Annotated in this window: 44 protein-coding genes and 1 tRNA gene (1 of these 45 cut by a window edge); 38 read left to right on the top strand and 7 right to left on the bottom strand. The window is 47.0% G+C overall.

The window, feature by feature from the left end; translation table 11 throughout:
- The 5 genes in view from BLCOC_RS27005 to BLCOC_RS26985 are tightly spaced (at most 39 nt apart) and all read left to right on the top strand, a layout consistent with a single transcriptional unit that may run on beyond the window.
- Nucleotides 1–34 carry the final stretch of a 4-hydroxyphenylacetate 3-hydroxylase family protein gene (locus BLCOC_RS27005; protein ID WP_115623947.1) on the top strand. 1,421 nt of this gene lie to the left of the window's left edge, so the window shows 34 of its 1,455 coding nt (coding positions 1,422–1,455); its start codon lies beyond the left edge, outside the window; its stop codon occupies nt 32–34.
- A gap of 37 nt (nt 35–71) precedes the next feature.
- Nucleotides 72–1,250, top strand: coding sequence for an acetyl-CoA C-acetyltransferase (locus BLCOC_RS27000; RefSeq protein ID WP_115623946.1), 1,179 nt, complete (start codon nt 72–74; stop codon nt 1,248–1,250).
- A gap of 39 nt (nt 1,251–1,289) precedes the next feature.
- A complete protein-coding gene (locus BLCOC_RS26995) occupies nt 1,290–2,066 on the top strand; it encodes an enoyl-CoA hydratase-related protein (RefSeq protein ID WP_115625505.1) in 777 nt (258 codons plus the stop codon).
- 19 nt (nt 2,067–2,085) lie between these two features.
- Nucleotides 2,086–2,922: a 3-hydroxyacyl-CoA dehydrogenase family protein gene (locus BLCOC_RS26990; protein ID WP_115623945.1), complete on the top strand. Its 837-nt coding sequence runs from the start codon at nt 2,086–2,088 to the stop codon at nt 2,920–2,922.
- The gene (locus BLCOC_RS26985; protein WP_115625504.1) at nt 2,915–4,048 is read left to right on the top strand and encodes an acyl-CoA dehydrogenase family protein; all 1,134 of its coding nucleotides are present in this window, start codon (nt 2,915–2,917) and stop codon (nt 4,046–4,048) included. The genes BLCOC_RS26990 and BLCOC_RS26985 overlap by 8 nt, the downstream gene beginning before the upstream one ends.
- 94 nt (nt 4,049–4,142) lie before the next feature.
- Here BLCOC_RS26985 and BLCOC_RS26980 read toward each other — a convergent pair.
- A tRNA-Arg gene (locus tag BLCOC_RS26980) sits at nt 4,143–4,216 on the bottom strand.
- 230 nt (nt 4,217–4,446) lie between these two features.
- On the opposite strand from BLCOC_RS26980, the gene BLCOC_RS26975 reads away from it, so the two are divergent.
- Entirely contained in the window at nt 4,447–6,777 is a 2,331-nt protein-coding gene (locus BLCOC_RS26975; RefSeq protein WP_174717633.1) for an InlB B-repeat-containing protein, read from the top strand.
- Nucleotides 6,778–6,984: 207 nt separating this feature from the next.
- Here the strand turns inward: BLCOC_RS26975 and BLCOC_RS26970 are convergent, their stop codons facing one another.
- The 3 genes from BLCOC_RS26970 to BLCOC_RS26960 form a co-directional block, all read right to left on the bottom strand.
- On the bottom strand, nt 6,985–8,739 hold the full coding sequence (locus BLCOC_RS26970) for an ammonium transporter (RefSeq protein ID WP_115623944.1): 1,755 nt from the start codon (nt 8,737–8,739) through the stop codon (nt 6,985–6,987).
- Between the two features lie 216 nt (nt 8,740–8,955).
- Nucleotides 8,956–10,371, bottom strand: a complete 1,416-nt coding sequence (purF, locus tag BLCOC_RS26965; protein WP_018594747.1) for an amidophosphoribosyltransferase — start codon at nt 10,369–10,371, stop codon at nt 8,956–8,958.
- 11 nt (nt 10,372–10,382) lie between these two features.
- A complete protein-coding gene (locus BLCOC_RS26960) occupies nt 10,383–12,482 on the bottom strand; it encodes a glutamine synthetase III family protein (protein WP_018594746.1) in 2,100 nt (699 codons plus the stop codon).
- Nucleotides 12,483–12,894: 412 nt separating this feature from the next.
- Here BLCOC_RS26960 and buk point away from each other — a divergent pair, with 412 nt between their 5' ends.
- From buk to BLCOC_RS26900, 12 genes are all read left to right on the top strand, one after another.
- Complete coding sequence (buk, locus tag BLCOC_RS26955; protein WP_115623943.1) at nt 12,895–13,998, top strand: butyrate kinase; 1,104 nt, start codon at nt 12,895–12,897, stop codon at nt 13,996–13,998.
- Between the two features lies 1 nt (nt 13,999).
- Nucleotides 14,000–15,004 (top strand): phosphate acyltransferase, encoded by a 1,005-nt coding sequence (locus BLCOC_RS26950; protein WP_115623942.1) that lies wholly within the window; start codon nt 14,000–14,002, stop codon nt 15,002–15,004.
- A gap of 30 nt (nt 15,005–15,034) precedes the next feature.
- A complete protein-coding gene (locus tag BLCOC_RS26945; protein WP_115623941.1) occupies nt 15,035–15,370 on the top strand; it encodes a nuclear transport factor 2 family protein in 336 nt (111 codons plus the stop codon).
- 172 nt (nt 15,371–15,542) lie between these two features.
- Nucleotides 15,543–17,201 (top strand): ABC transporter substrate-binding protein, encoded by a 1,659-nt coding sequence (locus tag BLCOC_RS26940; protein ID WP_115623940.1) that lies wholly within the window; start codon nt 15,543–15,545, stop codon nt 17,199–17,201.
- 29 nt (nt 17,202–17,230) lie between these two features.
- Complete coding sequence (locus BLCOC_RS26935) at nt 17,231–17,500, top strand: ABC transporter permease family protein (RefSeq protein ID WP_242999012.1); 270 nt, start codon at nt 17,231–17,233, stop codon at nt 17,498–17,500.
- Nucleotides 17,501–17,524: 24 nt separating this feature from the next.
- Nucleotides 17,525–18,187: an ABC transporter permease gene (locus tag BLCOC_RS26930; RefSeq protein WP_242999011.1), complete on the top strand. Its 663-nt coding sequence runs from the start codon at nt 17,525–17,527 to the stop codon at nt 18,185–18,187.
- An 11-nt stretch (nt 18,188–18,198) separates the two neighbouring features.
- Nucleotides 18,199–19,107, top strand: coding sequence for an ABC transporter permease (locus tag BLCOC_RS26925; RefSeq protein ID WP_115623939.1), 909 nt, complete (start codon nt 18,199–18,201; stop codon nt 19,105–19,107).
- Nucleotides 19,108–19,120: 13 nt separating this feature from the next.
- Nucleotides 19,121–20,101 (top strand): ABC transporter ATP-binding protein, encoded by a 981-nt coding sequence (locus BLCOC_RS26920; protein ID WP_115623938.1) that lies wholly within the window; start codon nt 19,121–19,123, stop codon nt 20,099–20,101.
- On the top strand, nt 20,102–21,064 hold the full coding sequence (locus BLCOC_RS26915; protein ID WP_115623937.1) for an ABC transporter ATP-binding protein: 963 nt from the start codon (nt 20,102–20,104) through the stop codon (nt 21,062–21,064).
- 73 nt (nt 21,065–21,137) lie between these two features.
- Entirely contained in the window at nt 21,138–22,583 is a 1,446-nt protein-coding gene (locus BLCOC_RS26910; protein ID WP_115623936.1) for an FAD-dependent oxidoreductase, read from the top strand.
- 145 nt (nt 22,584–22,728) lie between these two features.
- The gene (locus BLCOC_RS26905; protein ID WP_115623935.1) at nt 22,729–25,137 is read left to right on the top strand and encodes a GH39 family glycosyl hydrolase; all 2,409 of its coding nucleotides are present in this window, start codon (nt 22,729–22,731) and stop codon (nt 25,135–25,137) included.
- 48 nt (nt 25,138–25,185) lie between these two features.
- A complete protein-coding gene (locus tag BLCOC_RS26900) occupies nt 25,186–26,175 on the top strand; it encodes a flavodoxin family protein (protein ID WP_115623934.1) in 990 nt (329 codons plus the stop codon).
- Here the strand turns inward: BLCOC_RS26900 and BLCOC_RS26895 are convergent.
- Nucleotides 26,127–26,744: a 4'-phosphopantetheinyl transferase family protein gene (locus BLCOC_RS26895; RefSeq protein ID WP_115623933.1), complete on the bottom strand. Its 618-nt coding sequence runs from the start codon at nt 26,742–26,744 to the stop codon at nt 26,127–26,129. The genes BLCOC_RS26900 and BLCOC_RS26895 overlap by 49 nt on opposite strands.
- Before the next feature lie 32 nt (nt 26,745–26,776).
- On the bottom strand, nt 26,777–28,717 hold the full coding sequence (locus BLCOC_RS26890; protein ID WP_018594733.1) for a BglG family transcription antiterminator: 1,941 nt from the start codon (nt 28,715–28,717) through the stop codon (nt 26,777–26,779).
- Between the two features lie 223 nt (nt 28,718–28,940).
- On the opposite strand from BLCOC_RS26890, the gene BLCOC_RS26885 reads away from it, so the two are divergent.
- The 20 genes from BLCOC_RS26885 to BLCOC_RS26790 all read left to right on the top strand — a co-directional run bounded on the left by BLCOC_RS26885 (nt 28,941) and on the right by BLCOC_RS26790 (nt 56,009).
- Nucleotides 28,941–30,086: an iron-containing alcohol dehydrogenase family protein gene (locus BLCOC_RS26885; protein ID WP_115623932.1), complete on the top strand. Its 1,146-nt coding sequence runs from the start codon at nt 28,941–28,943 to the stop codon at nt 30,084–30,086.
- Nucleotides 30,087–30,100: 14 nt separating this feature from the next.
- Complete coding sequence (locus tag BLCOC_RS26880) at nt 30,101–31,258, top strand: MFS transporter (protein WP_115623931.1); 1,158 nt, start codon at nt 30,101–30,103, stop codon at nt 31,256–31,258.
- A gap of 48 nt (nt 31,259–31,306) precedes the next feature.
- Nucleotides 31,307–32,362, top strand: a complete 1,056-nt coding sequence (locus BLCOC_RS26875) for a 2-hydroxyacid dehydrogenase (protein WP_115623930.1) — start codon at nt 31,307–31,309, stop codon at nt 32,360–32,362.
- Between the two features lie 30 nt (nt 32,363–32,392).
- Nucleotides 32,393–33,052, top strand: a complete 660-nt coding sequence (locus BLCOC_RS26870) for a class II aldolase/adducin family protein (protein WP_115623929.1) — start codon at nt 32,393–32,395, stop codon at nt 33,050–33,052.
- Between the two features lie 28 nt (nt 33,053–33,080).
- A complete protein-coding gene (locus BLCOC_RS26865; protein ID WP_115623928.1) occupies nt 33,081–34,652 on the top strand; it encodes a xylulokinase in 1,572 nt (523 codons plus the stop codon).
- Between the two features lie 61 nt (nt 34,653–34,713).
- On the top strand, nt 34,714–35,715 hold the full coding sequence (locus BLCOC_RS26860; RefSeq protein WP_165907237.1) for a sugar phosphate isomerase/epimerase family protein: 1,002 nt from the start codon (nt 34,714–34,716) through the stop codon (nt 35,713–35,715).
- Nucleotides 35,705–36,640, top strand: coding sequence for a sugar phosphate isomerase/epimerase family protein (locus BLCOC_RS26855; protein ID WP_115623926.1), 936 nt, complete (start codon nt 35,705–35,707; stop codon nt 36,638–36,640). Before BLCOC_RS26860 ends, BLCOC_RS26855 begins: the two co-directional genes overlap by 11 nt.
- Nucleotides 36,641–36,718: 78 nt before the next feature.
- Complete coding sequence (locus tag BLCOC_RS26850; protein ID WP_165907236.1) at nt 36,719–37,210, top strand: VOC family protein; 492 nt, start codon at nt 36,719–36,721, stop codon at nt 37,208–37,210.
- Nucleotides 37,211–37,244: 34 nt separating this feature from the next.
- A complete protein-coding gene (locus BLCOC_RS26845) occupies nt 37,245–38,210 on the top strand; it encodes an aldo/keto reductase (RefSeq protein ID WP_115623924.1) in 966 nt (321 codons plus the stop codon).
- A 56-nt stretch (nt 38,211–38,266) separates the two neighbouring features.
- On the top strand, nt 38,267–39,550 hold the full coding sequence (locus BLCOC_RS26840) for a thiolase family protein (RefSeq protein WP_115623923.1): 1,284 nt from the start codon (nt 38,267–38,269) through the stop codon (nt 39,548–39,550).
- A gap of 10 nt (nt 39,551–39,560) precedes the next feature.
- On the top strand, nt 39,561–39,980 hold the full coding sequence (locus tag BLCOC_RS26835) for a Zn-ribbon domain-containing OB-fold protein (protein WP_115623922.1): 420 nt from the start codon (nt 39,561–39,563) through the stop codon (nt 39,978–39,980).
- Nucleotides 39,977–40,216 carry an acyl carrier protein gene (locus tag BLCOC_RS26830; protein ID WP_018594720.1) on the top strand — a complete coding sequence of 80 codons (240 nt, stop codon included), beginning with the start codon at nt 39,977–39,979 and terminating at the stop codon, nt 40,214–40,216. Before BLCOC_RS26835 ends, BLCOC_RS26830 begins: the two co-directional genes overlap by 4 nt.
- Before the next feature lie 314 nt (nt 40,217–40,530).
- Complete coding sequence (locus BLCOC_RS26825) at nt 40,531–42,654, top strand: FAD-dependent oxidoreductase (RefSeq protein ID WP_115623921.1); 2,124 nt, start codon at nt 40,531–40,533, stop codon at nt 42,652–42,654.
- A gap of 2 nt (nt 42,655–42,656) precedes the next feature.
- Complete coding sequence (locus tag BLCOC_RS26820; RefSeq protein WP_242999111.1) at nt 42,657–43,895, top strand: NADH-ubiquinone oxidoreductase-F iron-sulfur binding region domain-containing protein; 1,239 nt, start codon at nt 42,657–42,659, stop codon at nt 43,893–43,895.
- A 32-nt stretch (nt 43,896–43,927) separates the two neighbouring features.
- Nucleotides 43,928–44,917, top strand: a complete 990-nt coding sequence (locus tag BLCOC_RS26815; RefSeq protein ID WP_018594718.1) for a sugar phosphate isomerase/epimerase family protein — start codon at nt 43,928–43,930, stop codon at nt 44,915–44,917.
- An 18-nt stretch (nt 44,918–44,935) separates the two neighbouring features.
- The gene (locus BLCOC_RS26810) at nt 44,936–46,090 is read left to right on the top strand and encodes a Gfo/Idh/MocA family protein (RefSeq protein WP_115623919.1); all 1,155 of its coding nucleotides are present in this window, start codon (nt 44,936–44,938) and stop codon (nt 46,088–46,090) included.
- A 29-nt stretch (nt 46,091–46,119) separates the two neighbouring features.
- Nucleotides 46,120–48,090 carry an oxidoreductase gene (locus BLCOC_RS26805; RefSeq protein WP_115623918.1) on the top strand — a complete coding sequence of 657 codons (1,971 nt, stop codon included), beginning with the start codon at nt 46,120–46,122 and terminating at the stop codon, nt 48,088–48,090.
- Between the two features lie 270 nt (nt 48,091–48,360).
- A complete protein-coding gene (locus BLCOC_RS26800; RefSeq protein ID WP_018594715.1) occupies nt 48,361–49,977 on the top strand; it encodes a CTP synthase in 1,617 nt (538 codons plus the stop codon).
- Between the two features lie 2 nt (nt 49,978–49,979).
- On the top strand, nt 49,980–54,521 hold the full coding sequence (gene gltB, locus BLCOC_RS26795) for a glutamate synthase large subunit (RefSeq protein ID WP_018594714.1): 4,542 nt from the start codon (nt 49,980–49,982) through the stop codon (nt 54,519–54,521).
- A 3-nt stretch (nt 54,522–54,524) separates the two neighbouring features.
- Nucleotides 54,525–56,009 carry a glutamate synthase subunit beta gene (locus BLCOC_RS26790; RefSeq protein ID WP_018594713.1) on the top strand — a complete coding sequence of 495 codons (1,485 nt, stop codon included), beginning with the start codon at nt 54,525–54,527 and terminating at the stop codon, nt 56,007–56,009.
- Between the two features lie 146 nt (nt 56,010–56,155).
- Here the strand turns inward: BLCOC_RS26790 and BLCOC_RS26785 are convergent, their stop codons facing one another.
- On the bottom strand, nt 56,156–57,421 hold the full coding sequence (locus tag BLCOC_RS26785; RefSeq protein WP_115623917.1) for a uroporphyrinogen decarboxylase family protein: 1,266 nt from the start codon (nt 57,419–57,421) through the stop codon (nt 56,156–56,158).
- Nucleotides 57,422–57,671: the final 250 nt, after the last annotated feature.

Below are 57,671 nucleotides of genomic sequence, written 5' to 3'. Positions count from 1 at the left end.
ACTGGCTAAAAGTATCGCAGGGATAAAGGAGTGAACTTTTATTCCTGCGATGGGAGAAGAGGATGAGAACTATGAAAGAGATTGTTCTGGCAGGTGCCTGCCGGACACCGATAGGAGTTTTAGGCGGAGCCTTGGCTTCTGTGCCGGCTGCTGATCTGGGCGCACTTGTCATCAGAGAAGCCTTAAAACGTTCCGGGATTCCGGCAAAAGAAGTAGACCAGGTATACCTGGGATGCGTGATTCAGGCAGGGCTTGGTCAGAATGTGGCCCGTCAGGCAGCGCTGAAAGCCGGGCTGCCTGTAGAGGTGCCGGCTGTGACCACAAATGTGGTGTGTGGTTCCGGTCTTAACTGTGTAAATCAGGCGGCGGAGATGATTCTGGCCGGTGATGCGGATGTAGTGATCGCAGGGGGAATGGAAAACATGTCCATGTCTCCTTATGCGGTACCCAACGGAAGATTCGGTTACCGTATGGGAAACGGCACTTTAGTAGATACCATGGTAAATGATGCTTTGACGGATGCGTTCCATCAGTATCATATGGGAATTACAGCAGAGAATGTGGCGGGAAAATGGGGACTGACCAGACGGGAACTGGATGAATTTGCTGCTTGGAGTCAGAGTAAAGCTGCCAATGCACAGGAAGAGGGAAGATTTGAAAGAGAGATCGTTCCGGTGACTGTAAAGAAGAAAAAGGAAACCATTCTGGTAAGCAGGGATGAGGGCATTCGTCCCGGAACCACAGCGGACAGTATTGCAAAGCTGCGTCCTGCATTTAAAGAAGGCGGTGTCGTGACGGCTGCAAATTCTTCAGGTATTAATGACGGTGCGGCGGCCCTTATTGTTATGAGCAGAGAAAAAGCCCATGAGCTGGGAGTCAGACCTATGGCAGTGTGGAAGGGGGGCTCTCTTGCAGGAGTAGATCCTTCGATTATGGGGATCGGACCGGTGGCAGCTACCAAAAAAATTATGGAAAAAACAGGATTTGAGATAGGGGATTTTGACTTGATCGAGGCAAACGAAGCGTTTGCGGCACAGTCTTTGGCAGTTGCCAGAGAACTGGGAATCCCGGATGGGAAACTGAACGTTAACGGCGGTGCGATCGCCCTTGGTCATCCGGTGGGGGCCTCAGGGTGCCGTATCCTGGTCACACTGCTCCACGAGATAGAGCGGAGAAATGTGAACACAGGGCTGGCAACCCTCTGCATCGGAGGCGGTATGGGATGCGCTGCAGTTGTAGAGAGAGTCTGAAGCTTCATGACAGGAAGTGAAAGCATGGAAATTATCAATATGAAATATATCAAATATGAAGAGAAAGACCAGTATGGACTCATAACCCTGTCCAGAGAAAAGGCGCTGAATGCATTAAACAGGGAACTGCTGGCGGAGCTGGATAATGTCCTGGATTATGTAAACCTAAGAACGGTGAGATGTCTGGTGATCACAGGGCAGGGAAAACGAGCTTTTGCAGCAGGTGCTGATATTGGTGAAATGAAGAATTTTACCAGAAAAGAGGCAAAAGCATTTGGTATGTTGGGAAATAAAATATTCAGAAAAGTGGAGACACTTCCCGTACCGGTCATTGCCGCTGTCAATGGATATGCCCTGGGCGGCGGGTGCGAACTGGCCATGAGCTGTGATGTGCGGCTGTGTTCAGATAATGCGGTGTTCGGGCAGCCGGAGGTCAGTCTTGGCATCACACCGGGATTCGGCGGGACCCAGCGTCTTGCGCGGCTGGTGGGTATTTCCGCGGCAAAACAGATGATTTACACTGCCTGCAGTATAAGTGCTGATGAGGCTTATAGAATAGGCCTTGTAAGCGCTGTGTATCCCGGTGCAAAACTTTTGGAGCAAGCAGTTAAAATGGCGGAACAGATAGCCGCAAATGCTCCCATTGCAGTTCGCGGATGTAAAAAAGCCATAAATCAAGGAATTGAAGCGGGGATGGAGCAGGCTGTTTCTTTGGAGGCAGAGGTATTCGGAGATTGCTTTGGCAGTCGTGACCAGTTGGAGGGAATGACAGCATTTCTGGAAAGAAGAAAGAGCAGCGGATTTCTTAACATGTAAAACAGAACAGGAGGTACGGATGAAAGTAGGCATTATCGGAGCAGGCACAATGGGAGCAGGCATTGCCCAGGCATTTGCCCGGACACAAAAATACGAGGTACTCCTGTGTGACTTAAACAGAGAATTGGCGGAAAAAGGCAGAAACAAAATTGCAGATACACTGAGGCACAGAGAAGAAAAAGGAAAAATAAGCAACCGGGAAGTTTGCGAGACCATGAAAAACATAACCCCGGGAACCATTGAGGACTGCGGTGATTGTGGTCTGGTCATTGAAGCAGCTATTGAGGATATGGGAGTAAAGAAGCAGACATTCCGAAAACTTCAGGATATTTGTGGAGACAGTTGTATTTTAGCTACGAATACCTCTTCCCTTTCCATAACGGAAATAGGGGCGGGATTAAAAAAAACAGTTGTGGGAATGCATTTTTTTAATCCGGCGCCGGTTATGAAGCTGGTAGAGATCATCACCGGGATAGATACACCGGCAGAGACAGTACAGATATTAAAAGCCATAGCGGAGGATATAGGAAAGGTACCGGTGCAGGTAAAAGAAACTGCCGGATTTGTGGTCAACAGAATTCTTATCCCTATGATCAATGAGGGGATTGGGTTATATGCAGAAGACGCAGCCAATGCGGAAGACATTGACACAGCTATGCGGCTTGGGGCAAACCATCCCATGGGCCCCCTTGCCCTGGGAGACTTGATCGGACTGGATGTGGTTCTGGCGATCATGGAAGTGTTACAGAGCGAGACAGGAGACCCCAAATACCGCCCCCACCCATACCTTAAGAAAATGGTCCGCGCCGGCAGGCTTGGCAGAAAAACAGGACAGGGATTTTATACATATGGATAGGGAGGCATATCAGAACCGGAGAGAACAATTTAAGAAATTTGCGGAGACAGCTCTGGCGGCCGTGGCAGAAGAGACAGATGAAAAGGAAAAATTTCCAGATTACATTGTGGAAATACTTGCAAAAAAAGGCTGGATGGGGCTTCCTTTCCGTACAGAATACGGCGGTTTGGGCCTGGACAAAATGACACTGGGGCTGTGTATAGAGGAACTTTCAAAGGTATGCGCCTCTACAGGCCTGATCGTATCGACCCATACACTTTTATGCGGGGGGCCTATAGAGAAATACGGAACTGCACAGCAGAAGACCAGATATCTGAAACCTCTTGCAAAAGGAAAAAAACTGGGCGCGTTCGGTTTGACAGAACCTTCAGCGGGAACGGACATCTACGGTATGGAGACAACAGCAGCAGAAGATCAAGGCCAATGGGTATTAAACGGGAGAAAGATTTTTATCACCAACGCACCGGAGGCGGAAATTTATGTTATTTTTGCGGTGACGGACAGGAAGGATGGGGGTAGAAAGGAAATTTCCGCATTTATTGCAGAGAAGGGCACACCGGGGTTTCACTTTGGAAAAAAAGAAAGAAAAATGGGTATCCGGGGAGCGGCAAACACAGAACTGATATTTGAGAACTGCAGGATTCCATCCTCAAATATCCTGGGAAAGATAGGGGAGGGCAAAAAGATTGCTCTGGATACTCTGAATCAGGGGCGGATCGGCATTGCGTTTCAGGCATTGGGAATTGCGGAAGGCGCGTTTGATAAGACTGCTGCGTATGTAAAGAGTCGGGAGCAGTTTGGGAAAAAAATCAGCGATTTCCAGAATACAAGATTCCAGCTGGCGCAGATGAAGACCAGGATCGAGGCGTCAAGGCTGCTTGTCTATGAGGCGGCATTGTGTGGTACAGGGGAAGAGGACTTTCCGGCAAAAGCAGCTATGGCAAAACTGTTTGCGTCAGAGACTGCAATGGAAGTGACGGAAAAGGCGGTACAGCTTCACGGGGGATACGGATATCCCCGGGAATATGGGGTAGAACGAATGATGCGTGATGCCAAGATAACGGAGATTTATGAGGGGACCAGTGAAGCACAGAAAATAGTGATTGCTGATGGGATACTGAAATGATCATTGCAGGGCAGCATCAACAGAGCTGAAGATATAAAAATGAGGCTGTGGAGTCAACAGATAGGGTATCTGTCAATTCCACAGCCTCTTCGTACGTTCCTGAGGTGATTCGAACACCCGACCTACCGCTTAGGAGGCGGTCGCTCTATCCAGCTGAGCTACAGAAACATAATATTTCCTTACGACCCTCTAATTTTATACTACCCAAAAGAAAAAGTCAAGACATAAGAGTTATAAAAATTACTGCCAGTTATTGCACGCGATATTTGGGAAATATCGACAAAGTTTTCTTAATGTTTGTTAATATACTATTCATTGCAACGACGATTTGCTATAATAGTAGTACAGAAAGGAATGGTTATTCACAGGCAAATAAGGAATGAAAGAGGTGAAAGATTATGAAGCGCAAAGTGAAAAGACTGTTGGCAATGTTTCTCACTTTTATCATGGTATTTTCCATGGGAACTGTATTTGTTTCCGCAGCGGAAGAAGGAACCGGTAAAAGTACAGAGACAGCAGGAAAACCGGAACTGTCCAAGAAGACAGCGGACAGTGTAGTCCTGAAAACAAAAGACGGGTATGTATACGGCATCCAGGAAAACGGAAGCAAATGGAAATGGGCAGAAGATAAACAGTATGATAAGACGGCAAAGACAGTTTCCTTTACAGGCCTGAAGGCTGAGACAGAATATGTATTTGCCGGGAAGACGAAGGATGCAGAAACTGTTCAGGATACAGATACCTTGAAGGTAAAGACAGAAGCTGCGGCAGTACAGACGGAGACTCCAAAGACTGAGGAGCCGTCAAAAGCAGAGGATACGGATAATAATGGAGAAATCAATAAACCCCAGGGCGGAGATTTAAATACAGAACAGACAAAACCTGAGGAAACGAATAAGACAGATACTGAGACAAACACCCAGCCTAGTGTAGGTGCGGCAACGGGCAGTACAGAAGGTACGCAGGATATTGATAAGGATACGACAAAAGATACATTGACAGACAATGCCAGTGAGCCGAAGGCTGATGAACCGAAAGTTGATGAGCCAAAAGTTGATGAGCCGAAAGTTGACGAACCGAAAGCCGATGAACCTAAAGTTGAGGAACCTAAAAAAGAAGAATCTAAAGCCGATGATTCTAATAAGGATGAATCCAAAGGTGTGGAGTCCAAAGGCGAAGAACAGAAAACCAATAGTTCAGAAAATAAGGTAAATGACGCGAATGGTTTGAAGGGCAGCAATAATGCCAATGATATCCCTCAAAAAGCAGAGAAACCAAACCCACCTGCGATTGATAAGGTAACTGATACAAGTGTTGTGCTGAAACCAAGCAGTGACGCTAAAAAGTATACTTACAGTTATAAACTGGTACCAAAGGACAATAAAGCAAAGGCGGGAGAATTGAACAGCGAAACAGGTGAATTTGAAAATTTGACACCTGATACGGATTATCTGGCTTATATTAGGGTTAAGGGCGACGACAAAGTCACCCCACCGTATGGTGATAGTGAGTGGAGTGATGCTGCAGAGGTTCACACATTAAAAGCAGCAGCAGAGAAGCCGAAAGCAGCGCCGAAACTTGCCGAGAAGACAGATACGACCATCAAACTTGATACATCCACAGCGGATCTGGAGTACGGCGTATATCTGGATGGCGGCAACATAAGTTGGAACAATACAGGAGAATTTAAGGGACTCACAGCAGGCAAAGAATATGAATTTGTCACACGTGTCAAATTCGACAAGGGCAAACAGATGGAAGGTCCTGTCAGTGATAGTCTGAAGGTTACTACGAAAAAGGCGGCAGCGGCAGCTCCTGAAGCGCCTGTATGCATTGGAAGGACAGAAAACAGCATTACGCTTCGGGCCGTGAACGGACAGGAATTTGCAATGCTTGAGAACGGAACACCCGGAAAATGGCAGGACAGCGAAGTTTTCAGCGGTTTGAAGGCAAACACAAGATACTCTTTTGTGACCAGAGTAAAATATAACCCGGATGAGGCAATGGAGAGTAAAGTGAGCAGCAGTGCATCCGGCAAGACGATCATCGCGTTTGAAGGCTCCAGTGTGACCGGTATTGAGGTAAACGGTGTCTATGACAAAAACACTGTTGTGAACATGGCAGCTAACGGAAACGGCACAGATAACCAGAATCCGGAAGGACAGGATACCAGATGGGTTCCAGAGAGCTGGAAATGGGGAAGCTCTGCAAAGGGTACCTGGAATAAATCCCCGTACACTGCAAAACTGACATTGAACAAAGCAGGTAAAATGGAACTTCAGGTAGTTTTCAGATTGGAAGAGTATACAGAAAAAGGCTGGACAGCTATGACTGCTGAGAAGAAGGCAATAACAGTGCCGTTCAGTGTAAAAGAACAGTATACGATCACTGCATCCGCCGGTTCCAACGGCAAGATTTCTCCTTCCGGCAGCGTAAAGGTTATGGAGGGCAATGACGCCACATTCACCATCACACCGAACAAAGGATACCAGATTTCCCAGGTGACAGTGGACGGCAAGGCAGTTATAGTGAAAAACAGTAAGTATACATTTGAAGATGTAAGCGCAAACCATAAGATATCTGTTACATTCAAGAAACTGACCAAGACAGTTCCAAAGACGGGAGATACCATGAACATGGCAGGCTATCTGATGCTGGCTGTTCTCTCCGCAGGTGCTGTGTTTACAGTGTTGCTTTCTGCAAAGAGAAAGAAAACGAATAACAGATAACAGACGCTGAGTGACGATGGCTGACTGACAACGAAGGTAACTGCTCAGCAAGAATACATGTTTACTGCACTGATATTAATAAGACATACAGTAACAGTAAGAAAATTTAAAGCAGCAAGTGAAAAAAGAGGCTCCGCCGGTTGTGAACTAACCGGCGGAGCTTTTTTTAAAACCTTTAGATGAGGTACTTCTTATTTCCTAGTGGATTTATTCCTCAGCAGAAGTGTCCTGCAGTGCAAGGAACCCCTCTTCCCCTGTACGGATCTTTACTACATTTTCTATATCATATACAAATACTTTCCCGTCTCCGATCTGTCCGGTTTGGAGTATGGCTTTTGCAGTATCAATAACCTTCTGGACAGGTACAAGGCTGACCACGATTTCTATTTTGACCTTTGGAAGAAGGTTCATATCCATCTCAACGCCTCGGTAATAGGTAGTGGAACCTTTCTGGACTCCGCAGCCAAGTACATTTGTGATGGTAATACCTGTCACTCCGATTTCGTTCATTGCGTGCATAAAATCTTCCAGCTTGCTGCGTCTTGTGATGATAACTATTTTAGTGAGCTTGTGAACTGCGGGGCTGCCTTCCTTTGGTACATCTTGGGAAAATTCGGCAGGTGCCTGAGTGGCAGATGCGCCCTCTGATGCCGGCGTATAGTTCTTTATTGTGCCCATGACGTTTGGAATAGAACCCATAGAATCCTGTGTCACAAAGTCGGCATAGCTGCTTGCCAGGCCGTGTTCTCTTACGTCCAGGCCGGCGATTTCTTCATCGGCAGATACGCGAAGCCCGACTGTGTGTTTGATCACCTGGAATATGATGACCATAGTTACTGCTACCCAGGCCGCAGTTGCGATAAATCCAACAAACTGTACGCCCAACTGATGAAAACCGCCGCCAGTGAAAAGGCCTTTTGCATCTGTGCCTGTGCCGTCTGAAAAAAGGCCGACACAGAGGGTACCAAGTGCACCGCACATGCCATGTACGCCTACGGCACCAACAGGGTCATCAATTTTACAGATCTTATCAATAAATTCAATACCGAATACAACAACAAATCCAGCCAGGATACCTATGATGGCGGCTGATGTGGGGGATACAGTGTCACATCCTGCCGTAATGGCCACAAGTCCTGCCAGAGCACCGTTCAGGGACATGGATACATCAGGTTTTTTATACAGTATCCAGGTAATAGCCATAACCGTAATGGTGGCTACTGCTGCGGCCAGGTTGGTGGTGACGAATATTTTGCCGGCAGATACAATGGCATCGCCTTCCATAGATACAGTGGAAGCACCGTTAAATCCAAACCAGCAGAACCAGAGAATGAACACACCAAGAGCACCCACTGTCAGGTTGTGACCGGGAATGGCTCTTGATTTGCCGCTCTTGGAGTATTTTCCGATACGGGGACCAAGAATTTTGGCACCTACAAGGGCTGCCACACCGCCTACCATATGAACAGCACAGGAGCCGGCAAAATCGTGAAATCCCATTTCAGCCAGCCAGCCGCCGCCCCAGATCCAATGGCCGGAAATGGGATATACAACAAGGCTGATGAGAAGACTGTAAATGCAGTAAGATGAGAACTTGGTCCTCTCAGCCATGGCACCGGATACGATCGTTGCGGATGTTGCGCAGAATACAGTCTGAAAGATCAGGAATGCCCAGAATGGAACACCGTCGGGAAGCATTGCCGCGCCATAGTTGGATTCTGAGGCAATACCTGCTACGGAACCGAAAAATCCGCTGCCGGTGCCAAACATGATTCCAAATCCAACCAGCCAGAAAGCAGGTGTGCCGATACAGAAGTCCATCAGGTTTTTCATGATAATATTGCCGGCGTTTTTGGCCCTGGTAAAGCCGGTCTCTACCATAGCAAAACCGGCCTGCATAAAAAAGACCAGCGCAGCGCCTAAAAGCACCCAAATCGTGTTTACAGATGAAAAATCACTCATAAAAATATCTCCTTCCTTTTTCAAGTTTTCACATTCTTCCGTATGAAAAGCAGACAAAAAGGGTGCGTATTTGGGAGTTATGGGAGACTCTGAAAATACGCACCTTTGCATAAAGAAAAATGTGATATATGTAATCGGAAAATGGCGGCCATGGGATATGGCCGTGCATCTCCGCAATTACTGTTGACAGCAGCGGGAAGCCCGCAAAGAAAACTTTTACTGTTTGTTGTCCGCTGTATGACCTGTGATATCCATTGGATAATGGCTGTCAAAGCAGGCTTTGCACAGCGGCAGATTACCCGCCATGGACTGCAGATCGCGGGTGTTCATATAACCCAGGGAGTCAGCACCGATCATGGCACAGATTTCATCAGCCGTGTGGGAAGAAGCAATCAACTGTTTATTGGATGGAATGTCTGTTCCAAAGTAACAAGGATACAGAAACGGTGGAGAACTGACACGGACATGAACACTCTTAGCTCCGGCATTTTTCAGCATACGGATGAGGTTCGCGATGGTTGTTCCGCGGACTATGGAGTCGTCAACAAGAATAATACGTTTGCCGCGGACAACAGGTTCTAAAACATTTAATTTCAGCCGGACGCTTAGTTCACGTTCCTTTTGTGTCGGTTTGATAAAGGTTCTTCCCACATAGCTGTTTTTGTAAAAGGCTAATGCAAATGGAATCCCTGATGCTTCCGAATAGCCTTTTGCCGCCGGGATCCCGGAATCAGGGACACCGGTCACAAGATCGGCATCCTCGGGATATGCTGCCGCAAGGGCAGCTCCTGCGCGGATACGGGCATCGTAGATGTTAATGCCGTCCAGGGTACTGTCCAGCCGTGCAAAATAGATGTACTCAAATATGCAGTGTGCATGAGTCTCCTGACAAAGCTGGCAGTTGGAGGTGATACCATCCGCCGTTATGGTGATGATTTCACCGGGGCGGATATCACGGATGAATTCTGCGCCGATTGCAGAGAGGGCGCAGCTCTCGGAAGCGATAATATAAGAGGTGTCTCGCCTGCCAAGGCAGAGCGGCTTGAGACCAAGAGGGTCACGGACACCTATGAGCTTGCGCGGACTGGCGATGACCAGTCCATAGGCGCCGCGTATTTTCTTTGCCGTATGCAGAATCGCTTCTTCCACATTGTGTGTGTTGACTCTTTCCCTGGCGATGCAGTAAGCAATCACTTCCGAATCCGTGGTTGTATGGAATATTGCTCCGGTTTTTTCCAGTTCACACCTGAGGTCTTGAGTGTTTACCAGATTCCCGTTATGGGCCAGAGCAAGTGTTCCCTTTATATAATTCAGTACCAGAGGCTGCGCGTTTGACAATGTGGCAGCCCCTGTAGTGGAATAACGGACGTGGCCGATACCAAGATTTCCGTGAAGGTTTTCCAGGATTTCTTCCTTAAAGACTTCACTTACCAGCCCCATCCCTTTGTGTGCATTCATATTGCCTTTGGGTCCTTTGGTATCGCAGACAGCTATACCGCAGGACTCCTGTCCCCGGTGCTGTAAGGAGCAAAGCCCGTAATAAATGGAAGATGCCACATCCTCCTCCTTAGGGCTGAAAATACCAAATACACCGCAGGCTTCTTTTATATCAAAATCTGACTGTAATTCCATGGAACGTCTCCTTAGACGTAGAATAATAAGTGGTCATAGGTTGGATATGGCAGATATTCATCCGGAATTTTTGTCTCGGCTTCATTTGCTGCCAGCTTCAGCTCATCCATGACAGGGAGAACCTTTGTGAGGAACTGTTCAGCCTGTTCCTGCATATCTTCCACGGACTCTGCCCGGGCAGTAGCCTCTTTTAAGACAGCAGTCCCGGAAGTGATGGCATTAGACAGCTCAGTCAGTCTGGTTACCAGTGCTTCTTCCGAAGCAGTGGAAAGTCCCGGAACCAGGGCTTTTTTATCCGCGGCATTTTTAGCGGTACAAGCAGCGTAGCTGTTGACTGCCGGAAGGAAATCTTTTGTGAGCATTTCCTGCATGGTTTTGGACTCTATGGCAACTGTCTTAGAGTAAGTTTCCAGAAGGATCTCGTATCGTGATAAAATCTCTTCTTTTGTAAATACGCCGTGTTTGATAAACAGATCCAGATTCTTGTCAGCAATAAATCGGGGAAGGGCTTCCGGTGTGGAAACCAGGTTGTAAAGGCCTCTTGCTTTGGCCTCTTTTACCCATTCTTCTGTATATCCGTTCCCGTTGAAGATTACTTTTTTATGTTTTTTAATAGCCCGTTTTATCATTTCATGTACTGCGTGTTCCATTTCTTCCGGGGCAGTATCTTTTAATTCACCGTAAAATTGTGCAAGCGCCTCTGCCACCGCTGTGTTCAGTACCATATTGGGATTTGCGACAGACGCCGCGGACCCCAGCATACGGAATTCAAATTTATTGCCGGTGAAGGCAAAAGGTGAGGTGCGGTTTCTGTCGGTGGTATCCTTGGTAAAGTGAGGCAGTACATGAGCACCTGTCTCTAGCTGTACCGGATGCGCCTTTCCAAAGTAAGCATCCTCCTCAATGGACTTAAGGACGCTTTCCAGCTCATCACCAATAAAGATGGAGACAATAGCCGGAGGTGCCTCATTGCCGCCCAGACGATGGTCATTGCCTGCGCTGGCAGCGGATACCCGCATAAGGTCTGCGTAATCATCCACAGCTTTTATGACAGCCATGAGGAATACCAGGAACTGAATGTTTTCGGCAGGTGTCCTGCCCGGCTCCAGCAGATTGGTTCCGGTGTTGGTGGACATAGACCAGTTGTTATGCTTGCCGCTTCCGTTGATACCGTCAAAAGGTTTTTCATGGAGCAGGCACACAAGGCCGTGTTTTTCCGCTGTCTTTTTCATGATCTCCATGGTGAGCTGGTTGTGGTCAACAGCAACGTTTGTGGTGTCGAAGACAGGTGCCAGCTCATGCTGGGCAGGTGCCACTTCATTGTGTTTTGTCTTGGCGGGAATGCCCAGCTTCCACAGCTCTTCATCCAGGTCATGCATGTAGGCGGCGATCCTGGGCTTTAAAGCTCCGAAGTAGTGATCCTCCATCTCCTGTCCTTTTGGTGCAGGAGCGCCGAACAGGGTTCTTCCTGTAAAGATAAGGTCACGCCGTTTTTCGTATAATTCTTTGGGTACCAGGAAATATTCCTGTTCCGGGCCGACGGTTGTTGAGACGCTTGTGACTTCCGTATTTCCCAGAAGATGAAGCATTTTTACAGCCTCTTTGTTCAGTGCCTCCATGGAACGGAGGAGCGGGGTCTTTTTATCCAGTGCCTCTCCGCTGAAAGAGCAGAATGCTGTTGGTATGTAAAGTGTATTATCTTTAATAAAAGCCGGTGACGTGGGGTCCCAGTTTGTATAGCCTCTGGCTTCAAAGGTGGCGCGAAGGCCGCCGGAGGGGAAACTGGATGCGTCAGGCTCTCCTTTTACCAGCTCTTTGCCGGAAAATTCCATGATGACCTCTCCGTTTCCGTTGGGGGAGATGAAGCTGTCGTGTTTTTCCGCAGTATAACCGGTCATGGGCTGAAACCAGTGGGTAAAGTGTGTCGCTCCGTTTTCCACAGCCCACTCTTTCATGGCTACTGCCACGGAATTGGCAACGTCCAGTTCCAGATGGGTTCCGTTTTGGATTGTTTTGTGAAGGGCTTTATATACGTCCTTCGGCAGTTTGTTCCGCATCACCTTGTCACTGAAGACAAGGCTTCCATATAGTGTAGGAATATCTCTTGACATATCCACAGCACTCCTTTCAATTTAAACGCAAAAAAGCGCTTTGGATGATATTCACCCAAAGCGCCTTTGCTTTATGGTAAGTAGTATTGCACGAAAAAAAAGAAATGTCAATCCCTTTTTTGAAAAAATGCGGTCCGCTTCTACCAGGCTTTTAAATTGCAGGATATGAAAAAAGGTTAATGTTCATGCATAAAATTGACCTGTTTGCCAAAGAAAATCTGTTTCGGAAGGAAGAAAGTAAAAATCAGCAAGGATTAAAGCGAATTTAGAAAAAGTAAAGGAAAGGTGAAACAGATACAATAAATTTATGGAAATTGTCGTATTTGCGGGACAGAAAATGGCAGAGTCCCGGTCACAAATAAATTGACAAATAAATTTATGAAAGGAAAAGGGATGTTCCCTGGGTAAAAGAATGGCATATCGTATATTGGCAATTAATCCCGGTTCTACATCGACAAAAGTAGGCTGTTTTGAAGGGGAGAGAGAATTATTTACGGTAAATGTATCACATGACGCGGAGAAGTTAAAAGAATTTCCCACCATCAGTTCCCAACTTTCCTACAGGAAAGAAACCATACTGCAGGCATTGGAGGATGCGCATATGGACCTGCGGACAATAGATGCGTTTGTGGGCCGGGGCGGAGGTCTGATGGCAGTGGAAGGGGGAACTTACATAGTAAATGAGACGCTGTTGGAACATGCGGTGAGAGGGGCTAATGGAGTGGCACATCCGGCCCAGCTTGGGTCCCAGATCGCCAATGAATTTGCGTCGGAATTTCAGAAGCCGTGTTTTGTTGTGAATCCGCCGGACACAGATGAACTGACATTATATGCAAGAATGACCGGAATCAAAGGGGTATACAGAAATGTACATCTCCACGCCCTGAATTTAAAGGAAACCGCAATCCGTCACAGCAATTCTCACGGCTGGAGGTATGAAGATAAAAATTATATCGTGTGCCACATTGGCGGCGGAATCTCCATTTCAGCCCACCAAAAGGGAAGAATGATTGACGGGAATGACATTGTGGGAGGTGACGGACCCATGGCGCCCACCCGGTGCGGTACAGTGCCGGTGATTGAGGTGGAAAAGTTATGCGGGGCTGCAGAAGACAGGAGAGAGGTAAAGTCTTTATGCACCAAGACCGGAGGTTTTGTAAGCCATCTTGGCACGTCGGATGCTTTGGAAGTGACCAAAAGAGCGGCAGAAGGTGATAAAGAGGCAGAACTTGTCTGGAATGCCATGATATATCAGATCATTCGGTATATAGGAGCCATGGCAGGGGTTCTGCAGGGTGATGTGGACGGCATTCTTCTCGGCGGAGGAATCGTACATAATAAAGATTTAGTGGAAAAAATCACAGAAACCTGTTCCTGGATTGCGCCGGTTTCTGCGTATCCCGGTGAGTTTGAGTTAGAAGCCATGGCAGCAGGAGTCATTCGGGTGCTGGACGGAGTAGAAGAAGGAAAAATATATACCGGGGAGCCGGTATGGTCACCAGAAGGGAGAGAGTAAGATGAATCTGTTGGATATGGTTTATGCAAAGGCAAAAGAGAATCCGCAAAAAGTGGCATTTCCGGAAGCGGCCAATGAAAAGATGATGCAGGCCGCCTATGAGACAGGCCGGGATGGATATATCATTCCCATTCTTGTAGGGGATGAAGAGGAGTTAAGGGCTCTTGCAAAAGAAAGAGGATATGATGAAAACGTATTCACTTTCGCAGACATTTCTGAGGAGGCCCATAAGGCGGAACTGATTTCAAAATATGTGGCAAAACCTGATACAAAGCTGAAGGAAAAACCACTGAATCGGCGTATGCAGAACCCATTATATTATGCCATGGTCATGCAGGCAGCAGGAGAGGCGGATGTGACGTTTGCAGGTATTGACAATACCACAGGGGATGTGCTTGTGGCAGGGCAGATGATCATTGGGCTGAAACCGGGAATCACAACTATCTCCAGTATTGGTCTGGCGGATATTCCGGGGTATGAGGGCAGCGAGGGTTCTTTTCTGGCCATAGGCGACAGTGCCGTGTGCACCAACCCGGATGCCGGACAGTTGGCAGACATTGCAGTCTCAGCCTGTGATACAGTGAAAGATTTGCTGGGATGGGAACCGAGATGTGCCATGATCTGTTACTCCACATTGGGAAGCGGAGAGGGAGAATTGGTCGACAAGGTAGTGGAGGCTCTGAAGATTGCAAAGGAACTGAGGCCGGATTTGTCTATTGACGGTGAGTTTCAGCTAGATGCGGCGATCGTACCTTCCGTTGCAGAGAAGAAGGTGAACAGAGAGAGCAAAGTGGCAGGAAAAGCCAATGTATTGATCTGGCCGGATCTCAATGTGGGGAATACTGCTGTAAAATTGATTCAGCAGTTTGGACATGCAGATGTGTATGGCCCCATGCTCCAGGGGTTCAACAGCATTGTCTGTGACTGTTCCAGGGGGGCACCGGTTTCTGAGATTAAAGGAAACATTGTGATTTCCGCAGCCAGGGCAGCCGCAGTTAAAAAATAAAAAGGTATTGTCAAAGAGCAGGAGGCCGGGATGACGAACAAGGAGCTGATTTACAATTTTTACCGGGAATTTTTCAATGAACATAGGATCGAATGTGCTGACAAGTATGTAAAGGAAGATTACATACAGCATAATCCGGGAGTAGCACAGGGAAGAGAGTCTTTGAAAAAGGCATTTGCAGATAAGTTCATCAGTGACCCTCAGTTTCATCTTGAGATTGTCAGGATGATAGAGGAAGACAATATGATTGCAGTATATTTAAAAAATGTGGATGCCGGCGGAAAGACTGTATGCCGGGTGGTTGACACCTACCGGGTGGAAGAGGGGAAACTGGCGGAGCACTGGGATATCATTCAGATGTGCTGAAAAATATCCGAAAATGTCGAAATAGGTCATAAAATGTAAACTATTTTGACCTGAAGTCCGGGAGTAAAAACAGAAGGTGACTCAAGGACTATAATCACATTTAGAAAAGGAAAGAGCAGCAGTTACATGGGTGTTACAATACATATAAAAATAAAGCGATGGAGGAAATGAAATGAAAGGTAAGAAGTTTATGGCAATGTTTCTGGCGGCAGCTATGGCATGTACGGTTATGGGATGTTCGTCCGGGGGAGGAACTGATTCGTCAGATTCGGCTCCGGCAGCGAAAACAGATACAGATACTGACAAGGCAGAGACGGAAAAGACAGAAGGAAACGGTCAGTTTATTGAGGCAAATGTGGATGCCCCCAATACAGAGGTGACAGATGAGACGATCAGGATCGTGCTTGCATCCGAACCGTCCACACTTTGGGGTGCGCCTGCCGGGAAAATTGAAAATGAATCTGTCTATATTGCAGATGCGATCATGGATCGTTTAGTTGCAGTTGATGAAAATGGTGAAGTGATTCCTGCTTTGGCAACAGAATGGGAATGGGTGGATGATACCCACTGCAGATTCAAGTTAAGAGACGATGTTGTATATACAAACGGTCAGACCATGACAGCGGATGACGTGGTATATACAGTGGGAATCTGGAGAGAGTACAGTGCCAATACAGATACCGGACAGTTTATACTGGGAGCTGTGGCGGAAGACGAGTCTACGGTTGTCATTGAGTTTACACAGAAAGCTCCTGACTTACTGGCCATGCTTGCCTGGGGCAACTTCGGTATTGTAAGCCAGGCGGAAGTAGAAGCGGCCGGCGGTTTGGAGGCGGTACAGAGCAATCCGGTGATCGGATGCGGCAAATACCGTTTTGTTGAATGGAAGAGCGGAGAATCCATTATCTTAGAGCGCAACGAAAATTACTGGGATAAAGACTTTAAAGGATATTACAAAAGGATTGAATGTACCTTCACCAATGATGCGGCAGCAAGAAAACTGGCTGTAGACTCCGGGGACGCACAGGTGGCAGTGGACATGCCGGTTATCCAGGCGGTGACTTATACAGAGGATGAAAAAATAGATGTTGTCATCTATGATTTCGGACAGGTTACTCATCTGTGGTTCAACATGACAGAGGGAAAAGCAACGGCAGACAAAAACATCAGGGAAGCCATCATGAAATCCATTGACTATGAGGCCCTTGCAATGGTGGGAACAGGGGGAACAGCAGAACAGGCCCTTGGATTTGCATCTCCTTCAAGTTATTACTTTAATGAGACTTACACTAAGGAAGAAAGAAAACCGGATGTGGAGGGCGCGAAAGCTTTACTGGCGGAAGCAGGCTATGCAAATGGGATTGATTTAACTATTCTTGGAACTGCAGACCTTATCCCGATGTACACGGTCATCCAGGAGAACTGCCGCGCAGCAGGCATCAATCTCACATTAAACACTCCTGATACAGCGTCCTTCATTAGTGATGCATTTTCCGGAAACTATGACATGATCACGATCGGCTGGATTATGGATAACAGAAATCCTTCTATCATTACTTCTCTGGATAAAGGAACCATTGAAGCCGGATTTGCCATAGGCGGACCGAAGGTGACTACTGATGAGATAGATACTCTGCGCAAGGATATTATCGCAGTAGAAGATCCGCAGATTGCAAAAGAAAAACTGGCGGAACTTGAAAACATTATGAAGAGTGACTGCATTCAGGCAAACCTTTATCCGGAAATGAAAGCAGCCATTGTAACAAAAGGTCTGAAAGGTTATAACACATTAGAAAGAGGATTCACCTGTATTACGGATTTCTATAAATAAGGGCACTTGTATTTAACAGGAGAAAGACAATGATAAAGTATGTATTAAAAAGAATTGCTTTGCTGATCCCCATTATGCTGGGGGTGTCTGCAATCATATTCACTTTAAAAACCTTTACCCCGGGAGATCCCGTTCGTCAGATTCTGGGAAACTCAGCATCGGAAGAACAGATGGAAGCAAAGCGGGAAGAATTAGGTTTGGATAAGCCTGTGGTTGTACAGTATGTAAATTATATAACCGGTGTATGCCGGGGGGATTTCGGGAAGTCCTACCGAACAGGAGAACCGGTGCTTCGGTAACTGGCTCCGCGTCTTGTCACATCCATGATCGTCACCTTGGGGGCAGTGGCCATTGGCGCTGTACTGGGGATTATCCTTGGAATCATATCCGCAATCAAAAAATACACATGGGCAGATTCCCTGGTACTGATAATTTCCATGTTCTTTCAATCGGTGCCGGAGTTTGTAGTGGCATTAGTTCTGATTCTGATATTTTCAGTACAGCTTCATTTACTTCCGGCAACAGGAGTTGAGGTGGCCAGCGGCTACATTTTGCCCATGCTTTGTATTGGACTTTCTTCTGTTGCAAGTTACACACGTATCACAAGATCCTGTATGCTGGAAGTGCTGGGCGAAGACTATATCCGCACAGCAAGGGCAAAAGGCCAGACAGAGTCCAGTATTATAAAAAGACATGCGCTGCGCAATGTGATGATCCCTGTGGCACAGTCCATAGGAAGCAACCTTGGTGTGGCCATAGGCGGCGGAATGGTAATAGAGACCGTGTTCAGTATTCCGGGAGTGGGAAAGTATATTGTGGATGCAATTACCCAGAGAAATTATCCGTCCGTTTTAGGCGGGGTGTTAATTCTTGCTTTGATCCTGACGCTTATCAATCTTTTGGTGGATATCAGCTTTATTTTGATTGATCCGCGGCTAAAAACAACCATTATCTCAGGCGGGGCAAAAAAAGCAAAAAAGGCATAGGAGTGAAAGAAATGGCAAAGATGCATACTCCTGCAATGGAGAAATTAGAGAAAAAAAACGCAAGACGTAAAAAAACAGTAAACTCGACCCCTCTCTATGAATCTTGGAAACGGTTTAAGCGAAATCCCACCGCACTGATGGGGCTGGTGGTTGTTGTCATATTGGTATTGATTGCAATTTTGGCGCCACTTCTTGCTCCTTATGATTACCAGGTGCAGGATTACATGGCTATGCTGCAGAAACCCAGTGCAAAGCATCTGTTTGGCACAGATAATTTCGGACGGGACATTTTCAGCCGCTGTATCTACGGCGCCAGATACAGCCTGCTCATCGCATTCTTCTGTACATTGGCGGCAATGTTCAGCGGAGGGCTTCTGGGAATCATCGCCGGATATTTCGGCGGGAAAATAGATACTGTGATCATGCGTATTATGGATATTTTCCAGTCCATACCTATGATCATGATGGCAATGTGTATTGTAGCAGTTCTCGGCAACGGGATTCCCCAGTTAGTGTCAGCCATTATGTTTGCTTCCATGCCTACAATGGCAAGAAACAACCGGGCGGCGATTCTTCGTGTGCGGGGCAGTGATTATATTGAGTCATCAGAGGCAATCGGCGTGGGCCGTCTGGAGATGATCGTGAAACATATGATACCCAACACAGTGGGGATTATGGTCATTTACTTTGTGGGATTTCTTGCGGCATCCATTATGCTGATGTCTTCCATGAGCTATATCGGAGTCGGGCTTGCGGCACCAACTCCGGAATGGGGACTGATACTGAATGACGGAAAGGCATACATGACTACAGCGCCATATATGATGATTTTCCCGGCGCTTATGATAATGATCACTTGTTTTGCATTTAATCTTATGGGTGATGGCCTTCGTGATGCGTTTGATCCGAAAATGAAATAGGGAGCATGTGGATATGAGCGAAAATATACTGGAAGTAAAAGATTTGGTCATCCATTATGAAACAGATGAATCAGTAGTGGAGGCTGTCAACAATATTACGATCACTCTGGAAAAGGGGAAGGTGCTGGGCCTGGTGGGTGAAACCGGTGCAGGGAAAACCACCACTGCTTACGGCATTATGGGGCTTTTGCCGCCGAAAGTGGGACACGTCATTCAGGGGTCTATTCTGTTGGACGGAGAGGACCTTTTAAAGAAAAGCGAGAGAGAAATGCGTGCAGTCCGCGGAAAACAAATCAGTATGATCTTTCAGGACCCAATGACAGCGCTGAATCCGGTGAAGACCGTAGGAGAGCAGATTGCAGAGGTTGTTTATCTGCATGACCGCTGCTCCAAGGCCGACGCCTTGAAAAGGGCCCAGGATATGCTGGCAATGGTGGGAATCGGGCGGGACAGGTATAAAGATTACCCTCACCAGTTTTCAGGGGGCATGAAGCAGCGTATTGTCATTGCCATTGCGCTGGCATGTAAACCGGATCTTTTGATCGCGGATGAACCCACAACAGCCCTGGATGTGACCATACAGGCACAGATTCTGGATATGATGCGGGAACTGCAGGATGTCAACGGCACATCCATGATATTGATCACCCATGATCTGGGAATTGTGGCGGAGATGTGTGATTACTGCGCAGTCATGTATGCCGGTGAAATTGTGGAGTACGGCACAGTGGAAGATATATTTAACAAGGCAAAACATCCGTACACAAAGGCGTTATACCGGTCTATTCCATCCCTGGAGGAGGAGGTAAAGCGGCTGCATGTGATTCAGGGTCTAGTACCCAATCCGGCAGATCTTCCTGAATACTGCAGCTTTTACCAGCGCTGTGAGGAAAGAAAAGACTGCTGTAAAAAATGCGACCCTCAAAGGGTGAGGCTGGATGCCGTTCATGAAGTAAAGTGCTGTCAATATACAGAAGGATGGGAGGAAGAATAGATGGGAAATATCATAGAAGTAAAGAACCTGAAAAAATATTTTTCTACCCCCAGAGGGACACTTCATGCGGTTGATAATGTGACTTTTAACATCGAAAAAGGAAAAACCATTGGAATCGTTGGAGAATCAGGCTGCGGAAAATCAACCCTTGGAAAAACCCTGATGAGACTCCATGATCCAACAGATGGGCAGATTTTTTACGACGGAACAGAGATTGCCAACATGCCCAAAAAAGAATTTAAGGAGAAATATCGTTCTGATATTCAGATGATCTTCCAGGATCCGTACGCATCCCTGGATCCACGCATGAATATTCTCCAGTTGATCGAGGAGCCGATCCGTGTAAACAACCGCTCCATGTCAGGTAAGGAAGTTACCGACAGGGCCAGGGAGATGATGGAACTGGTAGGACTTGCAAAAAGACTGGAGAGGACATATCCTCATGAACTGGACGGCGGACGGCGTCAGCGTATCGGGGTTGCCCGTGCATTATCATTGAATCCGCAGTTTATTGTCTGTGACGAACCGGTATCAGCCCTGGATGTATCTATACAGGCCCAAATACTGAATCTGCTTCAGGATCTTCAGGAGGAGAGAGGGCTGACCTACATGTTTATCACTCATGACATGTCGGTGGTAAAACATATTTCTGACGATATTGCAGTGATGTATCTGGGACAGATGATTGAGAAATGTCCTGCCAGCGAAATCTTTAAAAATACGATTCATCCGTATTCAAAGGCATTGCTGTCAGCAATCCCCATTCCTAAGGTGAGCTATAAGCATGAGAGAATGGTGTTAAAAGGAGAAATTGTTTCTCCTATTGATCCAAAAGTATGCTGCCGCTTTGCAGCCAGATGCCCTTATGCAAAACAGGAATGCCGGGAGACTGAGCCAGAGCTTCGAGAGATTAAACCTGACCACATGGTGGCGTGTCACCGGGCGGAAGAGTTCATGAAATAAAAGTGAAAAGACGACGCAGTAACAGCCGGGGCACCTTCAGGGTAAGCGGGTATGGTAAAGGAGAAAACAGATAATGAAAAGATATGATACGCAAATTTGTGTAATAGCAGCAGGACCTTCCGGATTATCTGCAGCTGTACAGTCTGCTCAGGACGGAGCGGATGTAATTGTATTGGAAAAAAGCAGTACAATCGGAGGTACGGCAAATATGGGGATGGGGCCACTGGGAATAGGGACAAAATATCAGAAAAAACAGATGATAGATATTACTGTGGAAAAAGCATTTGATATGTTTATGGACTATACACATTACAATGTAGACGCCCGGTTAGTCAAGAGATATTTTGCCCAGTCAGCGGAAACAATAGAATGGCTGGAAGATATAGGCGTAGAATTTGAAGGGGCATTTCGTTATTTTCCGCAATCAGAGGCAACCTGGCATATTGTAAAAACGGATAAAGGAATTGGCCCAAGAGCCGCTTCTTTTATGAACAGAGCCTTATATAATAAGGCATTGGAACTGGGTGTGACGGTACTTCTGGAGACAGCCGCAACACAAATCCTCAAGGAAGACGGAAGAGTTGTGGGAGTGCGGGCAAGAGGCCAGAATAATGAAGAGATAGAAGTGCGCTGTGACGCAGCCATTATCTGTACAGGCGGCGCAGGCGCAAATACTGAGATGATCAAAGAATATACAGGGCTGGAATACGGAAAAGATGTGTATAACTTTGCTGTTCCCGGTATGGTGGGGGATGGTATCCGTATGGCATGGGAGGCGGGTGCTGACCAGATGCCCATCCGGATCGAGATGGCGGCTGATTTAGGAGGCGGGGAGCCGGCAAATGCCAGTGTCTCCAACATTTTCAAGCAGCCGAATCTTCTTGTAAACCGGTTTGGAAAGCGCATTATGAACGAAGAATATATCCAGAACAGCACTTATCTGAGTAATCTGGCAAACCATCAAAAGGATAAAGTGGTATTTAACATTGTGGATACCTCTATCATCAAGTATTACATAAAACACGGAGTGGATGTCACCAGCTTAGTGGCAAATGTATCCGATGTGTCAGACTTTTTTGAGGGATTTGAGAGTCTTATGGAAAACGGTTCCCATAATTTCTTCCGGGCAGATACCATCGAGGAACTGGCTGAAAAAGCGGGAATTGATGTTGAGAATCTGAAGGAAACCATAGATGACTATAATTTCTTCTGTGACAGTGTGGACGAAGAATTTTTTAAGGCAAAGCGGTATTTAAGGCCTATATTCAAAGCGCCATTTTATGCAGCCGCCCACCATCCGGGAGGTTACGGAACTGTGGGAGGCGTCCGTATCAATGAAAACTGTGAAGCCTGTGACAGGGAGTTCATGCCCATTCCCGGACTGTACTGCGCCGGAGCGGATGCCTGCAATATTTATGATGACAGCTATATGTTCCTGCTTCCGGGAAATTCCATGGGTTTTGCTGTGAACAGCGGGCGTATTGCCGGAATGAGTGCAGCCGAATATATCCAGAAATAAAAACAGGATGTTTTCCGCAAACAGTATAGAAAAGTATAGAATATTTGACAAATTAATGCATTGTGGATTTTGAGGGATATGCTACAATCAGAATTAAGTAACCATTCGTGAAACTATTCATTATGTAATATGATTTGGAGAATATATGAGGAAAAAAGAACTGTTCAGTCTTTCTATCCAGGATAATTCCAGACATGAGGAATTGGTGCTTACAGAAATCAAGGTTTTGTTTGTTCTGGAAGGAAAACTGGATGTGAAGGTGGAGCAAAAACAATATCATTTAAACCAAGAGGATGTTATCGTAATTAATTCCAATAAACGATATGCGGTGAATCAGTCTGAAGATTACCTGCTTATGCAGCTGAGCATTAATTATCAGGAAGCCTGCAGGCAGGTGGATAATGCCGATATTTTTTTCTGGTGTGATTCCAGCGCATCGGACAATGAAAATTATCATAAACTGAGGCAGCTTCTCAAGCATCTGCTGAAGCATTATATTGAAAAACGGGATTACGAACATACCTTTGGTTTTATGTCGGACTGCTATGCGGTTTTACATCAGTTGTCTGTAAATTTTATGGTGAATTCCACGGATTATCAATACAGTGAAGATGATGAGGATCCTTACGGGGAGCGGATCGGACAGATTAACCAGTATATCCATTCCAACTATTCCCAGCCTATCAGTATCAAGGAACTCTCCGATCAACTGTATCTCTCCAATGGATATCTGTCACGTTTTTTTAAAAAGAACTACGGAATGACTTTTGGCAGTTATCTGACCAATGTGAGGATTTTCCATGCATCAGATGAACTTTTGTATACAGATATCCCCATTACTGCAGTTGCATACAACTGCGGTTTTACCTCGGTGGCCTTTTTTAATAAAGTGTTCAAGAAAAGTTACGGATTAACACCGTCAGAGTTCCGCAGACAGGCTGCGGCGGAAGATAACATGCAAGACGACATTACGAAAGCGGCTGCTCTGAAAAAGCGTGTGGAAGAAATCATAGGGGATGTCGAACCTCCGGTACCGGAAGAATGGGAAGAGAAAAAGGTTGAGATATGTAAGGCCCAATACTTTGTAGAGCAAAAGGAAATGTTCCAGAATTACTGGGGGGATACCATTAATCTGGGAGAAGCAGAAAATCTGCTGCACTCGTCCGTACAGGGACATTTACTGATCCTGCAGAGAACGCTGGGATTTAAGTATATCAGGTTTTGGAATATATTCACGGAAGATTTTTATATTAAGCCGGATTTGGAGCATTATGATTTCAGCAGGATTGATGCTGTTTTGGACTTTGTACTGGAACAGGGAATGCTGCCGCATATTGATTTAGGCATCAGGCCGGTGTCTATCTGCTATACAGTTGGAGAGGCAGTGACCAAGAAAAAACATTTTTCAGAATATACAAGTGAGCAGTGGGAAAGACTCATGAAGGTTTTTGTACGCCATCTGGGGATGCGCTATGAGCAGACAAATCTGAAGAACTGGAGGTTTGAACTCTGGTTTAATGAGGCGTACAGGGATGACAGGATAGAGCGAAAAAAATATCTGGACAGATTTGAAATTACCTGCCGGATCATCAAAGAATGCAATAAAGATATTAAGGTGGGCGGATATGGAATCCGGATGGATTATGGACGGGCAGATAGGAAAGAATTTCTGAGTATGTGGACAAAGAGAGAGTATCAGCCGGATTTTATATCCATATATTATAATTCCTATGAACGAGGTTCGGATGGACTGGATACCTTTGCCAAGAGAAGTTCAGATGACGACGGGTTTGTCCATCTGATAGAAAAAGAGCTGGCAGTGATAGCTGCTGCCGGAATGGGCGGACTGCCGGTCTATATCACTCATTGGAATCTGACACCCAGTGACCGTAATTATATCCATGATACAAACTTTAAAGGTGCATATATTGTAAAAAACGTGATCGATCTCTGGGGCAAGACTGCGTCCATGGCGTATAGCGTGGGCAGCGACATACAGTGTGTGTCTTTTGATACGCCCAAGGTGTTGTTCGGCGGAGGAGGCCTGCTGGCCAAAGATGGATTTTTGAAACCTTCGGGGTTTGCTTTTTATTTTTTGAACCGCCTTTTTCCCTGCCTTGTGGGAAAAGACAAAAATTATCTGGTCACCACAGACGGGCACGATAATTACAGGATCGTATGCCATAATCAGCAGAAGCTGAACTATAATTATTATCTTACGCCTGAGACGGATCTGGAAAAAGAAAGTATGTGGAAATATTACGAGAGCAGGTGCAAGTTAAAACTGCAGCTTCAGCTACAGGGAGTGCGGGAAGGAAACTATTGTATAAAAGTCAATCGTATCAATGACTGGAATGGCAATGTCCTTGGTATTTGGAAGGAAATGGGCTATGAAAATGAATTGTCAAAAAATGACATCAGGCATTTTCGGAGGGTCTGTGAACCTAAACTGACCATAAAGGAGGCAAATACCCAAAATGGTATGCTGGCTGTCGATGAAGAGTTGTCAGCCAACGAGATTGCATTGATCAGTATTAAATATGTTATGTCATAGAACAGACAGATACGGAACAAAAAACGAAAAGAGAGGAAATGAGCAGTTATGAAAATATTGGGGATTTCATTCGGCCGGAAAAACCAGCGGTGCGATATTATGGTAAAGGAAGCACTGTTTGCCGCAAGGGCAGAAGGGGCGGAGGTAGAGTTTATCAATACAATGGCCATGCGGATCGATCACTGCCATGCATGTGATTATTGCTCCCGCTGCCGCGACAAAGGAGAGGTGGAAATCAAATGCTGCTTAAAGGATGATTACCATATCCTGGAGGAGGCTTATCTAAACTGTGACGGTATTATTATCGGTGCGCCGGTGTATGCAGTTGGCATTGTAGGGCAGTTTAAAAATTTTATGGATCGTCTCTGTCCTTCCCATGACCGTGCGTCGCTGCTGGAAGAAAACAAGAAGCGTGCGGCAGCCGGAAAACCTCTGCTGGATGAACGTTATTTCAAGGACCGCTATTCCGCATATATCTCCGTGGGAGGTGCAGGTACCCGCAATTGGGTGGCATTAGGGCTGCCCATGCTGCATTTGTTTGACTTTTCTTTTGTACAGAAATGTGTGGGCCATGTGGATGCATACCAACAGGGAATCACAGCTCATCCGGTGTTAGACAGAGATTTAATGGGGAGATGTGCTTCTCTGGGAAAAGCAGTAGCCCAGTCCATCGGAAAACCTTACAGCCAGACAGATATCTGGGTGGGAGAACCGGAAGAAGACGGCACCTGCCCTGTGTGCCATTGCCGCATGTTGAATATGAACGGCACCACAGAGGTGGAATGCCCGGTGTGCGGAATCTGGGGCAAGATGAGTGTGAAAGATGAAAAAGTGACCATTCACTGGCCGGAGGAAGAAATCAGAAGGGCACGAAATACACAGGAAGGTATCTATGAGCACTATAATGAGATACAGGGTATGATCAAAATATGTATATCTAAATTAAGTGATCCCCAAAATGCTGAGTATATCAGACAGGAAATGGATCGCTATAAAAGGTTTAATGAGATTGTCTCATCTCCGGAGTCAGATTCGTAACAGACAGACAGAATATGCCCCGTCTTTAAGACAAACTGCCTGCAGGCCGTTTCAGGGTCCGGGCAGCCAATGGTATCGGGCGCGGGAATATGGGAAAAGGTAAAGGTAAGCTTTGTAAGAGGTATGCTGATACCGGTTCCGGTTTTTTTTACATAAGCTTCTTTTAAAGTCCAGAATTTAAAAAACCATTGAATACGAAGCTCAGCCGTAGTGGCTGTTTGATAAAAAAAGTATTTTTCCTCAGGGGAAAATACTTTTTTTATCAGTGTGTTTTCAAAAGCTCCGGGCAATTCCCCGTCAATGCCGATGGGACGGCAGGAAAAAGCACATGCCACCAGCCTGTGACAGTGGGTGATGTTAAAGTGAATACCTGGCAGACCCGCCAGATAAGGCTTTCCCTCCGGGGAGATAAGGAGAGATTCCTCTAACTTATCTGTGGAGTAGTGAATATGGTACAGCTCCTTGAGTCCGGTGAGGAGAAGAGTCCTTCCCAGTGAGTGTTCCTGTGCTTCCACTGCGCTGACGGAATCTGAGACAGGGGTATAATAGGTATAATAGATAACTGGCATGGCAGGCTCCTTTGGCAAAAATCAGATATAATTTAAACACCGGATAAACGGAAAAAATCATTTTTTTCGGATTCGTTTTGTGGTATTTTAAAAGCTTCAAAATCATGGCTGTGATAGAATAAATTGTTTAAGTAAAAGAGCAGGTTACGGTCTTCCCTGCAAAAAACTGCCATAATCACCATCTGGATCTTTTTCGTGTTCCAGACAATACGGTGTGATAAAGTCATAAAGGACAGTTTGGTTTCCTGTGCCGGAACAACAGAGTACAGAAAGACAATGTTGTTTTCAATGGCAAAGGAAGACACAGATTCCCGGCTTAGAATCTCCAGTAAATGCTTTTCAGAAGCAATATCATCCCGGATAAAGTCGGACATCATCTCCTCTATAATGGGAAATCTCTCGGTAAGGTCCTTGTTCCCATGCCAGTAAGCATTTTGAAAGAGACTTTCAGTGGGAGCAGACGGCTGAGGACACAGAGAGCGCATTGCCAGCATTTTAATATCATTCTGAAAAGAGGAGGAAGAAAAGTTTACAAAGCTGTCAAGGTAAATGGTTCTGGTGGCAGCGTTGTCACTGATCTTTTTTTTCACGGTGGTCAACACAAGGTCTGTCCGGGAAAAATCAAAGGTACTTTTGGAATTTACAGGAAGCAGGTCCGTAACTTCTAGATAACTGCCGAACATTGCCAGGACTTTACGTTTTATAGCCCATGTTGTAGTCATGTTCATATGACAGCAGATCACAGTGTTGATTTTCTTTTCCGGGTGAACCGTAAAATGGTATTCTAATGCTCCCGAAAGACAAAAGGCCAGATTGATGAGCTCTATCTCGGTAAGACGGCGTCCCATGCACTCAAAAGCAATATCCTGAAACAGATAGGCAAACTCAAATTCCGGAAGCAGGTTCTTCTTGGTGGTATTTGCATTTCCCTGTGCATAGAAAATACAGTGATTGCCTTGCAGTGTGCGCAGATAAAGCAGCAAGGTAATATAAAATTCCCTGTCATCTGAAAAGTCAATTGTAAAAACTCTTTTAATTCTTGCAAGAAAGCGGTCTGCCATTTCAATGGTAATAGGTCCGATATAAAATTCTGCATTTCCCTCTGAAATCAAAGATTCATCTAACAGGATCGCCTGTGAAATAAAATGATAAATAAAATCTCTCTCTGCAGTGGGAAAGCTGCAGTGCATCTTCTTTTCCAAATCCGTAAACAAATCCCTGGTAACCAGATAGGCTGCTGTGTTTGTCATGGGAACAGGAGCAGTTTCAGGAAGACGGTATCCTGACATGATCCTGTGGTACATAATAGCCAGAGAAAGTTCAAGTGCAACCAGACTGGGGTCTTCCATCCGGATGTGATAGCGGTGGAGATGAAAAGGAACGATATCCAGCAAAAAGTCCATGATCTGTTCATCGAGAAAATGATAACCATAATAGGCATTTCCCTTTGCGTTGTAATCCCAGTCTTCATGAAACAGATTTAAGAGTACCGCACGTATTTTATACTCGTTTTTTTCGTAGGAAATGGTGTTTTTATGCTGGATCAGTTCAATATGAGGTTCTGCCAATGTATATTTCCGTTTTAATGCATGGAGATCGTACATTAATGTGGTGTGGCTGACAAACATCTCATCTTCCAGATCAAACAGGTTCAGCGGTTCTCCGGACAGGCAGAGCTGAAATGCCAGGTAACGCATGCGGTCTTCTTTGGTAAAAAAAACAGTGTCGTTTCCATTCAATTCTTTTAACTTATCCGGAGCCTCTGTATATAAAAGATATCCCTTGCTCTGTTCAGAAAGAATATGTGTGTTATAAGCAGTCAGAAAATGATTCAGCTCCTGAATATCGTTACGGATGGTCCGGGAAGAGACATCCAGGTCCTCGGCAATCTTCTTTCCTGTAATATAGGAATTTTGATTTTGAAGTATGTGCAGAATCTTTCTCTGACGGAGGGAGAGAGTCAAAGTATCCATGCAGGAAAGCTCCTTTCTTTTTATGATTTGTCTATCTGTTTTTCCTTATGAGAATTATATCAAATCGAGGCACCAATGGCTAGAGCGTGTTTGGCCAAAAGTGAAGCTGGAGGCCGGGTTTGTTTTCCTCTTAATAGCGGAAAAACATGATTTGAGAAGAAAACCGGGACACGATAATATGAACCTGTAAGATAAAGACAAATCGAATAACGGGAGGAGAAGTATGAGTTTTGATTTCTTTGTAAAGAGCAATATTAAATTTGGAAGAGGCGCAGCAGAAAAACTTCCTGAACTGATAAACGCATATGGCCTGAAGCATGTAATGGTAGTGTATGACAGCGGGGTCAAAGCAGCGGGCATTGCAGATAAAGTTTTGGAACAGATACATAAGACAGGGGCAGCGGTTACGGTGTTCGATGACGTGATTCCCAACCCCACAAATGAAATCGTAGAAAAAGCATCCGGCATTGCCAGGAATGCACAGGTGGACGGATTTGTGGCAGTTGGCGGAGGAAGCAGTATTGATACCGCTAAAGCCATCAATGTGTTAATGACAAATCCCGGAAAGATCAGCGATTATGCGGGGATGAATATGGTGAAACATCCATGTCTGCCGCTGATCGCAATTCCCACAACCGCAGGGACTTCCAGTGAGATCACAAACGTCAGCGCATTGATCGATACGGAAAAAGTGATCAAGTACGTTGTGATAGACAACAAGATTACAGCGTCTGATGTGATCGCTGACCCGGAATTTACCAGAACGGTTCCGGCAGGTGTAACTGCGGCCACGGGAATGGATGCCATTACCCATGCGGCAGAGAGTTACCTGTCCAATATGGCAACACCCCTTACAAAATATCAAGCTCTGGAAGGGCTTCGCATCCTGTATCAAAATATAACAAGAGCGGTTGAAAATGGTGAGGATATGGAGGCCAGAGAACAGATGATGCTGGGATGTATTATCACCGGATTTAGTTTCTCCAATGCAAACCTGGGCTTAGTCCATGGAATTGCCCATACCTTAAGCGCACACTTTGGACTGGCTCACGGCATGGCAAATGCAGTTGTTCTTCCCTATGTGATGGAATATAACGCAGAGAGCTGTCCAAAACAGATGGCGGAGCTTGCAAAGGCAATAGACCTTCCGGTAAGCGGAAATCCCGAGAAAGATTCTCATCTGTTTGCGGAGGAATTGAAAAAGCTGACAGTCAGGCTGAAGATCAGGACGTTATCTGAGCAGGGAATACAGAAAAAAGACTTTGATATGCTTGCCGAAGATGTTCTGAGAGAGCCTGTACTTGGTTTTAACCCTCGCCAGGACATCACAAAAGAAGACATATTGGCAATCCTTGAAAAGGCATATTAAGAAGAGAAAAATTCATGAATAAGAGAAAAAAATGGAAAATTATCGTCGCGGTTGTATGTATTTCCTTTATCCAGGGGCTGCAGTTTAGTGTATCGCCAATCCTGGGTCAGATATCTGAACATTATCAGGGAGTTCCTGTGAGCCTGGTGCAGATGCTGGTCACGGCGCCTTCGCTGATATCCATTGGAGTGGCATTGGCTTCTGGCTGGCTGGCGGTGAAGGTCAGCAAAAAAAAGCTTCTGCTCTTGGCAAGCCTTGTGGCAGGAGTCAGCGGGATCGTCCCTTTTTGGGCTGATTACTTTCCTCTCCTTTTTGGGGCGAGAATGGTTTACGGAATCTCATTGGGATTGTCCACAACGCTGAACACAGCGGTGGTTGCGGATTTCTTTGAAGGAGATGAGAGGGTTTCTGTTATGGGAATCCAGGCGGCCAGCATAGGAGCCGGGATGGTGCTTATCACTACGGCAGCAGGGTGGCTGGGAATGTCCGCGTTTAAAAATTCTTATTGGATCAACATAATAGGATTTCTGTCTTTGATATTGATCGCGGTCTGTCTTCCGGAAGCGCCGGAAGCAAAAGCGAAAGAAAAGGAAAAGATACGCCTGAACGGAGAAGTCTTTACTGCGTCCCTGTTTGCTTTTCTGGAATTTTTATTTCTCATTGCCTTTACAACCAATATTTCCATGCATATCGGCGGGGCATTAAAAGGAAATACGGCAGTGTCAGGGATGCTGACCGGGGTTTTTTCCGGGATACAGATTGCCGCAGGTCTTATGCTTGGAAGAATCACAAAGATTACAAAGAAGTATACAATGCCTGCCGCCATGCTCAGTTTTACTGTGGGCGCAGTGCTTTTAAGCCTGTTTCCCGCTGATATGAAAATGTTGGTTCTGGGAGCCTTGTTCTGTGGCTTTTCCCAGGGGGTTTTTATTCCCACAGGGATGGTCAATGTGGCCAACGCAGTACCGCCGGCGGCAACGGCCATGGCATCCGCCATATTCACCAGCGCAATGAGCCTGGGGCAGTTTATATCTCCGGCCGTGTTGAATGGCAGTTCAAAGATACTGTTTGGAGAAGCGGCAACAGCCAATGTGTATCTGATCGCGGCGGTGGGTATGGCAGGTTCCGCTGTACTGGCATTTGCCTGGAAAGCAAAGAAGACAACCGGATGATTGAGAATCATCAAGAGTAGATGAATAAAAATTGGAGGTAGATACCAAATGAAAAAGAAACTTGCACTTTGTACACCGATTCCGGAGAAGATTCTCCAGTCTGTCAAAGAACAGTGTGATATCACTGTCTGCGGTGAATTAAAACATGGAAAGGGTAATGTCACAGAAGAAATGACACGGGAAGAGTGTAAAGGACATGAGCTGGTGGTGCTTGGCGACGAATATGCCGGTGGGGAAACGATCAGGGAGTGGGCTGCATCCGGTATGAAATTTATGGGTGTAGCAAAAGGAACACCGGCAACCGTGGATCATGAGGCGATTCAGGAGGCGGGAATAGAGCTTTCCTATACACCCGGAAGAAACCGTGTGGCTGTGGCTGAGTTTAATATGGGGCTGATGATCGCAGTCGCCAGAAATTTAACCCTGAGCAGTACAGGATTGTCCAGAGGCGAACATGTGGGTGAACCCATGGAAGATATTTATGATGTGCCGGATGTGAAAAATGTAACCTTTGGTCCCTTGGATGAAAACCATCCGTTTATGGATTATGGTATTGGGTTTGAGCTGTATGGCAAAAAACTGGGAATTGCAGGTTATGGTGCCATCGGAAGAGAAGTTGCAGTCAGAGCCAAAGCTTTTGGAATGGAAATCCTTGCATATGACCCCTATATTCCCAAAGAAAAGATTGAAACGGACGGGGTGCAGGCAGTGAATCTGGATACCATGCTCAGCCAGTCAGATATGATCAGTATCCATCTCCCTGTACTGCCCCAGACAAAAGGGATCGTGAATAAAGACTGGTTTTCAAAAATGAAGTCAACTGCCTATGTGATCAATACCGCCAGGGCAGCAGTCATTGACCAGAAAGATTTTGTGGAAGCTCTTCAGAATAAGCAGATCGCAGGAGCGGCCATTGATGTTTACTGGAAAGAACCGGTGCCCGCCAACCATCCTCTGCTGAAAATGCGCAACGTTGTCTGTACACCGCACATGGCAGGTCTTACCACAGATGTGGACGGCTGGTCAGGAACCATGATGGGAGAAGAGATACTTGCCTATCTGAAAGGGGAACAGAGAAAGTATATCTGGAAGGTTCGCAAATAAAAGTAAAACGACGAATAAGGAGATTGAAGTATGATTTATGAAGATATCAGAAAAACAGTGCTGGCTGCCATTAACGAAGCGGTGGAAAAAAAGCTGATCAACGGTACATCCGGGAACATCGCAATGAGAGATTCAGAGAATCCCAATATTGTTGCAATCACACCCAGCGGAATTTCCTATGCGGGGATGAAACCGGAGGATATTGCCATTGTGGAAATGATGGATGACGGAACAAATAAATGGATTGACGGAGCTTACAAACCGTCCTCCGAAGTTCCCATGCACACGGCAGTTCTGCGCATGAGAAAAGACGTAAATGCCACAGTACATACACACAGTATGTATGCCACCATCTGCGCCATGGGAGATGACCCGGAACTGAAACCTATTACACCGCCTCAGTGTGAGTTTACACCGGTCAAAGTGGTTGGATTCACAATGCCGGGTTCCGATGAAGTGGCAGAGAAGGTGGCAGCGGCAATCGGTGAAAAGGGAAGAGTATGTCTGATCAAAAATCATGGCATGTTTTCCTGCGGCAAGGATATGAAGGGAGCTATGCACGCGGCAGTTTACACAGATGAAATGGCGCAGACAACCGTAATTGCAAAAACCCTGGGCAATTATGAGCCAATGCCCCAGAAGGCAGTGGAAGCCATGCAGGCCCTGATTGCCGCGGACCAGGCAGTTTAAGATACCCTTCTGACAGGAGGATATGATATTGGGAGAAATACAGAAAAATTACCTGATAGGCATGGACTGCGGGACGACGAATATAAAAGCCATTCTGATGGGGGAGGACGGAACGGTTGCGGCATCGGCAAGCCGGTTAAGCACAACCATTCAGGCTGGCCCGGGGGCAGTGGAACAGGACCCGCAGGAATGGTGGAGAAATGCAGCAGCCATATTCCGCTCGCTCTCAGAAAGTGCCGGTGATTCCATCATGAAGAGAGTCAGGGGAATCGGCATCAGTTCTCATACGGTAACCATGCTGCCCTTGGATGAGAAAAGAGAACCCCTGCGAAATGCCCTGACATGCCAGGACGGGAGATCAGGCAAAGAAATGCACCGGATTGTAAAGGAAATGGGCTTGGAGCATTTTACATCCGTTGCAGGGGGGCAGCCGGCAGTTTCTTTCCTGCCAAACAAGATTCTGTGGTTTAAAGAACATGAGCCGAAGTTGTTCGCAAGAACCAGGTACTACATACAGGCAAGTTCTTTTTTGAACATGAAGCTTACAGGGGTCATGACAACAGATATGGATCAGGCGTCCAGAACACAGTGTCTGGACATCCGCACTATGACATGGTCAAAAGAGATCGGAGATATCATAGGGGTGGATCTAGAGCAGGTGATGCCGGAGTTAAAGGCAGTTGACGATATTATCGGAACTGTGACAAGAGAAGCTGCCCGGGAAACAGGTCTGCCAAAAGGCGTGCCTGTGATTGCCGGATGCAGCGACGCTCTGGCTTCCATGTATGCCATGGGATTAAAGCAGCTTGGAGACGCAGGGGAGTCCTCGGGAACAACATCCATTGTCTTTGCCGGAAGTGAAAAAAAGAGCCCCTCCAATGTTCCGGTAGTCACAAGACCCTGTACTATTCAGGGAATGCCCTGGATTTTCGATGCGCCTATACAGTCTACCGGGTCATCCATCAAGTGGTTTATAGATAAAATGGCTGCCCAGGAAAAGCTGGAGGCAAAAGAAAAGCATATGGATATCTATACCTATTTGAACGAACTGGCGTCAGAGGCACAGCCCGGGGCAGGGGGATTATTCTTTTATCCCTATCTGATGGGTGAAAGGGCGCCCCTCTGGAACGAATACGCAAGAGGAATGTTCATCGGCATGGGTATGGACACGGAGAGAAGGGATTTTGTAAGGGCTGTTTTTGAGGGTACTGCCTATGCACTTCGCCATGTGGTGGAGACCATCAAAAAGTCTGGGGCAAGAGTTGACGCATTGTATATCTGCGGCGGCGGGGCAAAGAGCCGTACATGGTGCCAAATCAAGGCATCCATGCTGCGGGTTCCTGTATATCTTCTGGACAGCAGCTCCGGGGATGTGCCCATGGGTGACGCTCTGCTTGTGGGGCATAAGGTCGGTGTGTTTCCGGATTTTGCAAAGGCGGCAGAGAGTATCATCAAGGTAAGGGAAGTAATCCAGCCGGTTCAGCAGTGGGCCGACATCTATGATGAGCGATACCCGTATTATGTGGAACTATACCAGAAACTGGATGAAAGCCTGAAAAACCTCAGGGAAATCGTTGAGAGTATGGATAAAAAAGGATAAGAGTCTGTTTTTAAATTGCTTTAATGAATTTTCAAACAGGCGCTAGGAAAGGATGGTAAAGATGAAAGCAGTAGCAAGTTTTGGGATTGTCAATGCTGATACAAGCGGCCCGGGCGCTTTTTTGAGAGCAGCAAAATGGTATTGGGACGAACTTACCGATATGTTTGCGGCGGCCGGGTTCACCTCAGTGATGATTCCCATGGTGCCCAACACCGAAAATGTGTCACGAAACGGAGCGCCTATTTGTACGGCATCCGTAAAGACACGTTTCGGTTCACCGGAAGGATATCTGAAATACCTGAACAATAAAGGAATTGAAAATGTTGAGGCCATTGGCATTTCCGCACAGAGCCAATTTAACAGTCTTTTTGAGACAGGCCTTCCCATAGAAAGATTTTTTGATGCTTTTTACAGCCACGCGGCAGACACCATAGAGGCGCTGGTACAGTTGGGAGGCAGCACACTGCTGGCATCCCCCACACCGGGGATTGGTTTTTTGGATCAGGCATTTCACGGGGATGAAGGAAAAAAAGAAAAGTTTTTGGCAAATGCAGCGGAATGTATGAACCGTATCGGAGAAGCCTGCAAGGAAAACAAGATCCATTTTGCAGTCCGCAATGAATACTGGACTTTAGTCAGGGGAACCAAGATTGATTCCTTCATGGAAAATCTGGATACCAGTCTTGTCTCTTATGCGGCAGATCCGGCACATCTCTCCATCGCCAATGCGGATTACCTGGAATACTTTAAAAAATATGCAAAACAGGCAAAGGCGGTGTGCTTTACAGATACAAAATTCAAGGATGAACTGGATGTTTACAAGACAATATCCCCGGAATTCCCCCAGGATGGACGCAGGCAGAGAGTATACTATGACCTGGGTTATGGAAATATGGATTTTACTGAAATATATAAAATTCTGCGGAATGCTGACTTTGACGGTCCGGTAATATTGGATTCCAAATATTCACTGGATATTCCAAAAGGAATTTTAAGGATGAGAACATTCTGGAATAACTTGGAGAAAAATTATATTGCTGAGGAGGTAAGGAATGGAAAATAGAAATATTGATTATACGTACATGACGAATCTTTGGGGCAATATCAATTATAAGCAGATTAACAATTTTGATGAGTGGTATATGGGTGACTTTGGGTCAGCCTACTATTATCAGGATTGGGATAAGATTCTCCGCTACTTTGCAGGGGCCGGATTTAAGGGAATTGAGATTATGGTCTTTTCTGTTCCTAACATCACCAATGCATTCGGATCAATGAAAAATTTCAGGGACTTTGCCCTGGAACGGGGTATCGAACGGATCACAGGAATGTTTTCCCATCATGTGGGGTCCCAGGATAAGAGAAATCATCCGGGAATATTTGCATATGAGCAGCAGGCCATTGACGCCCTTGCAGAGTGTGGCGGGATCAACCTCATCGTGCAGCCCGCAGGCCAGTATTACGGAACAGGACCCCTGGATGAAGAGGGCCTGAAAAATGTGGCAGAGTGCATGAATACCGTGGGACGTATGTGCGCGGACAAGGGGCTGGCAGTATCCATCCACAATGAATTCTGGTGCGCCGTGAATAAGTATGACCATGAGAAATTTTTAGAGATGACAGATCCCCGTTATGTTTATTACTGTCTTGACACAGCACAGGTTGCGATTATGGGGAAAGATATCCTGAATTTTTATGATACTTATCATGACAGGGTACAGTATTTCCACATAAAAGACACCACCTACATTGATGCCCCGGATGAAAAGCGATTCGGCGCAGGGGCGGAATTTGATGAGAAGGGAGCGCGCTGGTTCTGGGAGCCGGGCGGCGGACTTCTGGACTTTAAAGGTCTGTGGGAGCTGATGAAAAAGTATAACCATAAGGGATGGATTGGAATTGAATCGGATGGAACACCGGATCCTCTGTCAACCATTCTTTTGACGAAAAATTATATTGATACGGTTTTGGATCCCATTTACAAATAACAGGATTGGTCTGGCCGGCTGACAGCGGCTATGTTAATAGATCAAATATATTTTATTTACCATGAAGGAGGAAATATTATGATGGACACACAGTTTGCAAAATTTTTACAGATTGGAATTATTGTAGAAAATGTTGAGGAGACGGTAAAACAGTATGAAAAGTACGGGATTGGACCCTGGAGGATCAGCCCTTTGGATTCCGCGGAATTTCCCGATTTTACCATGAACGGAAAAAAGGAACGTCTTCAGACCGTTATGGCATTTTGTGACTGCTGGGGATTTGAATTAGAGCTTATTCAGCCAGTCAGTGACAGCCCTTATAAAACATGGCTGGAGGAACATGGACCGGGTATGCATCACATTGCGCTGATCACCAGGGATGGGTTTGGAAAAGTGGTTGATGAGCATAAAAAACTCACCGGCAGGGCCCCATGGCTGTGGTGCAAAGACCCTGTTATCGGAATGGAGTTTGCATATCTGGACTTACATAAAGAACTGGGATTGTTCCTGGAAATATATAACGAGGATAAAAAAGGCGGATTAGACGCCAACTTCAAGCTGCCGGAATAAGAAAACAAACATGGAATAAAGGAGAATGAGAATAATGGAATATGTAAAATTTAACGGAATTGACAAAAAGATCAGCAAGTTTTTTATGGGCACATTCGGAATGTTCCCTGACAATAAAGAGAAACATTTTCAGACACTGGATGCAGCGTATGACCTTGGAATCACTGCCATTGACACAGCACGTGCCTATGATTCCGAACCCACAGTAGGCGAATGGATTGAATCCAGGGGTGTCCGTGAGAACATTGTTCTTCTTTCCAAGGGTGCCCATCCCACAGACTACCGCCAGAGAGTCACACCTTATGACATTGACTCTGATCTGGCTGAGACTCTTGCAGAACTCCGCACCGATTATCTGGACATCTATCTTCTGCACAGAGACAACACAGAACTTCCTGTTGGCCCCATCGTAGAAAAGTTAAATGAGCATCAGGCAGCAGGGAGAATTAAGATATTCGGAGGTTCCAACTGGACTCATGAACGTCTGGAGGAGGCAAACGAATATGCCTATGCCCACAATCTGACACCAATGTCTGTATCCTCTCCCAACTTCAGTCTGGCTGAACAGGTTAAGAATCCCTTTGCTCCGGGATGTGTTACTATTGCAGGAAATAAAAATGCAGATGCCCAGGCTTGGTATACGAAAAACCAGATGCCGGTTCTCGCATATTCCTCCCTTGCCAGAGGGTTATTCTCAGGAAGGATCACAAGAGAACTTCTGGCAGAGGACCCAGAAAAAATTGATATGTTCTGCCGCATCGGATACTGCTATGAGGAAAACTTTGTAAGACTCGACCGCTGTAAAGAGATTGCAGAGGAAAAGAACTGCTCCATTCCCCAGGTGGCAATGGCATATGTTCTGGACAGCCCGCTGAATGCATTCCCCATTATCGGAGCGGCAAACAGAAGCGAGATAGAATCCTCTCTTGGAGCATTGAACGTAAAACTTACGCCCCAGGAAGTGCTTTATCTTGAACTGAAGGCTGATACAAGGAAATAAAGGTATGTCAAATTGCGTGTGGATAAGACCACAGCGCCTGCGGAAGGGAGAAGATTATGGTACCAGGTAAAATTGGAAAATATAGCCGGAGCGTCTCTATTATCGGAGTGGGGGCAATGCCCTTTGGCGATACAGGGGAGAATCCGGAATTAAAGGGACTTACAGAAGGAGAATTTTTTGGGGCAGCAGCACTGATGGCAATGGAAAATGCAGGAATTGAGCCGAGAGACATTGATTTCTTTTACCATGGCTCTGCCAATCCAAAGTTTTTTAACAATGCAGCAACACCTAACATGCAGGTTGCAGAGTGGTTCGGGGTGCGGGGAAAAGGCTCTGTCCACCACTCAGAGGCATGCTGTACCGGTTATGTGGGTCTGGAACAGGCTGTAAATGATGTGGCAAGCGGTGCACATGAAATTGTCCTTTCCGGCTGTGTGGAGATGGCATGCGGCCTGCCGGTTCCGGGAAAACCGGCACATCTGCGGAAAAAGATCACCACAGATGATGTTACACCTGATCTGGAAGCAATTATGGACCGCGCTTACACACGTGCCCTTGGAGGAGGCCATATCGGACAGGATGACTGGACGGATCTCTACAAAAATGAATATGGCCTGACAGACAGCCAGGTAGACGAAGTTTTAAATACCATGTCTTACCACGGAAGAAGAGCCGCTGTATTGAATCCTCTGGCTATGTACCGGACACCTTTTGAAGAGATTGCAAAGGAGCTGGGATTTGATGACCCCATGGAGTATCTCCGCTCACCCTTTAACCCAAAAACAACCCAGTATCTCCGTGTGACCGGCAATGCGCCCAGCGCGGATGGCTCTGCCTGTGTCATCGTCTGTCCTACGGAAATGGCACACCAGTTTAAACAAAAGCCCATAGAAGTTCTGGGTGTGGGAACCTCTTGTCTGGAACTTATGAGGCCCCACAATGAGATGGAGATCACCAGAGAAGCCGGACGTCAGGTCTATGAAGCCACCGGCTTACGCCCGGAGGATATTGATCTTCTTCTTGTAAATGATTTTGTACTCTCGTCACAGCTCCTCGCAGCGGAGGAACTTGGCTACCTGCCCAAAGGTGAAGGGTGGAAGTGGGTGCTGGAAGGACGTACTGCGTTTGACGGAGACAGGCCCATCAATCCTCATGGCGGCCGTACTTCATATGGACATGCTTATGGGGCGTCCGGCATGGCAGATATCTATGAAGCTGTACTTCAGTTGCGCGGACAGGCGGGACCCCGTCAGATAAAGAAGAATCCCAAAACAGCAATGCTGCGCGGATTTGGCGGTGGTCAGAACTGCCATATTCCGATCCTGAGAGTTCTGGAATAAGGAGGTCAAAATGAAGATTGAAAAAATTGTCGAAAAATTTTATGAGGGCTTAGCAGAGCACAAAATTTATGCCCGCAGATGTTTGGAATGCGGTGCCATTGAATATCCCCCCAGATATGCGTGCAACACCTGCGGATATCATGAGACAGAATGGGTTGAACTGTCAGGAAAAGGAAAACTTCACAGTATCATTCTCCCGGCATCACTGAATGCAGATCCCTGGAACGATAAGATCGGACCTTATTGCTATGGCCTCATCGAACTGGAAGAAGGCGTGATGTTTAACGGGACGGTATTCGGTATGACCCGGAAAGCGGCAAAGAAAATGAAAGATAAACTGCCAATCCCCATACATGCTCTTTTTGCGGAGAGGGACGGGTTTACAACCCTGTTTTTTGAAGTTGATAAAAATGTGGAGGAAAATAAATGAATAGAGATGAAATGATTAAATTTATTGTTGATTGTGTGGCACAGACTTATCGTGCAGATGCGGCCGGAATATCGGAATCCACCAATATCCCCGAGGAGTTCGGAACAAAATCCCTGCAGAGAGTTTCCTTATGCGCATTGATCGAGAATGAGACAGATGTGGTTCTCTCTCTGGGAGACATTGGAAAATACCCTACAGTTGGTGAACTGGCTGATTTTATCCTGGAATCAGAATAAACTTAAAATAGTAAGCAGAAATCAGGGCTGTTGTTTTGCCGGGCACGTTTTAAGCAATACAACAGTCCTTTTATCTTGTAAGCGGATAAATCTTCCGCTTTCAAGATAAAGCCTCCGGCGGATTGCAGAGGCGCGCAGATGTGCTTTGTCATGCAGAGCATGACGCGCGCCTCGCAGCAAGTACGCAGAGGCGTACTTGAATAAATATATTTCCGCAATAAAGAGGAAATATCAAAGTTGAGAGCCAAGATAGAAAATGCTATATTGTGTGTAGATAAAAGACGTACAGAAAACGATTGGTTGGGGAGGGAAATATGGCTGAAATTATAATTGATGGCATCCGGTTGGAAGTGCCGGAGCATAGATGTGTATTAGAATGCGCATTGCAGGCGGGAATTTACATTCCCCATCTGTGTCATCATCCAGATCTGCCGGAAAATGGCTCCTGTCGTTTATGCATTGTTGAGGTTGAAGGTGTGAAAGGTGTGGTTCCATCTTGTACCTTAAAGGCGGAAAACGGAATGGTCATTCGTACAGAGAGTGAAAATCTTCGGAAATTACGGTCTATGGCTATGGAACTGCTTCTGGCCGGACATCCGGAGGATTGTTCCACCTGTCCTAAATACGGCAATTGTGAACTTCAAACACTGATACAGTACCTGGGGGGTGCAGGCTCCCATATAAAAGAGAGAGTAAAAGGATTTAAAGAGAATAAAGAAAACCCCTTGATCGAGTATGAGATGAACCGCTGTGTGCTGTGCGGAAGATGTGTGCGTGCGTGCAATGACCTGCGGGGTGTAGGCGCAATCCAGTACCAGAAAAAGAACCTGGAAACCTATGTGGGAACCCTTCATGACAAATTGCTGGCGGACGCAGACTGCAGGTTCTGTCAGGCCTGTGTGGAGGTATGTCCCACAGGAACTATAAGAGACAAACTGATGGAAAGAAATGCCCAAAAAGCATCCAAGGAAGACTGGGTCATTCCCTGTAAGGCGGCGTGTCCTGCCCACACAGACGTTCCCAGATACATCCGTTTTGTCAAAGAGGGAAACTGCGATGGGGCGGCGGCTGTGATCCGTGAAAAAGTTCCGTTTCCAAAGGCGCTGGGACATGTGTGCTCCCATGCGTGTGAATTACAGTGCAAACGGGGCGAAGTGTCGGAAGCCATGTCCATCCGCAATATCAAACGCTATGCGGCTGAGCAGGATACCGGTAGATACTGGAAAGGCAAAGGAAAACAGCTTCCCGATACCGGAAAGAAAGTCTGTGTAGTGGGCGCAGGGCCGGCCGGTATGACGGCTGCGTATTATCTCCGCAAGCAGGGACATGACGTGACATTAAAAGAGGCGCTTCCCACTGTGGGTGGTATGATGAGTTACGGCATTCCTGCCTATCGTCTCCCAAGGGAGGTTGTGGCTGAAGAATACGGTTATATGGAAGAGACAGGTATACATACAGAGGTGAATACCCGGGTGGAGCATCCGGCGCAGCTTCTGAAAGAATACGATGCAGTTCTTATGGCTATAGGGACACATCAGGGTGTGCGGCTTCCCATGGAGGGAAATGATCTGCCCGGGACTTTGGTGAACATTGAGTTTTTGAGAAAGTGTTCTATGGGTCAGGAGACAGGGATTGGACGCCATGTGATCATTCTCGGCGGGGGCAATGTGGCCTTTGACTGTGCCAGAAGTGCAAAAAGGCTGGGAGCAGAAGAGATCCATGTGGCCTGTCTGGAGGCAGAGGATAAGATGACGGCAGACGAGGAAGAGATCCAGCAGGCGAAGGAAGGGGGAATCCTGGTACATCCGGCACAGACCTTTGAGAGGATTACCGGGACAGAGTATGTGACAGGCGTTGATTTTATGGATGTGGAAGAATTTTCTTTTGATGAGAACAGACGGCCGGTTATCAGGAAGAAAGCCGGTTCGGAGCACCATATAGAATGTGACACCGTTATTTTTGCCACAGGACAGAGAGTTGAGATTACAGAAGAGGCAGGTATCCTTCTGGGACGGGCAAATTCCATTGTCACAAAGGAAGGAAGCGCAGCGGCTTCTGTGGAAGGAATCTTTGCGGCAGGCGATGCAGTGTACGGAACCAAGTCGGTGATCATGGCCATAGAGGCCGGAAGACAGGCTGCCAGTGAAATAGATATTTATCTTGGCGGCGACGGTGATATCACGGAAACTTTCGCGCCAGCGCAGCACGCAGATCCCAAAATCGGGAAGATAGAAGGTTTTGCGTATCAGAGACGGACTTCCACGGATATAAAAGAGGCAAAAGAACGTCAGAGTAACTTTAAACTGGTTGATGATGGATTCTGTAATGAGGCAGCTTGTTCAGAAGCGTCACGATGTCTGCAGTGTGATCTGAGGCTTCAGATCACACCGGCGAGACTCTGGAAAGATTTTGAAGGCAAAGAGGGGGTATACTCTTGAAAATGAATGAACTTCTAAAATCTCTGGATAAAGAAAAGGTTTTAAGCCAAATCCGGAGAGCCGGAATTACTGAGTACGGGACGCTGAGTGAAGGACTGGCAGAAAAACTGGACAGATTCCTTCAGTCCGGCAGGGAAGAAGGAACCCCGGTTCTGGCTGCCGGAGCATTGAACAACAATGACTTTTCACACATGCTGCTGGATATTCTGAAAAAGGAGCCTGAAAAAGTCCTGACAGGGCTGGGCGTTACGGCATGGCTTACAGACGCGGACAGAGCTGTCTTGTATTTGCCGGAGGAAGAGACAGAATTAGCCGGGATAGTTGAAAAATCTGCCAAAGAGATGGAGATGGACCTTCTCATAGTAAACGAAATTGCAGACATGCGGTTGCTGAGAAACGGGATCATAAATCACATCCAGACATTGGCAGCAGTTGCGGATGTTTTAAATGACAGGTATGAAGCTAAAACATTAGTAAGTGTTGTAAAATATACGGACAGCAAAACCGCTGAGACGGTATCAGAACCCCGTTACGTGCCCTTCGGAACTCAGATGCAGGAGGTAACCGGAAGTTTGGATGGGATAAAAGCAGTTCAAATTGGCGACGCTCTGTATCTGCCCGAGGAAATTCCGCCTATGATTCTTACGGAAAGGACAAGTCTGGGGGACGGAGTCATAAAGCTTTACACAGATGGCTGCTGTATGTTGGACGCAGCGTTTGAACAGCTAATGAAGAGCCGCAGAAAAAGCTGCGGAAAATGTACATTCTGCCGGGAAGGACTGATTCAGCTATATGCCGGAATGAAGGAAGTGATCAGCGGAAAAGGCAAATTACCGGGCATGAAAATTATGGAAGAAATCGGAGAGGCTATGACGTTCTCTTCCTCCTGTACCATTGGAAACTCGGGTAGCGCATTGGTTCTGGGGACCATTGAAAAATTTGAGAATGAATACGTGGATCATATAAAGAGAAAAAAATGTACAGCCGGAAGCTGTCTGGCATTTGTAAATATTTATATTGACCCTCAAAAATGCATGGGCTGCGGCAAATGTCAGGAGACTTGTGAGGGCAGTTACATAGAAGGGCTGAATGGCTACATCCATATGATTGAAGACACTGACTGCACAAAGTGCGGAAAGTGTATAGGGGCTTGCCCGGAAAGTGCAATCATATCCACTACGGGCCGTGTGCCGGGGCTGCCGGACCGGCTTACCAAAGTAGGACGGTTTAAACGATATTAGTGAAAATTGGATAATGAAAGGGGAAGAAAAAAATGGGAAGACTTTTAACCATTATGACATGTCAGTGGACGGATTTGGAACTTGAGGTTATGTGCCGGAAAGCAAAAGAGATGGGTTATGACGGCCTGGAGCTGGCATGCTGGGGCAATCATCTCGACGCGAAAAGAGTAGTGGAGGATGATTCCTATTTTCAGGAAGTCATGGATCTGCTGAAGAAATACGACTTGAAATGTGAGGCCCTGTCCACTCATATCATCGGTCAATGTGTAGGTGACTATAATGATCCCAGGCTGAACAATTTCGCGCCTGACGAGTTGGCAGATCAGCCGGATGCAATCCGGGCATGGGCTGTTGAAACCATGAAATACGCTGCACTTGCAGCAAAGAAAATGGGCTGTTATGTAGTGACCGGATTTACAGGCTCTCCGATCTGGAAATATTTATATTCATTTCCGCAGACAACAGAGGAGATGATTGAAGCTGGATACCAGGAAATCTATGATCTCTGGTCACCGATTCTGGATGTATTTGCTGAAAATGGCATTCAGTTCGCATTAGAGGTTCATCCAGGAGAAATCGCATTTGACTATTACTCCACCAAGAGACTGCTGGAAAAATTCAAGGACAGACCGGAGTTTGGCCTGAATTTTGACCCGAGTCATCTCATATGGCAGGGAGTTACCCCTCATTTATTCCTTCAGGATTTTGCAGACAGGATATACCATGTACATATGAAGGACGCAGCCGTGACCTTAGACGGAAGGAGCGGACTGCTGGGCTCTCACATTGATTTCGGAGATCTGCGCAGAGGATGGAACTTCCGCTCACTGGGACATGGAGATGTGAATTTTGAGGAGATTATCCGCGTACTGAACGCTGTGGGGTATGAAGGACCGCTTTCTGTGGAATGGGAAGACAGCGGAATGGAACGGGAATATGGAGCAAAACAGGCGGCAGAATTTGTCCGTGGAATCGACTTCAAGGCATCTGATATCAAATTCGACGATGCCATTGCAAATTAGTCAGGAAGGAGAATCGACATGGCAGAGAGAAAGAAACTTTGTTATGGAATGGTAGGCGGCGGTCTGGGTGCCTTTATCGGGGCAGTACACAGAAAGGCCATTGCGCTGGAGGAGACAGCGGACCTTGTGGCAGGCTGTTTCAGCTCCAAAGATGGGAAAAACCAGGAGACTGGCAGCTTTTATGGAATTGAGGAAGACCGTCTTTATAAAGACTACCGGGAAATGGCGCAAAAAGAGGCCAAAAGGGAAGACGGCATTGATTTTGTATCCATTGTGACGCCAAATGCAACTCATTACCAGGTGGCAAAGGCCTTTTTGGAGGCAGGAATACATGTGGCCTGCGAAAAACCTTTATGCTTTACCGTGGAGCAGGCAGAGGAACTTCAGGCCCTGGCGGCAGAGAAAAATCTGTTTTTTGCTGTGACTTATACCTATACAGGATATGCCATGGTAAAACTGGCAAGGGAACTGGTTGAAAAGGGTGAGATCGGCGAAATTGTGAATGTAAATGCCGAGTATCTTCAGGATTGGCTGATAGATGAAATAGGAGGCGGCAGCCAGACAACAACAAAGCTGTCTGTATGGCGCACCGATCCGGAAAAATCAGGTATCTCAAACTGTGTGGGCGATATTGGCACCCACATTGAAGATACAGTCAGTTATATTACCGGTTTACATCCCAAAAAAGTGGCAGCGGCCCTGGACAATTACGGGATGGAGCTGGATCTTAACGCGAATATGCTAGTGGAGTACGAAAATGGCGTCCATGGAGTGTACAGTTGTTCCCAGGTGTGCGCAGGACACTTAAATGGACTGACAGTGCGTATCTTTGGAACCAAAGGAGCCATTGAATGGGTCCAGGAGGACCCCAATTATCTGAAAGTGACAAAGAAGGGACAGCCGGTGCAGATATACCACAGAGGAACTGGATATATAACCGGGCGTGCAGCAGAGCTGAATCACATTCCTTCCGGCCATCCTGAGGGTCTGACCTATGCATTTGCCAATATTTATCACGCGTTTATGAGTGCAGTGTTGAAACAGATAAATGGCCGGGAGATCACACAGGAAGATCTGGACTTTCCGAAAGTGGAAGACGGCGTAATGGGAGTTCGGTTTATTCATGCGGCAGTGAAGAGCAGCAAGAATGGGTCTGTATGGACAGAAGTCTGAAAACTGCCCGTTGTGAAAGGAAGAATATTATGGGAAAAACATGTTTTGCCGGTAAGAAAAAATTTCCGCACTTATTTTCACCCATCAGGATCGGAAATATCAGACTGAAAAACAGAATCATTGCTGCCCCCACCAGTCCAAGTATGATTACCACAGAGGGCCATTTTACCCCGGAAATGATCGCCTACCTGGAGGAAAAAGCAAAAGGCGGGGTGAGTGTGGTTACATATGGTGAGGCCATTCCCCACTCTGCCACAGGAAAATCACACAATAAACAACTGCAGTTGGATTCTTTCGGCGTTCGTCAGGGATTGGCGGAATCTGTGAGAAGAATACACAACGCCGGAGGGCTTGCGAATATTCAGTTGTCCCATGGGGGCATGTATGGAGGGTTGGCTTCCGTGGGGGGAGATCTTGACACCTGCAAGGCGGCATACGGACCCAGTGACATGATGATGCCCGCAGGGGAAGTAAAAGAAATGCCCCGGGAGATGATCTATGAAATTGCGGAGTCCTATGGAAAAGCGGCGAAGCTTTGTAAAGACGTGGGATATGATATGATTCAGGTTCATGCAGCCCATGGCTGGCTGTTCAATCAGTTTCTTTCCCCTCTGTTTAATCACCGGACGGATGAATTTGGCGGTTCTTTGGAAAACCGCGCCCGTTTTCTACTTCTGGCGCTGGATGCGGTCAGAAAAGCAGCAGGGCCTGTTTTTCCCATAGAACTTCGTCTCAATGGGGATGATTTTCAGGAGGGAGGACTCACTCTTGCTGATTATATAGAAGTTGCCAAGCTTGTAAATGATAAAGTGGATCTTTTTAATATTTCGTGCGGAAACCATGAAGATCCGGCAATGTTTTGCAGGACACATCCAAATTCCTTTTTCCCGAGAGGTGTCAATGTGTATCTGGCGGCAGAGATCAAAAAACATGTCACCAAACCGGTTGCGTGTGTAGGGTCCTTGAACGATCCGGAACAAATGGAAAAAATTATTGCAGACGGACAGGCTGATCTGGTAGAGATAGGCCGCGGACTGGTTGCAGATCCCTATATTGCAAAGAAGGCTTTGGAGGGAAGTGAAGAGGATATTACTCCCTGTCTGAGGTGTTATGAGTGTTTTGGAGCCACCGGCCAGTTGGAGATCATAAAATGCACGGTAAATCCAAAGCAGGGACAGCAGATCCAGGGGGAGGAACCCCTATTGGAACCAAAAAGACAAAAGAAGGTTCTGGTTATCGGCGGCGGTCCCGGAGGAATGGAGGCTGCAATCACGGCTGCGGTCAGAGGACATAAGGTTACACTTGTTGAAAAGTCAGATAAGCTCGGGGGAAATCTCCACCCTGCAGGGGCGCCGTATTTTAAAGAAGATATCAGAAAGCTGTGCCATGTTCTGACCCGCCGGGTGGAACAGGCCGGGGTTACGGTTGTCATGAATACAGAGGCAACACCAAAATATGTCAGGGATTTTGAACCAGATGCTTTGATTGTCGCGGTTGGCTCTTCGGAACTTCGGCCTCCCATTCCGGGAATTGACGGAGAAAATGTAGTTATGGCCATTGAGGCGGAACTGCACCCGGAAAGGCTTGGAAAACGTGTTGCGATCATGGGCGGAGGTCTGGTAGGCGCGGAAGCCGCATGTTCCTTTTTCCATGAGGGACACCAGGTGTCTATTGTGGAAATGAAAGATGATATTGCCATGGAAGTAAATTCTTTCTACCGGGGCGGCCTGATGCCCCATGTGCAGGAGAGCGCTGCTATTTACGTGAAAACAAAGGTAAAAGCAATCACACCGGAAGGCATTCTTGCAGAAAATGCAGAGGGTGAATTTCTGATTGAAGCGGACACCATTGTATGCGCCCTGGGGTTCCGCGCACCCTGGGCAGCGGTGGATGCTTTATGTGCGGAAGTGGATGAGAGCTATGTTGTGGGAGACTGCAAAAATGTAGGACAGATCTACCATGCCATGAATGACGGCTACTATACAGGACTGCTTTTGTAAAAAGCATTGGTAAGCGGCCTGGGGTTTTCTTCCTTTGCCTATTTGTCAAAAAATAAAATTGGGGATTTACAAATAGGGATAAATGAGATAATATAATTTATTATTAGCAAACTTTAACGACGAAGGCGTCGGATTACCCATAGGGATATGGGCTGTCCGGCGCCTTTTTGATGTGTGGAAAATATTGTATACATGTCCTGGGTGACAGGAATGTGTACCACGGCAGTCTTCCATAAATCATGTAACACAGTAACGCAGGAGGAAAATGTGATGGCAGTAAAATATGTATTTGTTACAGGCGGAGTGGTGTCAGGACTTGGAAAGGGAATTACCGCGGCATCTCTTGGCCGCCTTTTAAAAGCCAGAGGTTATCAGGTGACGATGCAGAAATTTGACCCTTATATCAACGTAGACCCCGGAACCATGAATCCGATCCAGCACGGAGAGGTATTCGTGACAGATGACGGGACAGAAACAGATCTGGATCTGGGGCATTACGAGAGATTTATAGATGAGAGTCTGGATAAAAACTCCAATGTGACCACAGGTAAAATTTACTGGTCCGTTCTGCACAAAGAACGCCATGGGGATTACGGCGGCGGGACGGTGCAGGTGATCCCGCATATCACCAATGAGATCAAGGGATGCTTTTACCGGGCCAAAACACCTGGTGAGGAGAGGATCGCCATCATTGAAGTGGGAGGGACAGCAGGTGATATTGAGAGCCAGCCGTTTTTGGAGGCGATCCGGCAGTTTCAGCATGATGTGGGACATGAGAATGCCGTTCTCATCCATGTGACGCTGATCCCCTACCTGAAGGCCTCCGGTGAATTGAAGACAAAACCCACCCAGACAAGTGTGAAGGAGCTTCAGAGTATGGGGCTGCAGCCGGATATTCTGGTCTGCAGGTCTGAATATCCCATTTCCCGGGAAATCAAAGATAAAATTGCTCTTTTCTGCAATGTGCCGGTAAACCACGTACTGCAGAACCTGGATGTGGAATATCTCTATGAGGCGCCTCTTGCCATGGAAAAGGAGAATCTGGCCCAGGCAGTGTGCGAGTGTCTGCGCCTTCCGTGCCCCGAGCCGGATCTGGAGGACTGGAAGTCCATGGTGGATGATCTGCGCCACCCGGATACAGAGGTTGAGATTGCCGTTGTGGGTAAATATATACAGCTCCATGATGCGTATTTAAGCGTGGCGGAGGCATTGAAACACGGCGGCATCGCCGGTCATGCCAGCGTGAGACTGCGCTGGGTGGATTCAGAAAATATTACGGAAAAAAACTGCGGAGAACTTCTGCAGGGACTGGATGGAATCCTGGTTCCGGGCGGTTTCGGCAGCAGAGGAACAGAAGGAAAAATCCTGGCTGTTCAGTATGCCAGAGAAAACAAAATACCGTTCCTGGGTATTTGTCTTGGTATGCAGGCCGCGATTATTGAATTTGCCCGTAATATACTTGGGTATCATGATGCCAATAGCATTGAACTGGACCCGAATACCCTGCATCCGGTCATTGCGCTTATGCCTGAGCAGAACGGAGTGGAGGATTTGGGCGGGACACTGAGGCTTGGATCTTATCCCTGCAAACTGAAAAAGGGAACAAAATCCAGTGCTTTATACGGAAAAGAAGAGATCACAGAGCGCCACAGACACCGCTATGAGGTAAATAATGACTACAGGGAGAGGCTGGAGGAGAACGGAATGACACTGGCCGGCCTTTCCCCTGACGGCAGGATCGTGGAGATGATCGAACTTACAGACCACCCATTCTTTGTGGGAACACAGGGACACCCTGAATTAAAATCCAGACCAAACCATGCGCATCCCCTTTTTGCGGGACTTGTGTGCGCGGCTGTTGAATATAAGAAAGAGAGAGGGCTTTAACTATGAGAAAAGATGAAGGATTGTACCGGCAGCAATTTGAACATGACAACTGCGGTATCGGAGCCGTTGTGAACAGCAAAGGCATAAAAAGCCATAAAACCGTGGAAAACGCCCTGAAAATCGTGGAAAACCTGGAACACAGGGCAGGAAAGGATGCAGAGGGAAAAACCGGCGACGGTGTTGGCATCCTGCTTCAGATTTCCCATAAATTCTTCGCCGGGGCGTGTAAAAAAGAGGGGATTGCCATCGGCGGAGAGCGTGAATATGGAATTGCCATGCTCTTTTTCCCGCAGGATGAACTGAAATGCAACCAGGCAAAGAAAATGTTTGAAATTATCGTGGAGAAGGAGGGCCTGGAATTTTTAGGCTACCGTAAGGTTCCGGTATGTTCAGAGGTTCTGGGCCATAAAGCATTGGAATGTATGCCAAATATTGTGCAGGCATTTATCAAAAAACCGGAAAATGTGGAAAAGGGCCTTCCGTTTGACAGAAGACTGTATATTGCCCGCCGCGTATTTGAGCAGAGCAATGACAATACATATGTGGCATCCATGTCCAGCAGGACCATTGTGTATAAGGGCATGTTTCTGGTAAACCAGCTCCGTACATTTTTTGCGGATCTGCAGGATGCGGATTATGAATCGGCCATTGCCATGGTACATTCACGTTTCAGTACCAATACCAATCCGAGCTGGGAGCGGGCACATCCAAACCGCTTTATTGTGCATAACGGCGAGATCAACACGATTCGTGGAAATGCTGACAAGATGCTGGCAAGGGAAGAGACAATGGCTTCAGATCATCTGAAGGATCAGCTTCACAAGGTGCTTCCGGTGGTGGATACCAGGGGTTCTGACTCCGCTATGCTGGACAATACACTGGAGTTTCTGGTTATGAACGGCATGGATCTGCCGCTGGCAGTTATGGTGGCCATCCCTGAGCCGTGGGCAAATAATACAACACTTTCCCAGGAGAGAAGAGATTTTTATCAGTATTACGCCACCATGATGGAGCCGTGGGACGGTCCGGCTTCCATTCTGTTTTCTGACGGAGACGTGATGGGAGCTGTTCTGGACAGGAACGGACTTCGTCCGTCCAGATATTACATCACAAAGAACGGCGATGTGATCCTTTCCTCAGAGGTAGGGGTCATGCCTGTGCCCGAGGAGGATATCGTTCTGAAAGAGCGTCTGCATCCGGGAAAAATCCTATTGGTGGATACAGTGAAAGGACAGATTTTCAGTGATGATGAAATAAAGGAGATTTATGCAAAAAAACAGCCTTACGGTGAATGGCTGGACAGCAATCTGGTGGAGCTGCAGGATTTAAAAATCCCAAATATCCGCGTGGAGGAGTATGAGGGAGAAGAGCTTACCAGAATGCAGAAAGCATTTGGCTACACCTATGAGGAATACAGGAAATCCATTTACAGTATGGCACTGAACGGCTCTGAGAGCATTGCGGCCATGGGAACCGACACTCCCCTTGCGGTGTTGTCACAAAAGCATCAGCCTCTTTTTAACTATTTTAAGCAGTTGTTTGCGCAGGTTACGAATCCGCCTATTGACGCCATTCGGGAAGAGATCGTCACCAGTACAACGGTATATGTGGGAAAAGACGGAAATTTGCTGAAGGAACAGCCGGAAAACTGTCAGGTGATGAAGGTGAACAATCCCATTCTGACAAATACGGATATGCTGAAAATCAAGAATATGAAGGTGGACGGATTCAAAGTGACTGTAGTGCCCATCACGTATTATAAAAGCACACGTCTTGACAGAGCCATTGACAGGCTGTTTGTGGAGGTGGATAAAGCTTACAAGGACGGTGCCAATATTCTTGTGCTCTCCGACAGGGGCATTGACGAGAACCACATGCCCATTCCGTCGCTCCTTGCAGTGTCCGCAGTGCATCAATACCTGGTAAAGACAAAGAAACGTACCTCTCTCGCCATTATCCTGGAATCCGGTGAACCCAGAGAAGTCCATCACTTTGCCACGCTTCTCGGATATGGAGCCTGCGCGGTCAATCCGTACCTGGCACAGGATACCATAAAAGAGCTGGTGGGCAGCAAGCTGCTGGATAAAGATTACTATGCGGCTGTGAATGACTACAACAACGCCATCCTGCATGGAATCGTAAAAATCGGGTCCAAAATGGGAATCTCCACCATTCAGTCGTATCAAGGCTCAAAAATATTTGAGGCTATCGGTATCTCTGAGGAAGTGATCGAAAAGTATTTTGCAGGGACTGTGAGCCGTGTGGGAGGCATCACCTTAAAGGATATTGCAGATGATGTGGATGCGCGCCACTCCAAAGCTTTTGATCCGCTGGGACTGCCCGTTGATCTGGAACTGGAGAGTGTGGGTATCCATAAAATGAAAAGCGAAGGGGAGAAACACCGCTATGATCCCCAGACCATCCATATGCTGCAGGAGTCCACAAAACGCGGGGATTACGGCATGTTTAAGCAGTATACAAGTCTGGTGGACAGAGAGCAGAGCGGCTATCTGCGAAGCCTGATGGACTTTAAGTATCCTGAAAAAGGTATACCTGTCGAGGAAGTGGAGAGTGTTGATGAGATCGTGAAACGCTTTAAGACAGGAGCCATGTCCTACGGCTCCATATCAGAGGAGGCACATGAAACGCTTGCCATTGCCATGAATATGCTGCACGGAAAGTCAAACACAGGCGAGGGCGGTGAGAGCAGTGAGCGTCTGGACAGCGCGGGCAGTGCTGTGGACCGCTGTTCTGCCATCAAACAGGTGGCTTCCGGGCGTTTTGGTGTTACAAGCCGTTATCTTGTCAGCGCAAAGGAGATCCAGATCAAGATGGCACAGGGGGCAAAACCGGGTGAGGGAGGTCATCTGCCGGCCAGAAAGGTGTATCCCTGGATCGCCAAGACCAGGCATTCAACACCCGGTGTGAGCCTGATCTCACCGCCGCCTCATCACGATATTTATTCGATAGAGGATTTGGCGGAGCTGATCTATGATTTGAAAAATGCAAACAAATATGCCAGGATTTCTGTAAAACTGGTATCGGAGGCAGGTGTGGGCACTGTGGCGGCAGGTGTGGCAAAGGCCGGGGCACAGGTCATCCTGATCTCCGGATATGATGGCGGCACCGGCGCTGCACCTCAGAGTTCCATCCACAATGCGGGACTTCCCTGGGAGCTGGGTCTGGCTGAGACGCATCAGACACTTCTCAGGAACGGACTGCGCAGCCGTGTCATGATAGAGACAGACGGAAAATTAATGAGCGGCCGTGATGTGGCTGTGGCGGCTCTTTTGGGAGCAGAGGAATTTGGATTTGCAACAGCGCCTCTGGTGACCATGGGCTGTGTTATGATGCGTGTCTGCAATCTGGATACATGTCCGGTAGGGGTGGCTACCCAGAATCCTGAGCTTCGGAAACGTTTCAGGGGAAAACCCGAATACGTGGTAAACTTTATGCGGTTTATAGCAGAGGAACTGCGTGAATATATGGCGAAATTAGGTATTCGTACACTGGATGAGATGGTAGGACGCACAGATCTGCTGAAGGTAAAGGAACATGCGGAGAATCCAAGGGCATCCCAGATTGACCTGAGTGCAGTCTTAAATAATCCCTATGCGGGAAAATATAGTAAAGTCACTTTCGATCCGGCGCAGGTATATGACTTCAGGCTGGAGGAGACAAAGGATGAAAAGGTGCTGCTCAGGAAGCTGAGAGGAGCAGTGGAAAAGGGCCAGAAAGCCGGCGTAGAGGTTCAGGTGACCAACACAGACAGGGCGTTCGGCACCATTCTGGGCGCGGAGATCACCAGACAGCACAGAGAGGGACTGCCGGAGGATACCATTACAGTTTCCTGTACGGGTGCGGGAGGACAGAGCTTTGGGTCCTTTATACCAAAGGGGCTTACCCTGACGCTGTGCGGTGACTGTAATGACTACATGGGAAAAGGCCTCTCCGGAGGAAAAATCGTGCTGTATCCTCCGAAAAAGAGGAATTATAAGGCAGACGAAAATATCATTACAGGAAATGTGGCACTCTACGGTGCAACCAGCGGTACTGCCTATATAGGCGGTGTGGCAGGTGAGCGTTTTGCAGTCCGCAACTCCGGCGCCTATGCGGTGGTGGAAGGCGTGGGAGAACACGGATGTGAATATATGACTGGAGGCCGAGTGGCTGTACTGGGTAAAACAGGAAAGAACTTTGCGGCCGGAATGAGCGGCGGTGTGGCTTATGTGCTGGATGAGGGAAATGATTTATATAAAAACTTGAATAAAGAGATGATTTCCATTGAAAAAGTGGAGACAAAACCGGATATACAGGAGCTGCATCAGATGATCAAGGCCCATGTGGAGGCTACCGGTTCGGAGAAGGGGCAGGAAGTGCTCGCACATTTCCAGGAATATCTGCCCAAGTTCAAGAAGATCATTCCCGATGACTATAAGAAGATGACAACTCTTGCGGCAAGGCTTGAGGAACAGGGAATGTCACCTGAACAGGCGCAGTTGGAAGCGTTTAACGAGAATTTTAGTGGGAAAGGGGCTGAGTAAGAGATGGGAAAGCCAACAGGATTTTTAGAATACAACAGACAAAGTGCCCGGATGGAAGAGCCGAAAGAGAGGATCAAACATTTCAGAGAATTTAAGAAGTATCTGTCCAGGGAAGAACAGCAGAAACAGGGAGCCCGCTGCATGGAATGCGGCGTACCCTTCTGCCAGTCAGGAGCTATGCTGGGCGGCATGGCTTCGGGGTGCCCGCTGCGCAATCTGGTGCCGGAGACAAATGACCTGGTATATACAGGAAACTGGGAGCAGGCCTATTTCCGTCTTTCCAAAACCCACAGTTTCCCGGAATTCACTTCCAGGGTTTGTCCCGCCTTATGTGAGGCCGCGTGTACCTGCAACCTGAATGGAGAGCCTGTGGGGACAAAAGAAAATGAGCATGCTATTATTGAGACTGCCTTTGAGATGGGCTGGGTAAAACCGCAGGTTCCAAAAGTAAGGACAGGAAAGAAGGTGGCTGTGATCGGAAGCGGTCCTTCCGGCCTGGCCGCGGCCCAGCAGTTGAACCGGAGAGGACACCAGGTAACTGTGTTTGAGAGACATGACAGGATCGGAGGGCTGCTGCGCTACGGCATCCCCAACATGAAACTGGATAAATCCGTGATAGACAGAAGAGTACAGCTTATGGAAGAGGAAGGAGTTGTATTCAAAACAGGCGTGGATGTGGGGAGGGATGTAAAGGCATCCAAACTGCAGAAAGAATTTGACAGGATCGTGCTCTGCTGCGGTGCCTCTAACCCCAGAGATATTAAAGTTCCGGGGAGAGACGCGGGCAATATTTATTTCGCCGTGGATTTTCTTTCCGCTGTGACAAAGAGTCTGCTGGACTCTGATCTTAAGGACAACAAGTTTGCATCTGCCAGGGGAAAACACGTGCTGGTCATCGGCGGCGGGGACACGGGAAATGACTGTGTGGGAACTGCTGTCCGCCTGGGGGCAAAATCCGTGACACAGCTTGAGATGATGCCAAAAGCGCCGGATACAAGAGCAGACAGTAATCCCTGGCCCCAGTGGCCCCGTGTCTGCAAGACGGATTACGGGCAGGAGGAAGCCATTGCGGTATTTGGGCACGACCCCAGAATCTATCAGACGACAGTGACGGAGTTCATAAAGGATGATAAGGGAGATGTGCAGAAGGCTAAGATCATAAGGCTGGAGAGTAAAAGAGATGAAAAGACGGGCCGTATGAACATGGTACCTGTAAAGGGGACAGAAGAGGTGATAGACGCACAGCTTGTGTTGATCGCGGCAGGATTTCTGGGCAGTCAGAAGTATGTGACGGATGCCTTTAAAGTCTCTGTGAATGAGAGGTCCAATGTTGCCACAAAGCCGGAGGAGTATGAGACCAGCATTCCGGGTATTTTTGCCGCCGGGGATATGCACAGGGGGCAGTCCCTGGTGGTGTGGGCTATCCGGGAAGGGCGGAAGGCGGCAGAGGCTGTGGATGCTTCTCTGATGGGATATTCCAACCTGTAGGAAAATATTTGTAAAGCCTGCTTAAAGCAGATAAGGAATACAACGGGAATGCCGCACCGGGTCCAAAAAAGAGGACCGGTGCGGCATATTTTTTAGTTGTAACTCAGCCGTTCTTATGTTATGATAAAAATCTCTGAAAGAATGTTTTATTTCTTGCCGTAGGTAAGCACGGTGTCATACATCGCTTCTATATTTTCGCGTTTCGCATTGTCAATACTTCCATTCGTATCAAAAATATAGCCTCCGCCCGGGGCACAGGTATCGATGAGTGACTTGCAGGCATCGATCACCTGCTGTTTTGTTCCGTGCTCCAGCAGATAAATGGGAAGATTGCCTGAGATACATGCCGTATTTCCCAGGACTTTTTTGGCCTGTGCCATATCCACACTCTCAAAATGATATATGACTTTTCCGGCCGGAACGTCCGCAAGCTGTTCCAGGCGGCTGTTATATTTTCCTTCTGTGTAGATAAATGGCGTGACACCCATATCTATCAGTGCAAGCATGATTTTTTTGAGTGGTTTCCAGTAAAGCTTTTCATACTGTGCGGGACTCATGAAACCGTCCATCCCCTTGTGGAGGGGGAAGAAGACACGTTTTACAGGGAGCGGGGCTGTCTTAAAGTATTCATAGGAGGCAATCTGCATATCAGCCAGCATATCACAGACCTTTTCTATCATGTCAGGACATTCAAGCTGGTCTGTGAGTGCTCCTAAGGTACCTCTGTAATAATCCCCGATAATATCAAAGGGTGCTTCGCCGATTCCTGTCATCATAGGCGGAATTCCCATAGCTGCGATCCGGGCAGAGAGGGCATTGCTGGCCGCCGCAGCTTTGGCGTCCTCCTCCCCGATCTTGGCTAATACGGAAAATGCCTCCTGTACTTCCGGGGAATAGAGGGAAGCCAGGGGTGTGGTGCTCAGTACAATGGAGGGAACAAAACGGATACCGGAAAGTCCTTTCAGATTAGGAAATGCCCGGGGCAGGTATTTGCGCAGGGTAAATCCCATAAAGTCATTGATGAACTCCGGATATTCCTCCTGGGACATATATTCATGTTCAATAACCTGATGGGTGGAAAAGTCCGGGACTCTTGTTCCCGGCCGTCCGGGCCAGTCGATCATGGTGGAGCCGGCCAGTTCATTGGCTCTGCCGCTGGTAAAGGCCAGGTGGATATCTGCGTCGGGCTGGAAATCCTGGTAGAAGCTGAGAATTGCCTGAGATGCTGTTTCGTAGTCGTACATGCTGTCACGGAAGGATGCACCATAGAGAAAGTATGGAAGCGCGCTGTTGAAGGGGGCAAATGGAACTCTGTCACCTTCCTTCAGGGCAATGGCATCATCCACCCTTTGGATACGTTCCAGGAAAAGTTCCTGGGGACTTGGTGATAATGTGGTTGGCTGATCAGTCATAATGACTCCTTTCCCACATTTTTTCTGCTTTTTGTGGAAAACCTGATCCATTTGGCAGTAGAATGTGTATAAATAGTTCCGTGCAAAGTTTACATCTTTATTATAATAAATTGTGGGGAAAAGTAAATGGAATTACATGTTTTTGCCCGTATTTTGCCTATATTCCTGCGGACATTTCTATCTGTAATTTCTGTCTTTATTTCTGTAGGTATTTCTGCAGGCATTTCTGCAGGCATTTCTGCAGGTGGTT

The organism is Blautia coccoides (genome assembly GCF_034355335.1).
In the GTDB taxonomy this organism is placed as follows: domain Bacteria; phylum Bacillota; class Clostridia; order Lachnospirales; family Lachnospiraceae; genus Blautia; species Blautia producta.
The sequence above is the reverse complement of the archived record's forward strand: the minus strand, read 5'-3'. Positions and strand labels throughout refer to the sequence as shown.

What these genes read in the sequence shown, in the direction of transcription:
- BLCOC_RS27000 (WP_115623946.1), top strand. Translation starts at nt 72, where the DNA reads ATGAAAGAGATTGTTCTGGCAGGTGCCTGCCGGACACCGATAGGAGTT.
- BLCOC_RS26995 (WP_115625505.1), top strand. Translation starts at nt 1,290, where the DNA reads ATGAAATATATCAAATATGAAGAGAAAGACCAGTATGGACTCATAACC.
- BLCOC_RS26990 (WP_115623945.1), top strand. Translation starts at nt 2,086, where the DNA reads ATGAAAGTAGGCATTATCGGAGCAGGCACAATGGGAGCAGGCATTGCC.
- BLCOC_RS26985 (WP_115625504.1), top strand. Translation starts at nt 2,915, where the DNA reads ATGGATAGGGAGGCATATCAGAACCGGAGAGAACAATTTAAGAAATTT.
- BLCOC_RS26975 (WP_174717633.1), top strand. Translation starts at nt 4,447, where the DNA reads ATGAAGCGCAAAGTGAAAAGACTGTTGGCAATGTTTCTCACTTTTATC.
- BLCOC_RS26970 (WP_115623944.1), bottom strand. Translation starts at nt 8,739, where the DNA reads ATGAGTGATTTTTCATCTGTAAACACGATTTGGGTGCTTTTAGGCGCT.
- purF (WP_018594747.1), bottom strand. Translation starts at nt 10,371, where the DNA reads ATGGAATTACAGTCAGATTTTGATATAAAAGAAGCCTGCGGTGTATTT.
- BLCOC_RS26960 (WP_018594746.1), bottom strand. Translation starts at nt 12,482, where the DNA reads ATGTCAAGAGATATTCCTACACTATATGGAAGCCTTGTCTTCAGTGAC.
- buk (WP_115623943.1), top strand. Translation starts at nt 12,895, where the DNA reads ATGGCATATCGTATATTGGCAATTAATCCCGGTTCTACATCGACAAAA.
- BLCOC_RS26950 (WP_115623942.1), top strand. Translation starts at nt 14,000, where the DNA reads ATGAATCTGTTGGATATGGTTTATGCAAAGGCAAAAGAGAATCCGCAA.
- BLCOC_RS26945 (WP_115623941.1), top strand. Translation starts at nt 15,035, where the DNA reads ATGACGAACAAGGAGCTGATTTACAATTTTTACCGGGAATTTTTCAAT.
- BLCOC_RS26940 (WP_115623940.1), top strand. Translation starts at nt 15,543, where the DNA reads ATGAAAGGTAAGAAGTTTATGGCAATGTTTCTGGCGGCAGCTATGGCA.
- BLCOC_RS26935 (WP_242999012.1), top strand. Translation starts at nt 17,231, where the DNA reads ATGATAAAGTATGTATTAAAAAGAATTGCTTTGCTGATCCCCATTATG.
- BLCOC_RS26930 (WP_242999011.1), top strand. Translation starts at nt 17,525, where the DNA reads ATGATCGTCACCTTGGGGGCAGTGGCCATTGGCGCTGTACTGGGGATT.
- BLCOC_RS26925 (WP_115623939.1), top strand. Translation starts at nt 18,199, where the DNA reads ATGGCAAAGATGCATACTCCTGCAATGGAGAAATTAGAGAAAAAAAAC.
- BLCOC_RS26920 (WP_115623938.1), top strand. Translation starts at nt 19,121, where the DNA reads ATGAGCGAAAATATACTGGAAGTAAAAGATTTGGTCATCCATTATGAA.
- BLCOC_RS26915 (WP_115623937.1), top strand. Translation starts at nt 20,102, where the DNA reads ATGGGAAATATCATAGAAGTAAAGAACCTGAAAAAATATTTTTCTACC.
- BLCOC_RS26910 (WP_115623936.1), top strand. Translation starts at nt 21,138, where the DNA reads ATGAAAAGATATGATACGCAAATTTGTGTAATAGCAGCAGGACCTTCC.
- BLCOC_RS26905 (WP_115623935.1), top strand. Translation starts at nt 22,729, where the DNA reads ATGAGGAAAAAAGAACTGTTCAGTCTTTCTATCCAGGATAATTCCAGA.
- BLCOC_RS26900 (WP_115623934.1), top strand. Translation starts at nt 25,186, where the DNA reads ATGAAAATATTGGGGATTTCATTCGGCCGGAAAAACCAGCGGTGCGAT.
- BLCOC_RS26895 (WP_115623933.1), bottom strand. Translation starts at nt 26,744, where the DNA reads ATGCCAGTTATCTATTATACCTATTATACCCCTGTCTCAGATTCCGTC.
- BLCOC_RS26890 (WP_018594733.1), bottom strand. Translation starts at nt 28,717, where the DNA reads ATGGATACTTTGACTCTCTCCCTCCGTCAGAGAAAGATTCTGCACATA.
- BLCOC_RS26885 (WP_115623932.1), top strand. Translation starts at nt 28,941, where the DNA reads ATGAGTTTTGATTTCTTTGTAAAGAGCAATATTAAATTTGGAAGAGGC.
- BLCOC_RS26880 (WP_115623931.1), top strand. Translation starts at nt 30,101, where the DNA reads ATGAATAAGAGAAAAAAATGGAAAATTATCGTCGCGGTTGTATGTATT.
- BLCOC_RS26875 (WP_115623930.1), top strand. Translation starts at nt 31,307, where the DNA reads ATGAAAAAGAAACTTGCACTTTGTACACCGATTCCGGAGAAGATTCTC.
- BLCOC_RS26870 (WP_115623929.1), top strand. Translation starts at nt 32,393, where the DNA reads ATGATTTATGAAGATATCAGAAAAACAGTGCTGGCTGCCATTAACGAA.
- BLCOC_RS26860 (WP_165907237.1), top strand. Translation starts at nt 34,714, where the DNA reads ATGAAAGCAGTAGCAAGTTTTGGGATTGTCAATGCTGATACAAGCGGC.
- BLCOC_RS26855 (WP_115623926.1), top strand. Translation starts at nt 35,705, where the DNA reads ATGGAAAATAGAAATATTGATTATACGTACATGACGAATCTTTGGGGC.
- BLCOC_RS26850 (WP_165907236.1), top strand. Translation starts at nt 36,719, where the DNA reads ATGATGGACACACAGTTTGCAAAATTTTTACAGATTGGAATTATTGTA.
- BLCOC_RS26845 (WP_115623924.1), top strand. Translation starts at nt 37,245, where the DNA reads ATGGAATATGTAAAATTTAACGGAATTGACAAAAAGATCAGCAAGTTT.
- BLCOC_RS26840 (WP_115623923.1), top strand. Translation starts at nt 38,267, where the DNA reads ATGGTACCAGGTAAAATTGGAAAATATAGCCGGAGCGTCTCTATTATC.
- BLCOC_RS26835 (WP_115623922.1), top strand. Translation starts at nt 39,561, where the DNA reads ATGAAGATTGAAAAAATTGTCGAAAAATTTTATGAGGGCTTAGCAGAG.
- BLCOC_RS26830 (WP_018594720.1), top strand. Translation starts at nt 39,977, where the DNA reads ATGAATAGAGATGAAATGATTAAATTTATTGTTGATTGTGTGGCACAG.
- BLCOC_RS26825 (WP_115623921.1), top strand. Translation starts at nt 40,531, where the DNA reads ATGGCTGAAATTATAATTGATGGCATCCGGTTGGAAGTGCCGGAGCAT.
- BLCOC_RS26820 (WP_242999111.1), top strand. Translation starts at nt 42,657, where the DNA reads ATGAATGAACTTCTAAAATCTCTGGATAAAGAAAAGGTTTTAAGCCAA.
- BLCOC_RS26815 (WP_018594718.1), top strand. Translation starts at nt 43,928, where the DNA reads ATGGGAAGACTTTTAACCATTATGACATGTCAGTGGACGGATTTGGAA.
- BLCOC_RS26810 (WP_115623919.1), top strand. Translation starts at nt 44,936, where the DNA reads ATGGCAGAGAGAAAGAAACTTTGTTATGGAATGGTAGGCGGCGGTCTG.
- BLCOC_RS26805 (WP_115623918.1), top strand. Translation starts at nt 46,120, where the DNA reads ATGGGAAAAACATGTTTTGCCGGTAAGAAAAAATTTCCGCACTTATTT.
- BLCOC_RS26800 (WP_018594715.1), top strand. Translation starts at nt 48,361, where the DNA reads ATGGCAGTAAAATATGTATTTGTTACAGGCGGAGTGGTGTCAGGACTT.
- gltB (WP_018594714.1), top strand. Translation starts at nt 49,980, where the DNA reads ATGAGAAAAGATGAAGGATTGTACCGGCAGCAATTTGAACATGACAAC.
- BLCOC_RS26790 (WP_018594713.1), top strand. Translation starts at nt 54,525, where the DNA reads ATGGGAAAGCCAACAGGATTTTTAGAATACAACAGACAAAGTGCCCGG.
- BLCOC_RS26785 (WP_115623917.1), bottom strand. Translation starts at nt 57,421, where the DNA reads ATGACTGATCAGCCAACCACATTATCACCAAGTCCCCAGGAACTTTTC.